Below are 57,671 nucleotides of genomic sequence, written 5' to 3'. Positions count from 1 at the left end.
GCGGCACCGAGCGCATCGGACAGGTATTGCCGGTCGCGGATCGGCTGGCCGTCGATGAATACCGACAGGTGCTTTCGCAGCGCGCCCTGGTCGTCGACGATGTAGCCGCGCAGCCGCGGCTGCTCGCTGAAAATGGTGTCGAATGCTTCGCCGACCGTATGCGCGTCGATGTCGCGCTCGGGCGTGTCGACGTGCCGCTGGATCGACGCGGCGAAGAAGAGGTGCGCCATGGCGGTAGCTGGCAGGAGCCGCACGAAGGGACGGCTTGTAGTTTAGGCGATCCGGCGGACGCCGAAAGGCGGAATGGCGCTGCCATGCGTGGCGGCTAAACCGGAATCGACCGCCCCCTGATCCGGATCCCGAGCCGCACGACGCCGATCACCGCATTCGACAGCCACATGAGCCAGCGCGGCATCCCGCGCCGGCGGATATCGAGCAGCAGCACGATCCGCACCGCGTCGCTGTCGTTCCACACCTCATGCGTGAACGTGTCGTCCCACAGCAGGAAGCGGCCTTCGTCGAGCCGGTATTCGCGCCCGTCGACCTTCAGCACGGCGGCCGGCGTGCCGTCCGCGCGGGTCGGCATCGACAGCACGAGATACCCGCGCAGGATGCCGCGAAACGGCCCGCGATGCGGCGGGATGTGCTTGCCGGGCGCGAGGAACGACAGCGACGCGGACAGCACGTCCGGCGACGCCGCGACGAGCGACGCGACGGTCGGGCAGCGCGACAGGTTGCGTGCAAACGGTTGGCCGTACGCCTGCATGATGAACATGCGCCAGTCGCGCGCGTCGTTGGCCGAGATGTCGTACTGCTCGCGCATGATTTCGTGAAAGCGCGGGATGCGCGGCATGTCGCGTGCGACGTCGAGCGCCTCCGCACGGATCGAGGGCCACGCGCGCACGAAGCGCTCGGCATCCGGGAACGCGGCCGCGTCGAGCACCGCGCCGCTGTCGATATGGCGGTCGTACAGCCTGCGCAGCAGGGCGGCTGCATGGTCGTAAGCGGCGGACATGGTCGATCGAGGGGCGGTCCGGATGAAGTGGTGGTCAGTCTGCCCGAAGCACGACGGGCACTGCGTTACGTCAGGTTACGCCGGCTGACGAATGAATGACAGTTTCATGAATGTTGGGTCGGCGCGAATGGAAAGCCGGGAATAAACCGCGCCTCTCCGTCGTCATACGGGTGTAGCACATCGTTTCGTTGACTGATGAAGGAGTGAACATGAACACGCACTGGCTGGTGGCCGCCACGGTAGCGGCGATTTCTCTCGCAGGTGTCGCGACGCAAGCGTCGGCACAGGCGCTCACGCGCGAACAGGTCCGGCAGGAACTCGTCGACGCGGAAAACAACGGGCTGCGCTTCGTGACCGATACGTCGTATCCGGACGTGAGCCCGCTGTTCCAGCACCAGGCCGATCGGATGCCGCAGCGGCAGGCGAGCACGGCGGTCGGCGGCGATCCGGCCATGTCGTCCGAAGCGGGCAAGCCGGCGACGATGTCGCCGCGTCGAAGCGTCGCCGCATGCGTCGGCCCCGCGAGTTTCTGCACGATCTATTTCGGAAGCTGATCCACCCGCCTGCATCCGCAGGTCACGCCTGTCCCGTGGTTGATCGATACGTCACATTGAAGGAGTCCATGATGAAAACATATATCGCACTACTGATGATGATCGGAGCGATCGTCGGTCAGTCGGCATTCGCGCAATCGGCCGCGCCGCTGACGCGTGCGCAGGTTCGCGACGAACTGATCCGCGTCGAAGCGGCCGGGTACGACCCGGCGAAGGGCGAGGACAGCGCGTATCCGGCCGATATCCAGGCCGCGGAAGCGAAGCTCGTGGAGCAGGACCGCGCGCGGCTGGCGGTGTCGGCCACGCGGGAGGCCGGACCCGGCATGCCGGCGCAGGTCGCCAACTAGGTGCCGGCATGTACCCGTGTTGCGCGAGACCGTCGGCGTCGCGGCGGAACGCGGCACGTGCGCAGCGTGTCGTGCGGAGACGAATCGTGGAGAGGGGTGTGCGGTGTCGACGCGGCGCCGATGCGCCTTTCATGCAGGCGGGCGGGGATGCAACGCGCGTCGTTGCGCGTCGGGGAATCGGTCAGGCCGCGTCGATGCGGCCCGACCCGGCGTCAATCAGCGCCGTTCGTCCGCGATATGACTGCGGATCACGTCCGCGAACGACGTGTCGCCCTTCAGCCCGAGCGCTTCCGCGCGCGACGTATCCCAACGGCCCGGCCAGCTCCCGACGATCTTCTCGACGCGTTCGTCGGGCACATGGCGGATCAGCTTCACGACCTCGTCGCCCGCGACGTCGCGCAGCGCCGCGATCATCTCGTCGACCGACACCGACAGCCCCGGCAGGTTGATCACGCGCTTGGTGCCGAGCGTCGCGCCGTCGATCTCGCACCCGGCGACCAGCGCTTCGATCGCGCCGCGCGGCGACAGCAGCCACAGCCGCGTCGAGCCGGGCACCGGGCACACGCTTTCCTCGCCATTCAGCGGCTCGCGGATGATGCCGCTCGCGAACGACGACGCGGCCGCGTTCGGGCGGCCGGGCCGCACGCTGATGGTCGGCAGCCGCAGCACGCGGCCGTCGACGAAGCCGCGTCGTGCGTAGTCGCACAGCAGCAGTTCTGCGATCGCCTTCTCGGCGCCGTACGACGATTGCGGATTCAGTGCGGTGTCGTCCCGCACGACGTCGGGCAGCGCGCCGCCGTACACCGCGACGGAGCTCGTGAACACGACGCGCGGCTGGTGGCCGCGTGCGCGGCACACCTCGAGCAGCGTGCGCGATGCGTCGAGGTTGATCCGCATGCCGAGATCGAAATCGGCTTCGGCCTGCCCGCTGACGATCGCCGCGAGGTGGAAGATTGCGCCCGTCCGCGTGTCGATCGCGCTTTCGAGCACCGCGCGATCGGCGATGTCGCCGACGATCGACGTCACGCGCGCATCGCCGAAATCGCTGCCCTGGACGACGTCGAGCAGCACCAGTTCGTCGATCTTCTCGATGCGACCGTCGGGGCCGGTGAGGTCGCCGCGCTCGAGCAGCTTGCGTGCGAGACGCTGGCCGAGAAAGCCGGCGCCGCCGGTGATCAGTACTTTCATGTTCTTGACCCTCTGGGAAATACGGGAATTACAGGTATGTCTCGAGCCAACCGAGGCCTTCCGACGTGCCGGCCTTCGGCCGATACTCGCAACCGATCCAGCCGTCGTAGCCGAGCGCGTCGATCAGCGCGAACAGATACGGGTAGTTGAGTTCGCCGACGTCCGGCTCGTGGCGTTCGGGCACGCCCGCGATCTGGATATGGCCGATGCCCGCGAAATCGCGCTTGAGCTTCATCGCGAGATCGCCTTCGACGATCTGGCAGTGGTAGCAGTCGAACTGCACCTTCAGGTTCGGCGCGCCGACTTCCGCGCGGATCGCCTGCGCGTCGTCCTGGCGGCTCAGGAAATAGCCGGGCATGTCGCGCGGGTTGATCGGCTCGATCAGGATCGTGACGCCGTGCGCGGCGGCGGCCTGCGCCGCATGACGCAGGTTCGTCAGATACGTATCGCGATGGCGTGCGCGGTCGGCGCCCGGCGGCACCATGCCGGCCATCACGTGCAGCTTCTTGTTGCCGATCACGCGCGCATAGTCGAGCGCCTGGTCGATGCCGCGGCGAAATTCGTCCTCGCGGCCCGGCAGCGATGCAATGCCGCGTTCGCCCGCGGCCCAGTCGCCCGGCGGCGCGTTGAACAGCGCCTGTTCGAGGCCGTGCGCGTCGAGGCGCGCGCGGATGTCCTCGGCGGCGAAGTCGTACGGGAACAGGTACTCGACGGCCTTGAAGCCGTCGCGGGCGGCAGCGCCGAAGCGGTCGAGAAACGCATGCTCGGTGTACATCATCGAGAGGTTGGCGGCGAAGCGTGGCATGGCAGCGGGTCCTGTGAATGAATGGGCGGGGCGCCGCGCGCCCCGCGTCGAATGATGAATCGGCCGGCGGCGGATCAGCGGTTCACGAGCTTGGGCGGCGTGAGCCACACGGCGATCGCGCCGATCACGAGCATCGCCGCGAGCACGTACATGCCGGACGCAGTGCTGTGCGTGGCGTCCTTCAGGTAGCCGATCACGTACGGGCTCGCGAAACCGGCGAGATTGCCGACCGAGTTGATGATCGCGATCCCGGCGGCAGCCGCGGAGCCCGCGAGGAACGCGGTCGGCAGCGACCAGAACAGCGGCGCGCAGGTCAGCACGCCGCCTGCCGCGAGCGACAGGAACACGATCGACACTGCCGTATTGTGCGAGTACGACGCGGCGACCGCAAACCCGACCGCGCCCATCAGCGCCGGCACGATCAGGTGCCAGCGGCGTTCGCGGCGCTTGTCCGCGCTGTGGCCGAACAGGTTCATCACGACGATCGCGACGACGAACGGAATCGCCGACAGCAGGCCGATCTGCAGCGTATCGGTGACGCCGGTCGATTTGACGAGCGTCGGCATCCAGAACGTGAGCCCGTACTGGCCGGTGACGAATGCGAAGTAGATCAGCGACATCCACCACATGCGCGGGTCCGAGAACACGGCCTTCAGCGAATGGCCGTGCTGCTGCTGTTCCTGCGGCTGCGCGGCGATTTCGTCCTCGAGCAACTGCTTCTCGCGCTCGTCGAGCCACTTCGCGCCGCGGATGCTGTTGTCGAGATACAGGATCGTCGCGATGCCGATAAGCACGGCCGGCACGGCCTCGATCATGAACATCCATTGCCAGCCGTGGAAGCCCGAGCCGCCGTGGAAGCGCTCCATGATCCAGCCCGACAGCGGGTTGCCGAAGATGCCCGACACCGGAATCGCGGACATGAACACCGCGATGATCTTCGCGCGGCGATGCGACGGGAACCAGTACGTGAGGTACAGGATAACGCCCGGATAGAAACCGGCTTCCGCGAGCCCGAGCAGGAACCGCAGCACGTAGAACTGCGTCGGCGTCTGCACGAACGCGAACAGCGCGGACAGCAGCCCCCACGTGATCATGATCCGCGCGATCCAGATGCGCGCGCCGAGGCGGTGCATCAGCAGGTTGCTCGGCAGTTCGAACAGAAAGTAGCCAAGAAAGAAAATCCCCGCGCCGAGGCCGAATACGGTTTCGCTGAACGCGAGATCCTGCGACATCTGCAGCTTGGCAAAGCCGACGTTCACGCGGTCGAGATACGCGACCACGTAGCAGAGCATCAGGAACGGCACGATGCGCCAGAACACTTTCTTGTAGGTGCGGTCGAGTTCGCCCGATTGGGCGGCCGCGGCGGGCGAGCGGCTTGCGGCCGCGTCGAGAGCAGTCATCGTCGTCTCCAATGATGTTATGTGCCGGCGGCGCGTACGCCGCCAGTCGTGTGTGCTGACGGAAAGGCCCGCGCACACGGCGGGTAGATAAATCGATACGGACTACTGCATGATTGGGTCGCGGTGCGTTACCAGCGCGCGCCGAAGCTCTGGCGCAGTTCGTCGAGCGCGGCGTCGGACAGCGGTTCGGGCTTCGGGTTCGTCATCAGCCACAGCCGCGCGGTTTCCTCGAGTTCCTCGAGTGCATACGACGCGTGCGATACCGAAGGCCCCCACATCACCGGGCCGAGGCGATCGAGCAGCACGCCGCGCACCCGGTCGGCCAGCGCCGCGACTTCGGCCGCGACGGCCGGGTCGCCGGGGCGGCGGTAACGGATCAGCGGAATGTGGCCGACCTTCATCACGTAGTACGGCGTGATCGGCGGCAGCACGTCGGTATCGCGCCACACGCCCGCGAGCGTCAACGCGACGAGATGCGTCGAATGCGTGTGGACGACGCCGTGCGCCTCCGCGTTGCGTGCGTAGATGCCGCGATGCAGCGCGAGCGTCTTCGACGGCTTGCCGCCCGATACGGGCTGGCCGTCGGCGCCGACCTTCGCGATGTCGTTCGGGTCGAGCCGGCCGAGGCACGCGTCGGTCGGCGTGATCAGCCAGCCGTCGTTCAGACGCGCGCTGATGTTGCCGGCGCTGCCGACCGCATGGCCGCGCGCATACAGGCTCGCGCCGACCACGCAGATCTCTTCGCGCAGTTTTGCTTCGTCGCTCATCGTGCGGCTCCATCCAGCGCGCGCAGCGCCTTGTCGAAAAAGTCCGTGGTGCCGAAGTTGCCGGATTTCAGCGCGAGGCCGAGCGGCTGCGTGTCGATGGTGGCCGTGGCCGGCACGCCCGGATCGATCTGCGCGCCGATCTGCAGCGACTTCACGTCGAGCGCCTGCACGACGGCGCCGGACGTCTCGCCGCCCGCGACGACGAACTTGCGCACGCCGAGCTCGCGCAGCCCGCGGGCGATCGCCGCGAGCGTGCTTTCGACGAGACGGCCGGCCGCGTCGACGCCGAGCGCCTGCTGCACGGCCTTCACTTCGTCGGGCGTGGCCGTTGCGTAGATCAGCACGGGCTGCGGCAGGTGCGAGCGCGCAAAGGCGAGCGCTTGCTCGACGACGGACTCGCCGCGCGACGCCGCGAGCGGATCGATGCGGAAGCTCGGCCGCGTCGCGCGCCACGCGGCGACCTGCGCGTTGGTGGCCTTCGATGCACTGCCGGCGAGCACGGCCGACGGGCCGTCGATGCGCGGCAGCGATGCCGCGTTGTCGCGCTCGGGCAATTGCTCCGCGCGGCGGAAATTCGCGGGCAGGCCGAGCGCGATGCCGGAGCCGCCGGTGACGAGCGGCAGGCCCGCGCATGCTTCGCCGAGGACGTAGAGGTCGCGGTCCGACAGCGCGTCGGCAATCGCGAAGCGCACGCCTTCCGCGCGCAACTGGTCGATCCGCGCACGCACGGCGGCCGCGCCGAGCGCGATCGTGTCGTAGCGGATCAGGCCGACCGGCGACTTCGTCTGCCGTTGCAGCACGCGTACGAGGTTCGCGTCCTGCATCGGCGTGAGCGGATGATGCTCCATCCCCGATTCGTTCAGCAGCACGTCGCCGACGAACAGGTGGCCGCGATAGATCGTGCGGCCGTTCTCGGGGAACGCCGGGCACGCGATCGTGAAGTCGCCGCCGGCCGCATCGAGCAGCGCGTCGGCCACCGGCCCGATGTTGCCCGCGTCGGTCGAGTCGAACGTCGAGCAGTACTTGAAGAAGAACTGGCGGCATCCTTGCGTGCGCAACCATGCGTACGCGGCGAGCGATTGCGCGACGGCGTCGGCGGCGGGGATCGTGCGCGACTTCAGCGCGACGACGATCGCGTCGGCGTCGGCGATCGTGTCGGTCGCGCCGTCGGCGGGCACGCCGATCGTCTGCACGGTGCGCATGCCGCTCTTGACGAGCATGTTCGCGAGATCGGTCGCGCCGGTGAAATCGTCGGCGATGCAGCCGAGCAGGGGACGGGAAGCGGAAGCGGTCATGGCAGGCACGTCGTTCGAATCAGCGGGCGGGCGGCAGCGTGATGCCGGGGAAAGTCTTGATCACGGCGGAATCGTCCTCGCCGCCGTGGCCGGCGCTCGACGCGCTCATGAACATCTGGTGCGCGGTGGCGGAAAGCGGCAGCGGGAATTTGCTGCGGCGCGCGGTATCGAGCACGAGGCCGAGATCCTTCACGAAGATGTCGACGGCCGACAGCGGCGTGTAGTCGCCGTTCAGGATGTGCGGCACGCGGTTCTCGAACATCCACGAATTGCCCGCGCTGTGCGTGATCACGTCGTACAGCGCGTCGGCGTCGACGCCTTCGCGCAGGCCGAGCGCCATCGCCTCGGCGGCGGCCGCGATATGCACGCCGGCCAGCAACTGGTTGATGATCTTCACTTTCGAGCCGATGCCGTGCGCGTCGCCGAGACGGTACACCTTGCCGGCGATCGCGGCGAGCACGTCCTCGCAGCCCGCATAGGCGGCGGCCGGGCCCGACGTCATCATCGTCATCTCGCCGGAGGCCGCGCGCGCGGCGCCGCCGGATACCGGCGCGTCGAGCATCTGCAGGCCGGCCGCTTCGATGCGCGCGCCGAGCGCGACCGCGAATTCGGGCGCGACGGTCGCGCTCGCGATCACGACGCCGCCCGGCTTCATCGCGGCGACCGCACCGTGTTCGCCGAACAGCACCGTTTCCGTTTGCGCGGCATTGACGACGAGCGTGACGACGACGTCGCACTGCGCGCCGAGTTCGGCCGGCGTCGCGCACGCGATGCCGCCTTCGGCGGCGAACGCCTGCAGCACGGTGTCGCGCACGTCGCATGCGTGGACGCGCAGGCCGGCGCGCAGCAGCGAGCGTGCGACGCCGAGGCCCATCGCGCCGAGGCCGATGACTCCAACATTTCGTGACATGGTCAACCTTGATCGATTCGGGAGAGGTTCGTGACGGCGGCGCTGCCAGGAACGGCCGCGACCGCCGGCTTCAGCAGATGCCGGCTTCCGCGAGACGGCGGGCGGCGTTGTACATGTGCGTGCGCGCCGCGTTGCGGGCGGCCATCGGGTCGCGCGCGCGGATCGCGTCGGCGATCGCCGCGTGCTCTTCGCGCACCTGACGCGAGAAATCCTCGCGCGTCGCTTCGTTGCTGCGCGTGACCTTCACGCCGGCTTCGAGATATTGGTTCAGGAATTGCAGCGTCTTCAGGAAATACGGGTTGCCGGTGACGGCCGCGATCGTGCGGTGGAATGCGACGTCTTCCGCGACGCCGTCGCGCCCTTCGGCAACGGCTGCGTCGATCTTGCGCAGCGCGTCGTCGATGTCGGCCATGTCGTCGGCGGTGTGGTGCAGCGCGGCCTCGGCCGCGACTTCCGCCTCGATCGCGCGGCGCACCGCGAGCAGATGCGGCAGCGAGCTCGCCTCGACGGCTTCCGCGTAGTCGATCCGCAGCGGCCGGATCGCGCCGTGCTGGTTCACGAATACGCCGCTGCCCTGGCGCGGCTCGACCACGCCTTCGTTCTTCAGCCGCGAGATCGCTTCGCGGATCACGGTGCGGCTCACGCCGAATTCCTGCGCGAGCACGGCTTCAGTCGGCAGCTTGCCGGTGGCCGAGAAGCTGCCCACTTCGATCTGCTTGAGCAGTTGCTGCGCGACGTGGTCGCTCATCGCACGGGCGGGAATTTTCTCGAACATGATGCTCATGTTTGTAAGGTGATGTGGTCATCATACAAATTTGAGCGAGCATCAGCATCCGGGATAACCCTCGTTCAAGAGAGGTAACGTCGGCTAAATTGATTGGAACCGGTTCCAAAAGAACGGAAACCGACGCGAACATGCGTCGTTCTGCAATCGATCAGGGAAGGGGCTGGCTGCCCGGCCCCGTCACTCGGCGATGTCCTCGACGGGGTCGGCCGACGCGTCGGGCATCGCGGCCACTTCGGCCACGTCGCCGCCGCGCTCGCGATAGGTCGCCGGCGGCACGCCGAACTGCTTGCGGAATTCGCGCCCCAGGTGCGACGCATCGGCGAATCCGCAGCTCGACGCGATATCGGCGACCGTGCGGTCCGAACTCGTCAGCAGCCACGCGGCCGTGCGCAGCCGCACCTGCTTCGCGAAGGCCTGCGGGCTCCTGCCGGTCTCGGCCTTGAACAGCCGTTCGAGCTGCCGCGTCGACAGGTCGAGCTTGCTCGCGAGCTCGTCGAGCGACAGCGCACGCCCGACGTGCTGTTCCATCAGAAGAATCGCGCGCTTGACCTTCGGGTGCGTCGCCGGCTCGAGCCCCGGCGGATGCGGCTGCGGCGCATTGCCTTTCTGCATCTCGCCGACGAGCAGGATGCGCAGCGCCTTCTGCACGGTCGCGTGATCGAAATGGCGCAGCAGGATCGCGGCGGCGACGTCGATCGACGCGCGGCCGCCCGAGCACGTGATCCGGCGCCGGTCGATCACGAACAGCCGGTCTGCGATCAGCAGGTCGGGATCGGCGGACGGAAAGCGCTCGATGAAATCCCAGTAATGGAACCAGCTCACGCAGGTGCGGTAGCCGTCGAGCACGCCGGCGCGCATCAGCGTGAACACGCCGGTGCAGATGCCGACGACCGTCGCGCCGCCCGCCGCCGCGCGGCGGATGAACTCGAGCGTTTCAGGGCCGGCCTGCGGCCCCGAATGCAGCAGCCCGCCGACCACCACCACATAGTCGAACGGCTCGGCCGCGTCGAACGTCTCCCACGGCGTGATCTGGATCCCGCAGCTCGCGCGCACCGGCGCGAGCGTCTCGCCGATCACGCTCCACGCGCAGCGCACGGGCTTGCTGTAGTCGCCGTCGTCGGCCGACAGCCGCAGCATGTCGACGAAGCCGGAGAAGGCCGTCAGCGTGAAGTTCGGCAGCAGCACGATGCCGAAGCGGATGCGCCGCGGCGCGGGTTCTGCGAGGGGGGAAGCGGGTACGTCGGGGGTCATCGCGGCCAATCTCGTCACGCCGGGCAGGCGGTCTCACTCGTTTCACACTGTTTGCGGGTTGCGGCTGCCGGAGGCGGCGCGGATGCAGCCAGCGTCGCCGATCGGCCGCGGCCGGACTTGTGGTTTTTCGTCGCGAACCATCGCCAAAACGCACTTTCGGGCCGGCCGGCACGGCGCTTGGCGGCGGTATCCCACGCCGATGCCGTTTTTGTTCTATCGGCCGATTTTACGCTTTGATGTACTGGTGCCCAACGACATTTCACGCATGCAACCCAAAGGAAGCCAGATGAACGTCAGCGCGTTCGACCTGTTCAAGATCGGCATCGGCCCGTCCAGTTCGCATACGGTCGGCCCGATGATCGCCGCGTGCCGCTTCGCGTCGCACGTCGAGGACGCGAACCTGCTCGGCTTCGTGCGCCGCGTGCGGGTCGAGCTGTACGGCTCGCTCGGCGCGACCGGCAAGGGCCACGGCACCGACAAGGCCGTGCTGCTCGGCCTCGAGGGCCACCTGCCCGACACGATCGATCCGGACCTGATCGAGCCGCGGCTGGCCGCGATCCGCGCGGAGAAATCGCTGTCGCTGCTCGGCAAGCAGACGGTGCGCTTCGACGAGAAGGAACACATCGGCTTTTATCGCAAGCTGATGAGCGGCACGAGCATCGTGCATCCGAACGGGATGCGCTTCCAGGCATTCGACGAGCACGGCCAGCTGCTGGTCGAGAAAGAGTATTACTCGGTCGGCGGCGGCTTCGTCGTGAACCGCGACGGCGATCGCGTGAACGGCGTGCGCGCGGCGGTCGAGGTGCCGTATCCGTTCCGCACCGGCGACGACCTGATGCGCCAGTGCCGCGAGCACGGGCTGTCGATCGCCGAACTGATGCTGCGCAACGAAAGCGCGCTGCGCCCCGCCGACGAAGTGCGCGCCGGGCTGCTCGCGATCTGGCGCACGATGGCCGCCTGCGTCGAGCGCGGCTGCAAGGTCGAGGGCGACCTGCCGGGACCGATGCGCGTGAAGCGCCGCGCGGCCGAACTGAACGGCCGCCTGCGTTCGCGTTCCGAAGAGTCGCTGCGCGACCCGCTGTCGATGCTCGACTGGGTCAACCTGTATGCGATGGCCGTGAACGAGGAAAACGCGGCCGGCGGCCGTGTCGTCACCGCGCCGACCAACGGCGCGGCCGGCGTGATTCCCGCGGTGCTGCACTACTACGTGAAGTTCGTGCCGGGCTCGAACGAAGCCGGCATCGTCGAATTCCTGCTGACGGCCGCGGCGATCGGGATCATCTACAAGGAAACCGCGTCGATCTCCGGCGCGGAAGTCGGCTGCCAGGGCGAAGTGGGCGTCGCGTGCTCGATGGCCGCCGCCGCGCTCGCCGCGGTGATGGGCGGCACGCCCGACCAGGTCGAGAACGCGGCCGAGATCGGCATGGAGCACAACCTCGGGATGACCTGTGACCCCGTCGGCGGGCTCGTGCAGATCCCGTGCATCGAGCGCAACGCGATGGGCGCGATCAAGGCGCTGAACGCGTCGCGCATGGCGCTCAAGGGCAACGGCCAGCACTACGTATCGCTCGATTCCGTGATCAAGACGATGCGCGAAACCGGCGCCGACATGAAGACGAAATACAAGGAAACGTCGCGCGGCGGCCTCGCCGTGAACGTCATCGAATGCTAACGAAGGATCCAAACATGAGCCGCTACTCGATATTCAGCCTGTTCCGCAACGGCCTCTCGTATCACGAGAACTGGGAAAAGCAGTGGAAGAGCCCGGAGCCGAAGAAGGAATACGACGTCGTGATCGTCGGCGGCGGCGGCCACGGCCTCGCGACCGCGTACTACCTCGCGAAGGAGCACGGGATCACGAACGTCGCGATCCTCGAGAAGGGCTGGATCGGCGGCGGCAACACCGCGCGCAACACGACGATCGTGCGCTCGAACTATCTGTGGGACGAATCGGCCGCGCTGTACGAGAAGGCGATGAAGCTGTGGGAAGGGCTGTCGCAGGATCTCAACTACAACGTGATGTTCAGCCAGCGCGGCGTGATGAACCTCGCGCACACGCTGCAGGACGTGCGCGACACCGAGCGCCGCGTGAACGCGAACCGGCTGAACGGCGTCGACGCCGAATTCCTGACGCCCGCGCAGATCAAGGAAATCGAGCCGACGATCAACCTGAACAGCCGCTACCCGGTGCTCGGCGCATCGATCCAGCGCCGTGCGGGCGTCGCACGCCACGACGCGGTGGCCTGGGGCTTCGCGCGCGGCGCGGATCGCGCCGGCGTCGACATCATCCAGAACTGCCAGGTCACGGGCATTCGCCGCGAAGGCGGCGCGGTGGTCGGCGTCGATACGGTGAAGGGGTTCATCAAGGCGAAGAAGGTCGCGGTGGTCGCGGCCGGCAACACGACGACGCTCGCCGACATGGCCGGCGTGCGTCTGCCGATCGAAAGCCATCCGCTGCAGGCGCTGGTGTCCGAGCCGATCAAGCCGGTCGTCAACTCGGTGATCATGTCGAACGCGGTGCACGCATACATCAGCCAGTCCGACAAGGGCGACCTCGTGATCGGCGCCGGTATCGACCAGTACACGGGCTTCGGCCAGCGCGGCAGCTTCCACATCATCGAAAGTACGCTGCAGGCGATCGTCGAGATGTTCCCGGTGTTCTCGCGCGTGCGGATGAACCGCCAGTGGGGCGGCATCGTCGACGTGTCGCCGGACGCGTGCCCGATCATCACCAAGACCGACGTGAAGGGCCTGTATTTCAACTGCGGCTGGGGTACCGGCGGCTTCAAGGCGACGCCGGGCTCGGGCTGGGTGTTCGCTCACACGATCGCCCGCGACGAACCGCATCCGCTGAACGCGCCGTTCGCGCTCGACCGCTTCTACACGGGCCACCTGATCGACGAGCACGGCGCTGCCGCCGTCGCGCACTAACCGCACTGAGGAGAAAGAAACATGTTGCTGATCGAATGTCCGTGGTGCGGGCCGCGCGCCGAATCCGAGTTTACGTGCGGCGGTGAAGCCGACATCGTGCGCCCGGTGGCGAACGAGACCATGACCGACCGCGAATGGGGCGAATACGTGTTCATGCGCGAGAACAAGCGCGGGCTGCACAAGGAGCAATGGCTGCATACGCAGGGTTGCCGCCGCTGGTTCAAGGTGACGCGCGACACGGTGACCTACGATATCAAGGGCTACGAAAAGTTCGGCGGGGCTGCCAATGGCGCCGCTGCCGGCAACGCACACGAAGAGGGCACCAGCAAATGAGCCAGAAAGACCGCCTCGGCACCGGTGGCCGCATCAATCGCGCGATTCCGTTGACGTTCACGTTCAACGGCCGCACGTATCAGGGCTTCCAGGGCGACACGCTCGCGTCCGCGCTGCTCGCGAACGGCGTGCACTTCGTCGCGCGCAGCTTCAAGTACCACCGTCCGCGCGGAATCGTGACGGCGGACGTCGCGGAACCGAATGCCGTCGTGCAGCTCGAAACCGGCCCGTACACCGTGCCTAACGCGCGCGCGACCGAGATCGAGCTGTACCAGGGGCTCGTCGCGACGAGCGTGAACGCGGAGCCGACGCTCGAGAACGACAAGTACGCGATCAACCAGAAGTTCTCGCGCTTCATGCCGGCCGGGTTCTACTACAAGACCTTCATGTGGCCGCGCAACATGTGGCCGAAGTACGAAGAGAAGATCCGCGAAGCGGCCGGCCTCGGCAAGGCGCCCGAGGTGCTCGACGCCGATCGCTACGACAAGTGCTACGCGCACTGCGACGTGCTCGTGGTCGGCGGTGGCCCGTCGGGCCTCGCCGCCGCGCATGCGGCCGCCACGGCCGGCGCACGCGTGATCCTCGTCGACGACCAGCGTGAGCTCGGCGGCAGCCTGCTGTCGTGCCGCGCGGAGATCGACGCGAAGCCCGCGCTGCAATGGGTCGAGAAGATCGAGGCCGAGCTGCGCAAGCTGCCCGACGTGACGATCCTGTCGCGCAGCACCGCGTTCGGCTATCAGGACCACAACCTCGTGACGGTCACGCAGCGCCTGACCGATCACCTGCCGGTGTCGATGCGCAAGGGCACGCGCGAACTGCTGTGGAAGGTCCGTGCGAAGCGCGTGATTCTCGCGACCGGCGCGCACGAGCGGCCGATCGTATTCGGCAACAACGACCTGCCGGGCGTGATGCTCGCGGGCGCGGTGTCGACCTACGTGCATCGCTTCGGCGTGATGCCGGGCCGCAACGTGGTCGTGTTCACGAACAACGACCGTGCATACCAGACCGCGCTCGACCTGAAGGCGTGCGGCGCGAAGGTGACGGTCGTCGATTCCCGCGCATCGTCGAACGGCGCGCTGCCGGCGGCGGCCAAGCGGCAGGGCGTGACGGTGATGAGCGGTGCGGTCGTCACGGCCGCTTCGGGCAAGTGGCGCGTATCGTCGGTCGACGTCGCGTCCTACTCGAACGGCCAGACCGGCGGCAAGATGCAGTCGCTGCCGTGCGACCTCGTCGCGATGTCGGGCGGCTTCAGCCCGGTGCTGCACCTGTTCGCGCAGTCGGGCGGCAAGGCGTGCTGGAACGACGAGAAGGCGTGCTTCCTGCCGGGCAAGCCCGTGCAGGCGGAAGCGAGCATCGGTGCGGCGGCCGGCGAATTCGGGCTGGCCCGTGCGCTGCGGCTCGCGGTCGATGCGGGCGTGGAAGCGGCGAAGGCCGCGGGCTTCACGGCCGCGCAGCGCCCGGCCGCGCCGCAGGTCGCCGAAGCCGTCGAAGGCGCATTGCAGCCGTTGTGGCTCGTCGGTAGCCGCGAGGCGGCGGCGCGCGGGCCGAAGCAGTTCGTCGACTTCCAGAACGACGTCGCAGCCGCCGACATCCTGCTCGCCGCGCGCGAAGGCTTCGAGTCGGTCGAGCACGTGAAGCGCTACACGGCGATGGGCTTCGGCACCGACCAGGGCAAGCTCGGCAACATCAACGGGATGGCGATTCTCGCGGGCGCGCTCGGCAAGACGATTCCGGAAACGGGTACGACGACGTTCCGCCCGAACTACACGCCCGTGTCGTTCGGTACGTTCGCGGGCCGCGAGACGGGCGATTTCCTCGACCCGATCCGCAAGACGGCCGTGCACGAATGGCACGTCGAGCACGGCGCGATGTTCGAGGACGTCGGCAACTGGAAGCGGCCGTGGTATTTCCCGAAGAACGGCGAGGATCTCCATGCGGCCGTGAAGCGCGAATGTCTCGCGGTGCGCAACAGCGTCGGCATCCTCGACGCGTCGACGCTCGGCAAGATCGACATCCAGGGCCCGGACGCGGTGAAGCTGCTGAACTGGATGTACACGAACCCGTGGAACAAGCTCGAAGTGGGCAAGTGCCGCTACGGGCTGATGCTCGACGAAAACGGGATGGTGTTCGACGACGGCGTGACCGTGCGCCTCGCCGACCAGCATTTCATGATGACCACCACCACCGGCGGCGCGGCGCGCGTGCTGACGTGGCTCGAGCGCTGGCTGCAGACCGAATGGCCCGACATGAAGGTGCGGCTCGCGTCCGTCACCGATCACTGGGCGACGTTCGCGGTGGTCGGCCCGAAGAGCCGCAAGGTCGTGCAGAAGGTGTGCCAGGACATCGACTTCGGCAATGAAGCGTTCCCGTTCATGAGCTATCGCAACGGCACCGTCGCCGGCGCGAAGGCGCGCGTGATGCGGATCAGCTTCTCGGGCGAGTTGGCCTACGAAGTGAACGTGCCGGCGAATGCGGGCCGCGCGGTGTGGGAAGCGCTGATGGCGGCCGGCGCCGAGTTCGACATCACGCCGTACGGCACCGAAACGATGCACGTGCTGCGCGCGGAGAAGGGCTACATCATCGTCGGCCAGGATACCGACGGCTCGATCACGCCGTTCGACCTCGGGATGGGCGGGGTCGTCGCGAAGTCGAAGGACTTCCTCGGCAAGCGCTCGCTGTCGCGTTCGGATACCGCGAAGGAAGGCCGCAAGCAGTTCGTCGGCCTGCTGACCGAAGACGAACAGTTCGTGCTGCCGGAAGGCGCGCAGATCATCGCGAAGGACACGCAGGTGTCGGCCACCGATCCGACGCCGATGATCGGCCACGTGACGTCGAGCTACTACAGCCCGATCCTGAAGCGCTCGATCGCGCTCGCGGTGGTGAAGGGCGGCCTGAACAAGATGGGCGAGAGCGTCGTGATTCCGCTGGCCAACGGCAAGCGCATCACCGCGAAGATCTCGAGCCCGGTTTTCTACGATACCGAAGGGGTGCGTCAGCATGTGGAATGAAACGAGAAACCAGACGCAGGTGGCGGGCGCGGGCGGCGTGACGCTTGAATCGCCGTTCGTCGGCGCGGCCGACGTGCTGAAGCCGCACCAGGCGCGCGCTTCGAAGAAGTTCACGCTGCGCGAGCGGCCGTTCCTCGATCTCGTCAACGTGCGCGGCGAGTTGGGCGATCCGGCATTCGTCGCCGCGTTCGAGCGCGTGGTCGGCTGCCGGCCGCCCGCGGAGCCGAACACGGTGGCGCGCGGCGCCGAGTACGACGTGCTGTGGCTCGGCCCCGACGAATGGCTCGTGCGGTCGAACGGGCCGGTGCAGGCCGGCGTGCTCGAGGCGAAGCTGGCCGAGGCCGTGCAGGGCTTGTACGCGGCGGCCGTCGACGTCGGCAGCGGCTACACGGTCGTCGAGATCACCGGCGAACGCGTGCGCGACGTGATCGCGCGCGGCTGCCCGCTCGATCTGCATCCGCGCGTGTTCAAGCCGGGCCAGTGCGCGCAGTCGCACTACTTCAAGTCGCCGATCACGCTGATCCCGACCGGCGACGACACGTTCGAGATCGTCCTGCGCCGCAGCTTCGCCGACTATTTCGTGCGCATCATGCTCGACGCCGCGGCGCCGCTCGCATCATGAAGCCGTTCGACGAACCGTTCGTGGCGATCGACGCGCCGCGCCTGCGCGGGCGCGGCTGGAGCGTGTTCGTCGACGAACTGAAGGTGCCCGCGCGAATCGGCATTCATGCGCACGAGCATGAAGCGCCGCAGCCGATCGTGATCGACGCGCGGCTCGGGTATCGCTGCGAGCCGAGCGAGCAGGGCGAGTGGATCGATTACGACGGCTACTGCGCGCGCGTCGCGTCGTTTCTGTCGCACAAGCCGCATACGCGGTTGCTGGAGACGCTCGTTGCAGATATCGCGGTGCTGTCGTTTCGCGAATGGCCGGCGCTGGAGTCGCTGACGCTGTCGGTGTACAAGCCGAAGATCCGGCCGGGGACGAAGCGCGTGGGTGTGTCGCTGGACTGGACGCGCGGGGATTACCTGCGGTGGACGGGGGCGGCGGGGCAGCTTTGATCAGAGGGGGCCGGATCAAGGCACGAGGGAGGTGATCCGGTGACGCCATGGGGCGGCGGCGCGAATGCGCCGCCGTACTCGTTTACAGTTCCTGAAATATGAGAAGAATGGGCTACCGCTGGCCTTTGGCGTTTTTGTTCCTGAAATATCGGAACAATTGGCGATATGGCACGGCCGGCGGTCAGTTCGGCTGCGTCAGTTGCGCTTCCCACTTCTTCAGGATGCGCACGCGTGCCTGACTGAAATCCACCCAACAGTTGAGCCAGGCGTCACTCGGAATCGTCTGCTGCGGATTGGCGGTCTTCACGTAGTCACAAGTATCGCCGGCAAAGGCGGCCCAACTCGTCTGCGATTTCGCGAGTCGGGCGGCAGCGTCGGGGTTGCGTTGGCGCAGCTTGCGAGCGAGCGACCGGTACGCGCTGTCCACTTGCTGCTGCTGCTGATCGAGCACGCAGCGCCGCACGGCTTCCATCGTCGGCCCTGCCTGTTCGCAGTCGACGGCAGCGAAAGCCGATACAGGGCCGCCCGACAGCGCGACAATGGCGAACAGCCGGACCGCGCGGCGTCGGGCCGGGGCCGTGCGAACGGGGGTGCCCATTGCTTACTTCGCGTTGCGGTTCGCGGCCGGCGCCGCTGACGGATCGCTGACCGGCACCATGTGCGCCTTCGCGTTGTTCGCATCGTTCGCGGTATTCGCACTTTTCGCATCGTCATCGGGTTCGAGCACGAACCGGAACGAATCGACCCGCTGCATCACTTTCGCCGCATACGCACTGGATCCGCCGCTGTAGCTCCTCAACCCGGCCTGCACGTTGCCGCCGGCCGCTTTCACATAGCCCGACAGAATGCGCGAGCCGACCTCGACGTTCGCATTCGGCTCGGTCAGGTCCTTCACGTCGCGCAGCATGCCGCGGTGCGCGGACGGCACGACCTGCATCAATCCGGTCGCGCCATGCTGGCCGCGCGCCTTTTCCTGGAAGCGCGATTCGATCGAAATAATCGCGTAAACGAGTGCCGGCGGCAGCGAATATTTCGTCGCAGTGACGCTCACGATATCGGCGAGCTTCGCGGCCTTTTCTCTTGCGACGCCGAATTTCTTCGTCAGGTAGGACGTGATGCGGCGGTTTGCTTCGTTGGGCTGATCGTTGGTGCTCGCGAGCGGCGCGGGCGCGGCAGCCGGCGCCGATGCCAGTGCATCGGGCGCGGAAGCAGGCAAAGCGGGCGCCTGCTGCGCCGCGGCCTGTTGCGCAATGCCGAGCGAAAGCACGATCAGCCAGAAGAACCGTCGTCGCATGGTCGAGTGCGGGGAAATGGGAGGCGCATAGTATATCGACCAATCGCGGCGCGTGGTCGAGCGCCGGCTCGAATGAAAGCGACGTGTAGGCTTGTCACGTTCGCGATCATCGACGTGCCGATCGTTGCGCGGACACGCATCGGAGTCCGGACGCGCGCTAGTTGATGATCTCGCCGATGCCGGTTTCGATGCGGATTCTGAGCTGCTGGATGAACGCCGGATCGTACGGTTCCCAGCTATCGAGTTCGCCAACGATCTTCAAAGGCGATGTGCTTCGATACGATCGCGTCGGATTGCCCGGGAATTTCTTGTCCGTGACGTTCGGGTCGTTTTCGAATTCGCCGGTGGGTTCGACGATGTAGACCCGCGGCCGGCCATCGCCTTTGGCCATGTCCGCAGCCAGGCCGGCGCCTTTGGGCAGGGCCGTGAAATAAATGTGATTCATCACGACGTCATCCCGATAATTCGATCTGAAGCCTGCCGTCAGCAAGTCGCCGGTCCGCAGATCCGCTTTCGTGCCATGAAAAAACGGGCCGGTGTCCAGGGCAGCCATGGTTTCTCCTTCGAAAAATTTTGCGACGGCTGCTACGCGCGCCGCGCGCTCGCCACCCGCGCGATCGCGCCGATCGCATCGCTGACGAGCACCGCGAGCAAGCCGACGATCACGCCGCCTTGCAGCACGAACGCGGTGTTCGACGTCTGCAGGCCCGCGATGATCACGTCGCCGAGCCCGCGCGCGGCGACCGTCGAGCCGATCGTCGCGGTGCCGAGATTGATCACGACCGCGAGGCGGATGCCGTTGACGATCACCGGGAACGCGAGCGGCAGCTCGACGGACACCAGCTGCTGCCAGCCGCTCATCCCCATCCCGCGCGCGGCGTCGACGACGTCGCGCGGCACGTCCTCGATCCCCGCGATCGTGCTTTCGAAAACCGGCAGGAGCCCGTACAAAACGAGCGCGATCAGCACGGGTTTCAGGCCGAAGCCGACTGCCGGCACGGCCAGCGCGAGCACGGCAACCGGCGGGAAGGTCTGGCCGATATCGACGACGCTGCGCGCGACCGGCAGGAAATCCGCACCGAACGGCCGCGTGACCGCGATGCCGGCCGCGACCGCGACGATCGTGCCGATCAGGCTCGACAGCGCGACCGTGCCGAGATGCGCGAGCGTGAGATCGAGCAGGCTCGCGCGATCGTAGATCACCGGCGCGCCGTTGTCCGCGAACGGCGCGAACAGACCCTGCAGCCACACGGGGCGCAACAGCAGCACGAGCAGCAGCGCGAGCGCGGCCGCGCGGGCGACGTACGCGGGAAGCGACGACCGCTTGGGTCCCATGCTGCCGCGCGTCGTCATGCGGGCTGCCTCGCGTGTGAACGGATCGCGTCGAGCGTGATGCGGCGGGGGCCGTGTGCGTGGCGGTAGCCGTCGGCCGTATCGTCGACGGGTAGCGCATCGACGCCGCGCCACAACAATTCGGACACCGCATCGCGCAGCGTGCGCGTCGCCGCGATCGGTTCGCCGTCGGCGTGGCCGGCTTCGGCCACGGCGTCGATCGGCGTGAGCGCGAGCAGGCGCAGCGGCCGATCGACGCCCGCGACGAGCTGTTCGACGACACCCGCCGCCGGCTTGCCGAGAATCTCGGCCGGCGACGCGACCTGCAGCAGCCGGCCGCCGTCCATCACCGCGATCGTGTCGCCGAGCTTCAGCGCTTCCTCGATATCGTGCGTGACGATCACGACCGTGATGCCGAGGCGGCGCTGCAGCGCGAACAGGTCGTCCTGCGCCTTGTTGCGGATGATCGGATCGAGCGCGCCGAATGGTTCGTCCATCAGCAGCATCGCAGGCTCGGCCGCAAGGGCGCGCGCAACGCCGACGCGCTGCTGCTGGCCGCCCGACAGTTCGTGCGGGAGCTTGCCCGCGAATTCGGCCGGCGCGAGATGGAACAGATCGAGCAGTTCGTTCACGCGGGCGTCGATGCGCTCCGCCGGCCAGCCGAGCAGGCGCGGCACGGTCGCGATGTTGCGCGCGACGCTCCAGTGCGGAAACAGCCCGTGCCCCTGGATCGCATAGCCGATGCCGCGGCGTAGTTGCTCGGGTGCGACGGTCGCCGTATCGACGCCGTCGATGCGAATCGTGCCGCTGGTCGGCGCGATCAGCCGGTTGATCATGCGCAAGAGCGTCGACTTGCCGCTGCCCGATGCGCCGACGAGCGCGGTGATCGTGCCGCGTTGCATCGTCAGCGATACGTCGTCGACGGCGACCGCGTCGCCGAAGCGTTTGCCGACTCGTTCGATCTCGATCATCCTGCACGCCCCTTCGCGAGCGACGTCGCGGCTTCGAACACGACCGCGGCCGCCAGTGCGAGCGCGATCGTCGGGATCGCGCCGAGCAGCACGAGATCGGCGGCCGATTGCCCGATCCCCTGGAAGATGAAGGTGCCGAACCCGCCGCCGCCGATCAGCGCGGCCACCGCGGTCAGCCCGATGTTCTGCACGAGCACGATGCGCACGCCGCTCAGGATCACCGGCAGCGCGAGCACGAGATCGACGCGCAGCAGCCGCTGCGCACGCGTCATGCCCATCGCGCGCGCGGCTTCGGTCACGTGCGGCGGCACCTGTTCGAGCCCGACCACGACGCTCGATGCGATCGGCAGCAGCGAGTAGAGGAACAGCGCAAGCACGGCCGGCGCGACCCCGATGCCGCGGATGCCGAGCGCGGCCGCGAGCGGCACGTGCGCGGCGAGCAGGCCGAGCGGCGCCATCATCAGCCCGTACATCGCGATGCTGGGGATCGTCTGCACGATATTGAGCGCGGGCATCGCGACGGTGCGCACCGTCGCGATGCGCGCGCAGGCGATGCCGAACGGCACGCCCGCGACGAGCGCGGCGGCGACCGAGCCGCCCGCGAGCGACACGTGACGGATCGCTTCGCGCCAGAAATCGTCGCTGCGCACCGCGTATTCGCGCATCACGGAGAGGCCGTCCCACCCGCCGCTCGCGAGCGGCACCGAAACCGCTGCTATCGCGACGGCGAGCGCGGCGAGGCGCCGCCACGGGCCGAACGCGAGGCGCGCGAGCGCGTCGGCGATCAGCACGGCCCATGCGAACAGCAGCAGCCAGACGCCGGCGTCGGGCGACACGCGGGCCAGCATGTCGTCGGGTGCGACGACATGCGCCGCGGCCGCGCCGACCGCATACGCGAGCGTCGCGAGCCCCGTACAGCCGGCCGCGAGCCGCCACGCGGGACGGCTCGCCGTCATCACCCACAGCGCGCCGACGGTCCACAGCGCGGCGAGCACGGCGCCCTGCATCGGCGGCAACGCGGCGAACACCGACAGCCCGGTGCCGGCCGCGATCCGGTTCGGCCGCAGCACCGCGAACGACAGCCCGAACACCGCGACGATCGTCAGGATGCCGATCAGGATGCCGACCTTGTCGAGCGTGACGCGCCGCGCGGACGCTGCCGCGCGCGCCGTCATTTCACGAAACCCTTCGCTTTCAGGTAGCTTTTCGCGACGCCGGCCGCCGGCTCGCCGTTGAGCTGGATGCGGGCGTTCAGCGATTGCAGCGTTTTCAGGTCGAGGCTCGCGAACACGGGCTTCAGCAAGTCGGCGATCTGCGGATGCACTTTCAGCGCGGCTTCGCGGATCACCGGCGCCGGCGCGTAGACAGGCTGCACGTGCTTGTCGTCGTCGAGCACCGCGAGGCCGCTCGACGCGATGCCGCCGTCGGTGCCGTAGACCATCGCCGCGTTCACGCCGTCGGTCTGGTTCGCGGCGGCCTTGATCGTCGCGGCCGTGTCGCCGCCGGACAGCACGACGAGCTGCTCGGGCTTCAGCTTGAAGCCGTACGCTTTCTCGAACGACGGCAGCGCGGACGCGCTGTTCACGAATTCGGCCGAGGCCGCGAGCTTCACCTTGCCGCCGCTGGCCACCCACTTGCCGAAGTCGGAGAAGGTCTTCAGGTGCTGCGACTGCGCGACGGGCGCGAGCAGCGCGATGCCCCACGTGTTGTTCGCGGGCGCCGGTGCGAGCCACACGAGATGGTTCGCCGCGTAGTCGAGTTGCTTCGCGGTGTCGTAGCCTTGGCTCGCGTTCTTCCACACCGGATCGTCGGCCTTGTTGAAGAAGAACGCGGCGTTGCCCGTGTATTCGGGGTAGACGTCGATCTCGCCGCTCGTGAGCGCCTTGCGCACGATCGGCGTCGTGCCGAGCGCGATCTTCTCGGTGACGGGAATGCCGTGGGCCTTCAGCACCTGTGAAATGAGGTTGCCGAGCAGGTTGCCTTCGGTGTCGATCTTCGACGACACCACGACGGGCGTGTCGGCGTGCGCGCCGGGCGCCACGATCGCGGCGGCGAACGCGAGGCCCAGGATCCGGGCGGGCAGGGCGAGCTTCATCGGGGCCAATCTCCAGGAGGGGGCGTACGCCGAAAGTTACTTGACTGAGCGGGCTTTGGCAAACCGCGTGCGGCGGCGTGTCCACAGCCGATGTGAGGATAACCCGCAACCGCCGTACGGGCTTGTTACACTGGAATTCACTCCCGCCTGCGGACATTTGCCGACATGAAGCCCGAGCTGCTGGTCCTCATCGCATTGCGCGGCGACGCGCATCGCGAGATCGTCGCGTCGTTCGACGTGCGTTATGCCCCGACCCCCGACGCGCGCGAACGCGCGATCGCCGAACACGGCAGCACGATTCGCGCGGTGCTGACCAACGGCAGCACGGGGCTGACCGCCGCCGAGATCGACCGGCTGCCGCAGCTCACGTTCGTCAGCGCGCTCGGCGCGGGCTACGAGCACATCGACGTCGCGCACGCGAAGGCGCGCGGCATTGTCGTAGTCACGGGCGCCGGCACCAACGACGATTGCGTCGCCGATCACGCGTTCGCGCTGCTGCTCGCGGCGGTGCGCAACGTCGTGCAGCTCGATGCGAAGACCCGCGCGGGCGTGTGGCGCGACGGGCTGTCGATGCCGCCGAACGTGTCGGGCAAGAAGCTCGGCATCGTCGGGCTCGGCAAGATCGGCGAGAAATGCGCGCGCCGCGCGGCCGGTTTCGACATCGAGATCGGTTATCACAACCGGTCGGAGAAGCCCGTGCCGTATCGCTATTTCGACCGGGTCGACGCGCTCGCGCAGTGGGCCGATTTCCTGATCGTCGCGACGCCGGGCGGCGCGGGCACGCGGCATCTGATCGATCGGACCGTGCTCGACGCACTCGGCCCCGGCGGTTTTCTCGTCAACGTGTCGCGCGGCAGCGTTGTCGATACCGCTGCTTTGGCGGACGCGCTGCGCGAGCGGCGCATCGCGGGCGCGGGGCTCGACGTGTACGAAGGCGAACCCGAGCCGCCGCGCGCGCTGACGGATCTCGACAGCGTCGTGCTGACACCGCACATGGGCGGCTGGTCGCCCGAGGCGCTCGATCGTTCGGTGCGGCAGTTTCTCGACAACGCGGCGCGGCACTTCGCGGGGCAGCCGGTGTTGACGCCGGTGTGAGCGCCGGGCGGCGGCGTTTACTCAGTTCGCCTGCCTGCAGAATTCCCAGTAGAAATCCGGCAGATTCGCCGGCTTGTCGGCATCGAGATCGATCCAGCCGAACTGGTTGTGCTCGTCGCTCAGCACGATTTCGTGACGATCGGCCTGACACTCCTTTCATCTAGCCATCCCCCGCCCGCATCGACGGGCATGCGGGCGGGGGACGCGGCGCCGTTACGCCGGCAGACGGCGCACGATTACGCGCCCGTCGACGGCGACGCCAGCGGCACCGTCACCGACGTGCCGGCCGGATCGAGCGTCAGCCCGGTGCCCGGCGTCGGCCGCAACGTCGCCTCATAGTCGCTGGAGAGCACGACGAGCCCCAGCCGGTGGCCGGCCTCCAGCTTGTAGTCGCGCGGCATGAACGTCAGCTTCAGGTCGTACGGCATGCCGGGCAGCACCGGTTGCGACACCCACTCGGACAGCCGGTTGCGCGGGTCGGTCCATGCGCGCGTGACGATCGTCGCCGTGCCGTCCGGCGCACGGTCGACCAGTAGCGCCGTCACGTTCGCGACGCCCGTGAAGGTCAGCCTGACGCGCGCGGTCGCGGTGCCGGACAGGCGTGCCGCGGCCGTCAGCGGTGCGGTCTCGAAGCGGCTGCGGTTTTCGCCGGTCGGCGTGTTCGCCAGCGTGAGCGCGGGAATGCGCGCATCGTCGGTGAAGCGCGCGAGCGGGCCGCCGCTCGGCAGTCGCAGCAGCGTGCCGGTGCTCGCGCCGTCGCCACCGGCGAAGTACGTGACCGGCGTCGCGTGGCGCGCGGCCCAGTCGGCTTCCTTCAGCAGCGTGCCGTCCGCCTGCGCGACCACCGCGCGCGGATCCTGCTCGACGCCGTTGTCATAGCCGATCAGGTAGCGCGTGAACCACCGGTTCACCTCCGCCGTCCACGCGTCGGCCATCGCCGGCACGCGGGTCGGATCGGTGTGCTTCAGGCGATGCAGCCACAGCTGGGTCGGCACGCCCTGACGTCGCATCGCCAGATACCACGACGTCGACTGGTCGACGCGCACGTTGTCGTCGGTCAGCCCTTGCGCGACGAGCGCCGGCGCGACCGCGAACGCGGTCGGAATGTCGCGCGCGGCCCAGAACGGCGAATAGTCGCCGGTCTTGCGGTCTTCCTGCTGCAGCGCTTCGTCGATCAGGTGCGTGCAACGCTCCGGATGCGCGTTCGTCAGCAGCGCCTTGATGTACACGTCGACATCCTCGCCCTGATAGCCTTCCGGCGCGCGCACGAGGCCGCCCGAGCGGTAGTAGCCGTACATGTTCGACAGCCCCGCGATCGGCACGATCGCGTCGAGCCCGCGCGTGCGCAGGCTCGCGACCATCTTCGGCAGCGTGCCGTCGTACGACACGCCGTACATGCCGACGTGGCCGGTCGACCAGTTCGCGACGACCGTCTTGCCGTTCGCGTCCTTCGCGGTCGCGTCGCGGCCGAGCCAGCGGATCACCGACGCCATCGCGACCGATTCGTCGCGCGTCAGGATCGTCGGGCAGCCGTCCGAGCCGGCGGTGCCGAGCGAATCCGCATAGACGATCGTGAAGCCGCGCGGCACGAAGTAGCTCTCGATCCATGAACGGCCGGCGGCGGCCGCCTCGAGCTGCTGCAGCATCCGGGTTTGCGGTGCGGCGGCGAGGATGCGCGTGGATGCCGATGCCGCAGCGTCGGCGGTCGAGGCCGGATGCGGCGTGCCGTCGAGTTCGACGTCGACGTCGTGGTTCGGGCTGTCGGCGAGCCCCGCGTAATACGGGCTCGCGAGCACGATGACGGGCGTGCGCGCGCCGTTCGCCGTTTCGGACGGCCGCACGATGCGCACGTGGATGCGGTCGCGCGTGCCGTCGCCGTCGGAATCGACCGGCGTGTCGACCCACGCGTTCTCTTCGATCGTGCCGCCGGACAGCGACGGCTGCACCTGGCCGTTGCTGATCACCGGCTTGTAGCGGCCGCCGCTCGCCGGATTCGCGTAAGGCACGCCGGACGGCGAAAAGCGCGACGCGAGCGATTGTGTATTGGACTGATCGGCCGCGGCGGCGGCCCCCGCCTGTTGGCCCTGCGCGAGCGCTGACACGCCCGCCACGCTGCCGCCGTCGTCGCCGCCGCACGCGGCGAGCGTCGCGGCCGCCACGAGCGCGGGCAGCCATGCGCGCCGTACTCCGGTTCGATGAATGTTCATGGAATCGACCTCGTCTCTTGTGATTGTCTGGAACCGGCCGGCTCGCGATACGCCCCCTGCGGCCTGGCCGGGTGCTGCGTCGGATGAAGCGGAACTGCACCATCAAAAACGGTGGACGAGGTGGATAAGGATCTCGCCCGGTGCCGGCGTGCGTCGGGCGGCGCGCATCCGGCCGGCGTCGAGGCGAGCGCATCGCCCCGAACGGGAATCGTCAGTGCGGCGGTTCGCTACGAATACAGGAGTGCGAATCAAATGCGGGCATGCCCTGGCTTCCTTCAGGTTTCGGATGAAACGGAACGGCACGATGCGATGAGGCGGGAGTGTTGCGAACGACGGTGCTGCAACGGCAGGAAAGCGCGACGCGAGTCGGCACGCTGGCCGGATTGCTTTCCGGAAGCTTGCGCAAAAGTTATCTCAGTGAAATGTTCGTGTCAAACTTTTTTAGCTTGAATCAAACAAAGTTTCGATATGGGTGCGCATGTGTGCTCAACTTCCCGGCAATCCGTCCGTAAACAGGGAAAAACAGGCTGAAAACGAGAGAGAAAGAGGGCAATGACGATACCGGTTACGGCGGCGGGCGGCCTTACGCTCGCGCAAATGGCGCAGGCGGCGCTCGCCGGGCGCGAGACGCCGGACACGACGGCGTCCGGCGCGCAGCAAGACACGCCGATCAGCGTCCGGGCAATCGATCCGGACGCGCTGCAGGCGGCGATGACGAAACAGTTGTCGATGGTGGGCGATTTGACGATGAAGCTGCGCGGCGTGACCGATATGCTCGCGACGAGCCTGCAGGACATCGTCGCGAAGCGGCCGGACTTGGCCGATGCGCCGTTCGACTTCATGACCGACGACGGCCGGATCAAGGTCGTGTCGAAGACGATGACGGACAGCGATCGCGCGTGGATCGAGTCGACGCTGAATTCGAACGCCGGCCTCGTGCTCGCGACGCGCGATTTTCACGAGCAGGCCGTCGATATCGCCGCCCAAGGCGCGGCCGTGCGCGGCGACGCGTTCACGGACAGCGATCGCGCGGCGGCGAGCCAGGGCGCTGACGCGCGCTTTCACTTCATGAGCCTGCTCAACCGGTCGGTCGCGGAGAACCCGCCGCCCGTGCCGCCCGGCGGGCACTTCACCACGCAGGATGGCACGACGCTGACGATCGAGCCGTCGGCCGGCACGGCGCGCGGTACGCTCGCGCTGCTGAGCACGGCGCGCCAGTTGTCGTCGGGTGCGGCGATTTTCGTCGACGCATCCGGCAACACGTCCTACGGCATGCGTATGGAACTCGTCAACGTCGGCTTCGACGTGCTCGCCGGCTACACGCCCGACGGCGGCAGCAGCGTCGGTTTCCACGAGACCGCGTAACGCCGCGCCAATGGCCTCTACTCGTCGCGCAGCGCCTCGGCCGGCCGCACCCGCGCGGCGCGCCAGCTCGGGTACAGCGTCGCGACGCACGACATCAGGAACGCGGCCGACGCAATCTCGATCACGTCGAGCGCCGACAGCTTCGACGGCAGCGCGCTGAGGAAATACACGGACGGCGTCAGGAAGCGGATGCCGAGCAACTGTTCGACCGCCGGCAGCACCACCGGGATGCTCACCGCGATCGCGCAGCCGAGCGCGACGCCCGCCAGCGTGCCGGCGAGGCCGATCGTCATTCCCTGGATCGCGAAGATCTTCATGATCGCGCGGGGCGGCGCGCCGAGCGTGCGCAGGATCGCGATGTCGCCCTGCTTCTGCGTGACCGTCATCACGAGCGACGACACGAGGTTGAACGCGGCGACCGCGACGATCAGCATCAGGATCAGCGACAGCATCCGCTTCTGCAGCCGCTCGGCTTCGAACCACGTGCGGTTCTGCCGCGTCCAGTCGCGGATATACAGGTTGCCCGACAGCGTGCGCGACAGCGCCAGCGCGATCTCCGGCGCGCGCTGCAGATCGTCGACGCGCAGCCGGATGCCGGTCGGCGCGCGCACGTTGGCCAGTTGCTGCGCGTCGCGGATGTGGATGTACGCGAGCGCGCTGTCGTATTGGTAGTGCCCGGACTCGAACGTGCCGACCACGTTGAACTGGCGGAACCGCGGCAGCGCGTCGCCCAGGCGCGCGGTGTTGCCGGGCGCGAAGAACGTGATGCGGTCGCCGATCTTCACGTGCAGCGCGTCGGCGAGCGCCGCGCCGAGCACGATGCCCATCTCGCCCGGTACGAGCGCGTCGAGGCGGCCCGTCTTCAGCTTGCGCGCGATCTCGGACACGCGCGGCTCGAGCACGGGATCGATGCCGCGCAGCGCGACGCCGGTCACGTTGCCCGCGTTCGTCAGCAGCGCCTGCGCGTCGACATAGGGCGCGACCGCGCGCACCGCAGCATTCTGTAACGATTCGTGCGCGGTGAGCCGCCAGTCGGGCATCGCGCCGGACGGCGAGAAGATTTCCACATGCGCGAGCACCGACAGCATCCGGTCGCGCACCTCGGTGCGAAAGCCGTTCATCACCGACAGCACGACGATCAGCGCGGCCACGCCGAGCGCGATGCCGGCCATCGCGGCGCCGGCGATGAACGACACGAAGCCGTCGCCGGCCGAGCGCCGGCCGCCGCGCGCGTAGCGCAGCCCGATCTGCCATTCGAACGGGAGTTTCAAGCGGTTTCCTTTCGTTTCGATTCGATCCTGCCGAGCCGCGCATTCTAGCGAACGCGGCGCGGCCGCGTGCGGAGGCCGGACATCGGCGGCCCGCCATCCGCCCGATGCCCGCCCGACCGGCCGGTCACCGGCGGGCGTTGCGCGCCGGCACACCGCTGTTTCCATCGTTTCGGGTCTGATCGATAATGGCGCCCAGCATCCGGTCGAAGATACCAAATCATCACGGCGCAACCGGGCCGCGCCGTCACAGACCCATAACGATTCGGGGAAGGTTGCCGCTTGGGCAGCATGTCCTTGACAAGGAAATAACAAAATGGATTTGCTGCGTTTCCTGCTGCTCCTGCCGATTCGCGCGGCGGGCTTCGTCTGGTGGCTGCTCGGCTGCGCGCTGCGGCCGCTGGTCGGCGACGTGTCGTGGACGGCGCCCGCATGGATGGGCGTCACCGCCGCGGCCGTGCGCCGCCGCCCGTGGCATGCCGGCGGCATCGTGCTGCTCGCGGCCGCGCTCGGTTACGGCGGCTACTGGTTCAAGCATCGCCCGAAGCCGCCGGAGCCCGAAACCGTCGGCTTCACCGTGAAGGCGCCGGCGATCACGACCTACGAGGTCGACGACACCGACAAGCCGAAGATCACCGTGCATCCGCTGGAAGTGGCGTTCTCGCGATCGGCCGCGCCGATCGAACAGGTCGGCAAGCCGGCCGGCGACGGCATCGAGATGACACCCGCGCTGAAGGGCGCGTGGGAGTGGGCCGACGACAAGACGCTGCGCTTCACGCCGGCGGCCGACTGGCCGGTCGGCGCGCACGTCGAGGTGCGCTTCGCCGTGCATCGCGTGTTCGCGCCGCAGGCGACGATGCGCGACGATCGTTTCGCGTTCGACGTGCCGGCGTTCGCCGCGACGTTCGGCGACAACCAGTTCTACCAGAACCCCGACAATCCGGCGGAGAAGCAGGCGCTGCTGCAGTTGCGCTTCAACTACCCGGTCGATCCGGCCGAGTTCGAGAAGCGCATCGGCCTCGCGCTGGTCGGCCGCGACGGCAAGACCGTGTCGCCGCTGCGCTATACGGTCAACTACGACAAGATGAAGACGAGCGCGTGGGTCTACTCGCAGCCGCTCGACATTCCGCGCGATCCGCTGGCAGTGCGGCTCGACGTCGACAAGGGCGTGAAGAGCGCGCGAGGCGGCAACGGCACGCCGGATGTGCTGCACGCGTCGGTCGACGTGCCGGGGCTGTACAGCCTGTCGATCGGCAATATCGCGCCGACGCTGGTCGACAACGAGCGTTACGAGCCGGAGCAGGTGCTCGTCGCCGAAGCGTCCGACGGCGTGCGCAGCGCGGAGCTGGCCGCGCGCGCGAAGGCGTGGGTGTTGCCGAAGCGCAAGCCGGGTGTCGATCAGTCGGACGACGATCCGCCGTACGAATGGAACCTGGCCGACGTCAGCGACGCGGTGCTGAAGCAGTCGAAGCCGCTGCCGCTCGAAGCGGTGCCCACCGAGAACGACTACGCGACGCTGCAAAGCTTCAAGTATCACGCGACGCCGGGCGATCGTATCGTCGTGCGAATCGAGGGCAACCTTAAATCGGCCGGCGGTTACCTGCTCGCCGAGGCGGCGACGACCGCGTTCACGGTGCCCGACTATCCGAAGCTGCTGCGCTTCATGGCTGATGGCTCGCTGCTGTCGATGAGCGGCAGCAAGCGGCTGTCGGTCGTGTCGCGCAACCTGCCGGGGATGAAGGTCGAGATCGGCCGCGTGCTGCCCGACCAGATCCAGCATCTCGTGAGCTTCAACAACGGCACGTACGCGCGGCCCGAACTGTCGTATTCGTTCAGCGAGGATCACATCGTCGAGCGTTTCGTGCAGACTCGCGCGTTCCCGGCCGGCGACCCGGGCCGCGCCCATTACGAAGGCGTCGACCTCGGCCAGTATCTGAAGGACGGCAAGCGCGGCGTGTTCCTGCTGCACCTGTCGAAGTACGATCCGGCGGCCGAGAAGAAGAAGGCCGACGATGCGAAGGATGGCGACGCGGCGTCCGATGACGGCAGCCACGATCAGTCCGACAACGCCGATTCGGGCGACAGCAGCGGCAACGGCGACGACGGCGACAACGCACTCGGCGACACGCGGCTGATCGTCGTGACCGATCTCGGGATGCTGGTCAAGAAGGCGCTGGATGGCAGCCAGGACGTGTTCATCCAGTCGATCAGCTCGGGCAAGCCGGTTGCGGGCGCAACCGTATCGGTACTCGCGGTGAACGGCCAGGCGCTGTTCACGCAGACCACCAGCGCCGACGGCGTCGTGCATTTCCCGGCATTCAAGGGGCTCGACCGCGAGAAGCGTCCGCAGCTCTACGTCGTGAAGAAGGACACCGACCTGTCGTTCCTGCCGGTGGCCGGCCGCGACCGCCAGCTCGACTTCTCGCGCTTCGACGTCGACGGCGAACGCAACGCGACGGGCCAGGGGCAATTGTCCGCGTACCTGTTCTCGGATCGCGGGCTGTACCGACCCGGCGATCCATTCCATATCGGCCTGATCGTGCGTGCGGCCAACTGGGCGCGCAGCCCGGCCGGCGTGCCGCTGCAGGCGGAGATCGTCGACCCGCGCGGGATGACCGTCGAGCGCAAGCCGGTGACCGTCGACGCGACCGGTTTCACCGAGATCGGCTACACGACCGCCGAAACGGCGCCGACCGGTACGTGGACGGTCAATCTGTACATCGTGAAGGACGGCCAGCCGGGCGCCGAGCCGATCGGCAGCACGACGGTGCAGGTGAAGGAATTCCTGCCCGACCGGATGAAGGTCGACGCGAAGCTGTCGCAGCAGGTCGTCGAAGGGTGGGTGAAGCCGAAGGGGCTGAAGGGCATCGTCGATGCGCAGAACCTGTTCGGCACGCCGGCCGAGAAACGCCGCGTCGCGGCGACGCTGACGCTGCGCCCCGTGTGGCCGTCGTTCCGCAGCTGGCAGGGGTATCACTTCTTCGACGCACGCCGCGCGAAGGAGGGCTACACGACCGCGCTGCAGGACGGCACGACCGACGACAAGGGCCATGCCGAATTCGATCTCGATCTCGACAAGTACGCGGACGCGACCTATCAGCTCTACTTCCAGGCGAAGGCGTATGAAGCGGAAGGCGGCCGCAACGTCGCCGCGAACGCGCAGACGCTCGTGTCGAACAACGACTGGCTCGTCGGCTACAAGTCGGTCGACGATCTCGGCTACGTGAAGCGCGGCAGCCCGCGCACGGTGCGGCTCGTCGCGATCGATCCGGGCGCGAAGGCGATCGACGTGAAGGACCTGCGCGCGCAGCTCGTCGAGCAGCGTTACGTGTCGGTGCTGACGAAGCAGGATTCCGGCGCGTACAAATACGATTCGCGGCTGAAGGAAGTGCCGGTCGACGAGAAGCCGCTGTCGATTCCGGCAGCCGGGCTCGACTACGCGCTGCGCACCGACAAGCCGGGCAGCTATGCGCTCGTGATCCGCCGCGCCGATGGCGCCGCGGTGAACCGGATCGAGTATTCGGTCACGGGCGCCGCGAACGTCACGCGTTCGCTCGACCGCAACGCGGAGCTTCAGGTAAGCCTCGCGAAGCACGACTTCAAGCCGGGCGAACAGGTGGAAATCGCGATCCGCGCGCCTTACGCGGGCAGCGGCCTGATCACGATCGAGCGCGACAAGGTGTATGCACATGCGTGGTTCCATGCGGACACGACGAGCTCGATTCAGCACATCACGGTGCCGGCCGGCTTCGAAGGCAACGGCTACATCAACGTCCAATACATTCGCGATCCGTCGTCGGACGAGATCTTCATGAGCCCGCTGAGCTACGGCGTCGTGCCGTTCTCGGTGAACCTCGATGCGCGCCGCAACGCGGTGAGCGTCGATGCGCCGGCGCTCGTGAAGCCGGGCGATACCGTCAACTTCACCGTGCATTCGGCGAAGCCCGCGAAGGTCGTGGTGTTCGCGGTCGACGAGGGCATCCTGCAGGTCGCGCGCTACAAGCTCGGCGATCCGCTGAAGTTCTTCTTCCGCAAGCGGATGCTCGAAGTCGGCACGTCGCAGATCCTCGACCTGATCCTGCCGGACTTCGAGAAGCTGATGGCGATGGCCGCGCCCGGCGGCGACGCCGACGACGCGATCGGCCGCCAGTTGAATCCGTTCAAGCGCAAGCGCGACAAGCCGGTCGTCTACTGGTCGGGGATCGTCGACGTGAACGGCGACACGCGCCTGAGCTACACGGTGCCCGACTACTTCAACGGAAAGCTGCGCGTGATGGCCGTGTCGGTGTCGCCGGATCTCGTCGGCACGTTCGAAGGCGCGACGACGGTGCGCGGCGATTTCGTGCTGTCGCCGAACGTGCCGACGACGCTCGCGCCGGGCGACGAGGCCGACGTCAGCGTCGGCGTCGCGAACAACCTGACGGGCGTCGGCAACCAGCCGGTGCCGGTCGCGGTCACGCTGAAGACGGGCCCGCAGTTGCAGGTGATCGGGCCGGCGACGCAGAACGTCGCGCTCGCGCCGCAGCACGAAGGCGTCGCGCTGTTCCGCGTGAAGGCGACCGATACGCTCGGCTCCGGCGCGCTGTCGTTCGGCGCGCGCTACGGCGCGAAGGGTGCGCAGCAGCGTGTCGACGTGTCGGTGCGGCCGGCCGCCGCGTTCCGCACGCAGCTCGACATCGCGCGGCTCGACCCGGGCAAGAAGACGGGCGTGCCGAACCTGCGGTCGATGTACGACGCGTATGCGTCGCGCGACGCGAGTATTTCCACCGCGCCGCTGGTGCTGACCGAAGGGTTGTCGTCGTATCTCGTCAACTTCGAGCATTCCTGCAGCGAGCAGATGGTGAGCGCGGCCGTGCCGCGCGTGTTCGCGGCGAAATGGCTGTCGGTGCGCGCGCTGACGAGCGCGATGCATGCGCCGGAAGCCGGCGCCGACACGGCGAACGCGAGCGCGATCGCGCAGTTCCTCGGCGTGTTGCGCGGCCGGCAGAACGCGCAGGGCGGCTTCGGCTTGTGGAGCGCGACGCCCGATGCCGATCCGTTCGTGTCCGCGTATGCGATGCACGTGCTGCTGGATGCGCGCGAGCGCGGCATCGCGGTGCCGAAGGACATGCTCGACGCGGGCAACGCGTATTTGCAGCGGCTCGCCGCGAACGATTCGCTCGGCTCGCTCGACCTGTTGCGGCAGCGCGCGTACGCGGTGTACCTGCTGACGCGCCAGGGCAACGTGACGACCAACAGCCTCGCGGCCGTGCAGAAGCGGCTGCAGGCGGCCTATCCGAACGACTGGAACAACGATCTCGCGGCCGCGTGGCTCGCCGCGTCGTATCAGTTGCTGAAGCAGGACAAGGAGGCCGCCGCGCTGATTGCCGGCCCGCAGGCGTTGCTCGAACGCAAGCGCGCGTCCGACGGCGGTGACGCGGCCGGCTACTACATCGACCCGCTGACGCGCGATGCGAGCGTGCTGTACCTGCTCGCGAAGCACTTCCCGGAGCGCGTGCGCAAGCTGTCGCCGCGCGCGATGGACAACCTCGCCGCGCCGCTCGTCGACAACCGCTACAACACGCTGTCGTCGGCGATGACGATTCTCGCGCTCGACGCGTATGCGGCGTCGAACGCGGGCCAGCTCGACCGGCTCGCGATCAACGAGGTGCGCGCGGGCGCAGCGCCGAAGGACGTGTCGTCGATTCAGGCGAACCTCGTGCGCTCGGGCACGTGGGCGGCCGGCGCGTCGCGCGTCGACTTCGTGAACGGCAGCGCGCTGCCGGCGTGGTGGGTCGCGAGCCAGTCGGGCTACGACCGCGGCACGTCGACGAAGGCGATCAGGAACGGGCTGGAGATCGTGCGCGACTACACGGATACCGACGGCAAGCCGCTCGCGAGGATCGCGCTCGGCCAGGAGATCGACGTACACCTGAAGATTCGCGCGACCGGTTCGGCGAACGTCGGCAACGTCGCGATCGTCGACCTGCTGCCGGGCGGCTTCGATCCGGTGATCGCGCCGCCGCCGGTGACCGATACGCAGGACGGCAACGGCGACGGCAGTGCGTCGGCGCCGGTGGCCGATGCACCGTGGCATTCGCCGATCGGCGTGAAGGGCTCGACGTGGCAGCCGCAGTTCGCCGATATCCGCGAGGATCGCGTGGTGATCTACGGCACCGCGACGACCGACGTGCGCGAGTTCGTCTACCGGATCAAGGCGAGCAACGCGGGCCGCTTCATTGCACCGCCCGCTTACGGCGAATCGATGTACGACCGCCGCGTGCAGGCGCAGGCGCCGGGCGGCACGGCGCTGACGGTGGAGCGCGTGCGATGACGGGGCGGTTTCATCCGCGTTGCAGGTCGCGCACGTCGCCAGGAGCGGCCGCGCGTGGCTGACGCATCCGTGCTCCGGCGCGCGCTGCACGGCGCCGGCCGCTGGCTGCATCGCTGGCAGAACTGGCTCGTCGGCGCGCTGCTCGTGTTCGCCGCGCTGGCCGCGTGCCGGCTGTGGCCGCATCCGCCGCTGCGCGACTGGAAACCGTCGTCGGTCGCGGTGACGGACGCTCAAGGCCGGCTGCTGCGCCTGACGCTCGCGAAGGACGACCGCTACCGGCTGTGGGTGCCGCTCGACCGGATGTCGCCGCAACTCGTCGAAGCGGTGATGCTGCACGAGGACCGCTGGTTCCGGTGGCATCCGGGTTTCAATCCGTACGGGCTCGCGCGCGGTGCGTGGATCACGTACGTGCGCGGCGGCAATCCGCAGGGCGGCTCCACGCTGACGATGCAGCTCGCGCGCTCGCTGTGGAAGCTGAACACGCGCACGCCGGCCGGAAAGCTCGAGCAGGTTGCCCGCGCGGTGCAGCTCGAACTGTTCTACTCGAAGCGGCAGATTCTCGAAGCGTATCTGAACGACGCGCCGTACGGCCGCAACGTCGAAGGCGCGGGCACCGCGAGCGTCGTCTATTTCGACCGGATGCCGGACGCGCTGACGTTGCCCGAAGCGCTCGCGCTCGCGGTGATTCCGCAGGACCCGGCGCGACGCGTGCGCGGCGGGCAGGACGAGATCAACCGTGCGCTGGCCGCGTCGCGCAATCGGCTCTATGCGCGCTGGCTGACGAAGCACCCGGGCGATGCGTCGCTCAAGCCGTTGTTCGCGTTGCCGCTCGCGATGCGGCCGCTGTCCGCGCTGCCGTTCGACGCGCCGCATGCGGTCGACCAGGCGCTGGCCGCGCGCAGCGCGTGGCGCACGACGTCGAGCGGCGCGGCGGACGATGGCAACCGCGACGGCGATGGCGGCGCGCGGCTTGCGATGACGCTCGATCTCGACCTGCAACGCACGCTCGAACGGCAGATTTCACGCTACGTCGCGCGCAACGATACGCGCGGCGTGCGCAACGCGGCGGCCATCCTCGTCGATACGCGCGACATGGGCGTGAAGGCGCTGGTCGGCTCCGCGAACTTCTTCGACCGGACGATCGACGGGCAGGTGAACGGCACGCTCGCGCGGCGCTCGCCGGGCTCGACGCTCAAGCCGTTCATCTATGCGCTCGGCTTCGACCAGGGCGTGCTGCATCCGCAGACCGTGCTGCGCGACGTGCCGACGTCGTTCGGCCCGTATGCGCCGGAGAACTTCGACGGTCATTTCCTCGGGCCGATCACGGCGACCGACGCGCTGAACCGCAGCCGCAACGTGCCGGCCGTATGGGTCGCGTCGCAGCTCAAGTCGCCCGACCTGTACCGGTTCCTGCAGGACGCCGGCGTGCGCCGGCTCGCAAGCGCGCAGCACTACGGGCTCGCGCTCGTGCTCGGCGGCGGTGAAGTGACGATGCAGGATCTCGCGGCGCTGTACGCGATGCTCGCGAACCGCGGCGAGTTCCGGCCGCTGCGGCTGCGCGCGGACGAGCCGGCATTGCCCGGCCGGCGCCTGCTCAGCGCCGAAGCGAGCTACATGACGATGGACATGCTGCGCCAGCACCTGCGCCCCGACGAGACGAGCGGCGCGCAGCCGTCGAGCGTGCCCGTGTACTGGAAGACCGGCACGTCATGGTCGTTCCGCGACGCGTGGACGGCCGGCGTGTTCGGCCCGTACGTGCTGGTCGTGTGGGTCGGCAATTTCGACAATTCGACCAATACCGCGTTCGTCGGTGTCGATGCGGCCGCGCCGCTGTTCTTTCAGGTCGTCGATGCGCTGAATGCCGAGCGGGCCGTCGTCGAGCCGCCGCGCGCGGTGCCGCCGAAACTGAAGCGCGTGCGCATCTGCCTCGCGAGCGGCGATCTGCCGAACGAGTGGTGTCCGCAGCAAGGCTGGACGTGGTTCATCCCCGGCACGTCGCCGATCCGGGTGAGCACCGTGCACCGGCCCGTCGTGATCGACGACGCGACGGGGAAGGCCGCGTGCCCGCCGTACGACGGCAAGCGCACGCATACGGAGGTCTTCGAGTTCTGGCCGTCGGACTTGCAGCAGGTGTTCGCGCAGGCCGGCATTCCGCGCCGGCGGCCGCCGCAGAATGCGGATTGTCGCGATGCCGGGCAGGTCGAAGGCGACCCGCCGCGCATCACGTCGCCGCTGCGCGGCAGTACGTATGCGATGCGCGTGAAAAGCACCGACGACACGCGCATCGCGTTCAACGCGACCGCCGATGCGAGCGCGCATGCGCTGTACTGGTTCGTCAACGACGCGTATGTCGGCCGCAGCGGGCCGGGCGACGCGCTGTTCTGGCAGCCGCGCACGGCCGGCAGCTATACGGTGCGGGTGGTCGACGATCACGGGCGCAGCGACCAGCGGCCGCTGGGCGTGGGACTGGAGCAGTAGCGCCGGTTCAGACCGTGTAGCCGATGCGCAGCACACCCCACGGCCGTCCGCCGACGACGATCGGCGCGGACACGTCCTTCATCAGCACGAACTGGCCGTTGCCCATGTCGCGCCGATAGGTCTGCAACAGGAACGGCTTGTCATGCGCGACGGACATGCGCGCCGTCCGGTCCGTGTAGATCCGGCGGTTTCGGCAATTTGCCGCATTCCACGCGGCGTCCGCACGCTGCGGCAGGGAAAACTTGCGGTTGTGGGTCGGCAGGTAGCACTGCCGGTCGAAGCTCGCGCAATAGACGACGCGTGGGTCGACGTCGAGCACTGGCTCCTGGATCGCCGGCAGCACGCGATCGGTGAACGCCGTGAAGCGCGTCATGAACTGTTGCGGGTCGGTGCCCGGAATCGGTTCGTAGTGCGCGTCGAAGAGCGCGTCGAGTGCGATATCGCCGCGGGCGACCGCGTCCTCGAAGAGCTTGCCGATCTTGGCGGCCGTGCTCCGTGCGGTGTCGATCAGGCGCGTGTCCGGCGATTCGATGCCGGTCGCGGCGGTGAGCTCGATCAGCGTCTCGGAGACGGAGAGCAGATTGCCGAGGCGGTCCTTGGCCTGCGAGAAGTTGTCGGCCGAATTCTCGACGCCGGACGCCATCTCGCCCACCTGCTCGTCGAGACGGTGGCACTGCGCCTCGATCTCGTCCGTCAACGACGCGATCTGTTCGGCTTCGCCCGCGAGCTCGGTGATCGCGTGCCCGGTCGCGTGCACGACCTCGCCGATCGTGCGCGTGCCCTCGCGCACGCGATGCGCGCGGGCGGCGTTGTCGGTGCCTTCCGCGAGCAGGTGTTCGGTCTGCTCGGCGAGCCGCGCGAGCGTCGTCTCGATCTGGGCCGTCGCCTGCCCGGTTTTCGCGGACAGGTTCTTGACCTCGGCCGCGACGACCGCGAAGCTGCGGCCCGACTCGCCGGCGCGCGCGGCCTCGATCGCGGCGTTCAGCGCGAGCAGGTGGGTCTGTCTCGCGATGACGGAGATTTCCTCGGACACCGCCCGCACGTGACCGAGCGCGTCGCGCAGCGCGCCCATCTGGTCGCTGATCGTGGTGACGCCCTCGACGAGGCCGTGAATGTCGGCGAGCGACGCCTCGATCGTCTGCTGCGACTGCCGGACCGCGTTCGACGCATTGGCGCTGACGTCGCGCACCTGCTGCGCGGCCTCGGCGATCCGGTGGTTGCCGCGCAGCGTGACGGCGGCCGATTCGCGCAGCGTATGACAGACCTCCGCCTGCCGGGCGACGCGTGCCGCGACTTCCTCGACGTGGCCCGATACGTCGCAGATCTCGATGCCGAGCCTGCCGGCCTGTTCGGCGATGTCGCCGACGAGCGCGCGCGACGAACGGCGGCCGCGGCCGATTCCGAAGAAGTTCACGTTGGTGGGTCTCCTTGAGGGCACGCGCGCCGGGTTCCCGGCGGATGTTGCGCATGCGTTCCTGACTTGACGGCCGCGCGGCCGAGGACTTGAGGTCGGGTAAACATCGAGATCGGTGCGCAGGATGACCGGGCCCGCGCCGGGCGGGGCGTTTGCGCGACGCTCGCGTGACGTTTGCGCGACGTTTCCGTGGCCGGACGGGCAGCGCGTGGTGGCCGCCCGTCCTCGGGGGATATCAGAACACGTGATGGATGCCGGCGTTGACGCCGACCGTCGTGCCCGGCAACCCGTACAACGCACCGCCCGTGATGCCGAGGCCCGTATTCATCGCGCCGTGGTTGTTGACCACGCCGACCTGTGCATACAGGCCCGTTCGTTTCGACAGGCTGTAGTCGGCGCCGATCGCGGCGAGCAGCGAATGGTTGTGCGAATCGTTGCGGTCGGTCGTGTACCACGCGCCCGTGTTCAGGTCGAGGGCCGGCGTGACGCGATAGTCGAGGCCGGCGCTATACACGTTGTTGCTGAACGAGCCGGCGACCTTGTAGCTCGTGAACGACGCCTTGCCGGTTACCGGCCCGAACGTATAGGCGGCGCCGATCGTGCGGCCGACGAACGCGACCGTGCTCGGCACCGGCGTCGGCGTCGTGCCGCCGTTGCCGTCGTAGAGCGCCGCGTTGAGCATGAAGCCGCCGTTCGTATAGGTAAGGCTGCCGGAATACTGGCGTCCCGCCTGGAAGTCGCCGGCCTTGCCGCCGAAGCCGAACATCGCGCTGGCCGTCAGCCCGGCGATCGTCGGGCTCGTGTACGAAATCGCGTTCGGGTTGAAGAGGCCCGTGACGAGCACGTTGTCGACGTACGGCACCAGCGCGGCCCCGAAGTGCGAGACGTTGCGCGGATCCGATCCGAGGATCGCGAGCACGAACGGCGAGAACTGCAGGCCGACCTTCGTCTCGCCGAAGCCGCCGTCGATCCCGACCCACGCCTGACGGCCGAAGAAGTTGCCGTTCGAATGGCCGAACGCGCCGTCCGTGATGTTGAAGCCGCTTTCCAGCTTGAATCGCGCGTGCAGCCCGCCGCCGAGATCCTCGGTGCCCGTGATGCCGAAGTTGGTCGGCGTCATGCCCGTGTCGGTCAGCGCGAACTGGCGCCCGGCGTTGCCGCCGGTTGCCGAATCGAGCGATCGGCTCGTATAGAGCAACGCGGCGTCGAGATCGCCGTACAGCGTGACGCTGCTCTGCGCGAAGCTGCTGGTGCTTGCGGCCGCGCCAAGCAGCGCCGCGCACATCGTCCGTGTCATTCCCTTCATCGTCTGTCTCCGTTTTGTGAGTGTTGTAATACGTACGACTAATTAAAAATGCAGTGGCGAAAGTGCTGCGATCCGCCTGCATGCCGTGCCGTCGGGGAACGCACGGCGATGCTCGTCGCCGGCGCGAGCGCGGCCGCGCGCCCGGCGTGATGAACGGGCAAGCGGTCGTGCTCCGGCGCCGCGGTGACGCGATAGGCCCGCCGTGGCGGGCGATGTCACATCGCGTGGTTCAACTGCTCGAGGATGGCCGGATTCTCGAGCGTGGACGTATCCTGCGTGATCGCCTCGCCCTTCGCGAGCGAGCGCAGCAGGCGCCGCATGATCTTGCCCGAGCGCGTCTTCGGCAGGTTGTCGCCGAAGCGGATGTCCTTCGGCTTCGCGATCGGCCCGATCTGCTTGCCGACCCAGTCGCGCAGCGTCTTCGCGAGCGCCGCCGCTTCGTCGCCTTCCGGGCGCGAACGCTTCAGCACGACGAACGCCACGACCGCCTCGCCCGTCGTATCGTCCGGACGGCCGACCACCGCCGCTTCGGCAACCAGTTCATGCGATACCAGCGCCGACTCGATCTCCATCGTGCCGAGCCGGTGGCCCGACACGTTCAGCACGTCGTCGATCCGGCCCATGATCGTGAAGTAGCCGGTCTCCTTGTCGCGCACCGTGCCGTCGCCGGCCAGATAGAGCGTGCCGCCGAGCTCTTCCGGGTAATAGCTCTTCTTGAAACGCTCGGGATCGCCCCAGATCGTGCGGATCATCGCGGGCCACGGCCGCTTGACGACGAGAATCCCGCCTTGCCCGTTCGGCACGTCCTGGCCCGTCTCGTCGACCACCGCGGCCATGATGCCCGGCAGCGGCAGCGTGCACGAACCCGGCACGGTCGGCGTCGCGCCCGGCAGCGGCGTGATCATGTGGCCGCCGGTTTCGGTCTGCCACCACGTGTCGACGATCGGGCAGCGCTCGTGGCCGACGTGCTTGTGGTACCACATCCACGCTTCCGGATTGATCGGCTCGCCGACCGTGCCGATGATGCGCAGGCTCGACAGGTCGTAACTCTTCGGATGCACCTTGTCGTCGGCCTCGGCCGCCTTGATCAGCGAACGGATCGCGGTCGGCGCGGTGTAGAACACGGTGACCTTGTGATCGTCGATCATCTTCCAGAAGCGGCCGGCGTCCGGATACGTCGGCACGCCCTCGAACACGACCTGCGTGCCGCCGCATGCGAGCGGCCCGTACGTGATGTACGTGTGGCCCGTGACCCAGCCGATGTCGGCCGTGCACCAGAACACGTCGTCGGGTTTCCAGTCGAAGGTCCACTTCATCGTCTGCGCGGCCCACAGCAGGTAGCCGCCCGTGCTGTGCTGCACGCCCTTCGGCTTGCCGGTCGAGCCCGACGTGTACAGGATGAACAGCGGATGCTCGGCGCCGACCCAGGTCGGTTCGCAGCGGTCGGACTCGCCGTCGGTCAGCTCGTGCATCCACAGGTCGCGATCCGCATGCCAGTCGATCTGGCCGCCGGTGCGGCGATAGACGATCACGCTCTTGACCGCTTCGCAGCCGCCCATCGCGATCGCCTCGTCGGCGATGCTCTTGAGCGGCAGCGTCTTGCCGCCGCGCGCCTGCTCGTCGGCGGTGATCAGCGCGACCGCGCCGACGTCGACGAGCCGCTCGTTCAGCGATTTCGCGGAGAAGCCGCCGAACACGACCGAGTGGGTCGCGCCGATGCGCGCGCAGGCCTGCATCGCGACGATGCCTTCGATCGACATCGGAATATAGATGACGACCCGATCGCCCTTGCCGATGCCGCGTTGCTTCAGCGCATTCGCGAAGCGCGACACGCGCGCGAGGAGATCCGCATAGGTGACGCGGGTGACGGCGCCGTCGTCGGCCTCGAAGATCACCGCGACGCGCTCGCCGTGGCCGGCTTCGACGTGGCGGTCGAGGCAGTTGTACGACGCGTTCAGCTCGCCGTCGTCGAACCACTTGTAGAACGGCGCGTTGCGCTCGTCGAGCACCGTCGTGAACGGCTTGTGCCACGTGAGGCCCTCGCGCGCGAGACGCGCCCAGAAGCCTTCGTAATCCTGCTCGGCCTCGGCGACGAGCGCGCGATAGGCCGGCATGCCGGAAATGGTCGCCGTCTGCTCGAGCGCCGCGGGCGGCGCGAACTGACGGGTTTCGTGAAGAACCGATTCGATCTTGGACAAGCGAGTCTCCCTGCGTTCGTGTAATTCCTGACGGTGCCCGGGAAAACGCAACATGCGTGCCAGTTGCGCGACCGGTGCGCGGCTGCGGCGAAAGCCGCGACAGCCGGGCGCGTGACGCCCGATCCAGCCAAACCGTCGGGTTTGCGGACGGTAGCGCGATGCGGTGCGGCGTTCACAAATGCAGCAGGCGTGTTGCAGTCCTGAGCAGTTCGGTGTGCGAGCCGTCGCGTGCTCGCCCGGCGCGGGCGCGTCAGGCGAGCAGCGAGCGCAGCGCTGGTGCGTGCCGGAATTGCCGGATGCGTTCGAGCGCCGCCACCTCGAGCTGACGAACGCGTTCGGCCGACAGGTTCAGTTGCCGGCCGATCTCGCGCAGCGAATACTCGTTGTCGACGTCGATCCCGTAGCGCAGGCGAAGAATCCATGCTTCGCGCGCGGGGAGGCAATCGATCAGCGCCGCGACCGCCGTGCGCAACTGGCCGGCGCTCGCGGCTTCTTCCGGCGTCGGCGCGTCGGGGTCGATCGTGACGTCGCACAGCGTGAGGTCGTGATCGGGCGAAACCGGCAGGTCGGCCGAGATCGGTTCGCGCACGATGCCCATCAGCTCGCGCACCTTGTCGACCGGCAGCCGCATCTGCGCGGAAAGCGCGCGCGCGTCGGCGACGTCGCCGGTTCGTTGCCGATGGATGCGTGCGAGCCGCGACAGCTTGTTGAGCGTATCGACCGTATGCGCGGGCACGCGTATCGTGCGGCCCAGATCGGCGAGCGCATGGGTGATCGCCTGCCGGATCCACCAGGTCGCATAGGTCGAGAATTTGAAGCCGCGCCGGTGATCGTAGCGATCGACGGCCTTCATCAGCCCGATATTGCCTTCCTGGATCAGGTCGGAGAACGGCAGGCCGCGATCGGCATAGCGTTTGGCGACCGACACGACGAGCCGCAGGTTGCTCTGGAACAGCTTCGTTCTCGCGGGTTGCATCGCCCGCTCGATACGCGAGCACCGCGCGTCGAGCGCGATCGCGATGTCGAGCGGCAACGGCGACTGAGCGGCGACGCGCGCGAGCGCGCCGCGCGCGTCGATTAGCGCCGGCGCATGGCGGGCGAGGGCGCCGGCGCAGTCGGGATGCGCGGTGCCGCATGCGTGCAGCCATGCGTATACGTCGTCGCACGGCGCGAAGAGGTCGTGGCGCGCGGATTCGGCATGTATGCCCGCAGCGGCCAGCGTGTCGACGAGCCGCTTTTCGAACGTGCGCGCTCGGGTCGCGCGCTCGCGGTTCGCCTGTCCGATGCGTTCGATCGCGCGTGACGTGAAGCGGATGGCGCCGGTCAACGCGGCCGCTTCGCGCAGCAGCGCCCGGCTGGCGGCCGACGCGAAACCGTCCGTGTGCAATGCATGCTGCATGGCCGGCGCCAGCGCACCGGCGCGCTCGAGCGCTTCGACGACCGTATCGCGCCACGCGTCGCTGTCGACGGAAGGGCCGGCCGCATCGTCCGGCGCCGGCGACGCCATGGCCGGATCGTCGGGCAACATCGACGGCGTACTTGCAGGCGATTCGATCTCACCGGTAAGCCCCGTCACGTAAACCGACGCCGCCGCCTTGCCGGCACGGATGTCGTCCGCGATCGCCGCGACGGCCGCGAGCGCCGCCGGATCGCGGCTCAATGCGTCGATGCAGGCGGCGCGTCCGCTTTCCAGACGAAGCGCGAGCGCGATCTCCTCGTCGCGTTCGAGCAGCGGCGTCGCGCTCATTTCCCGCAGATAGAGCCGGACCGGATCGTTGGTCCGGCCCGCGAGCAGGTCGTCGGCCGCGAGCGGCGTCGATGCGTCGGCGAGCGGCGACGCCACCTCCGACGCCTGCGCAAAATGACGGTCGAGCGTCCACCCAGTGTGCTCGCCGGCATGCTCGCGTACGTCGATGCCGAACTCGCGCAGCATCGACGCGGCTGCGTCGACATCCGCGCGTTCGGCCGCGTTATCCGGCAACGCATCGGGCAACGCATCGGCGATTTCGCCGTGCGTCACGTATCCGCGGTCGATGCCCAGCGCGATCAGCGCATGCAGATGCACCGCGCGTTCGGCGTCCGCGCCGCGACGCGACGCGTCGTCGCGCTCGCGGGCGGGCCCGGCGTCAGGCGAGCTTCGCATAGACGTTGCACCAGCCTTCGGCGGCAACCGTCTTGCCCGCGAACATCGGGCACGTGCCGACGGATTCGCCCGCGGCAGCCTTGTAGAAGCGGCAGTTCGAACACGTCTGGCCGGCCTGATACTTCGGGAACTTGCCTGCGTCGACGGTCGTCGCCTTTGCGCGGTAGCCGAGCGTCTTCGCTGTCGCGTCGTTTTCGTCGACGGGCGGGGCGGCCGCGAAGGCGCGCGTGCCGGCCGCGAGCGCGGCGCACAGGCCGGCGGCCTGCACGATGAAGGTTCTGCGATGGCGGGAGATCATGATGTCGTCCTGAACGAAATGAAATGAAAAGAAAAAGCCGGGCCCGCGCGCCGGGCAGGCTGCCCGGCGCGGCGGTCGACCGAAACGAAAGCGGGCGGGAAAGTTACTTGCGCGGCCCGGCGATGAGCGGCGCCTTCGACGCGTTGGCGATATCGGCGGTCAGCTTGCTCTGCGACGCGTCGTAGCCGTTCGAGTAGAGCAGGAACGCCATCAGGTCCTCGTATTCCTGTGCGCTCATCTTGCCGGGGCGATCGGCCGGCATGTTGCTCGACATGTACAGGAAGATGCCGCCGACCGTGATGTGCGACTTGCCCTCGGGCGCGAACGATTCCCCGCTCAGCGCGGGCGCGGTATTGCCCTCGAGCTGGTCGCCGTGGCATTTCGCGCACGCGTCGCCGTAGAGCTTCTTGCCGTGCTGCACCTGCGCCTGGTCGAACGACGGGACGCCGCTGCCTTCGCTCGTCGACACCTTGATGAAGCCGCTCCTTGCCGGCCGCTGCGCGGACGCGATCGCGCCGTCGAGAAACCGGCCGGGCGCGTGCGTGGCGGCGGCTTGCGCGATGTCGGCGGGAAGCGTCCAGCCGCGCGTGAGCGACGCGAGACGGCCGTTGCCGCTCATCTGCGACAGCGTCGCGTCGATGCGCTTTTGCAGCGCGTCCTTGCCCGGCCCGAATGCGAACGACAGTTGCCAGTCCGAGTACGGCGACGACGTCGCCGCCACCTTGAACCGCTGTTTCGGATGGGCACGCTCGTACGCGACGACGCTCGGATACCAGACGATCGCGCGCTGCGCGCGGCCCGCGGCGAGCGCGCCGATCGTTTTCTCGCTCGTGTTCTCGAGGTCGAAGCGTGCGTTCGCCTGCTGCGCGGCGATCAGTTGCGACGGGCTGCCGTACGTGGCCGCGATCGTTTCCTTGGCGCCGGACGGCGCTGGCGCATCGGGCAGCGACACGCTGACGTAGCCTGAGCGCAGATAGCCCTGCGAGAACGTCATTTTCGATCCCGACGCATCGGCGATCGCCGAACGCGGGAAACCGGCGATCACGTCGCAGTCGCGTTCGAGCGATTTCGTCAGCTCGCTGGCGGAGATGCCGTCGTCGTCGCCGTTGTCGTCGACGCCGCGTGTGTTGAAGGTCGCGGCGATGCCCGCGGCGCGGAACACTTCGCGCGCAACGGAGCGGTCGAGCGCAGTGGTCGGGCTACCGGGCAGCGTGCAGACGCGCACGCCGGCCGACGCGGCTGCCGGTGTCAGCGCCACGCCCACGGCGAGCAGACTGGCGACGGTAACGGAAGTGAGGCGAGTATTCATGGTGGTGTGTCCGGTTGAAGCGGGTGGGGCGTCGCGCCCGCATCGGGCGCATGCGGGCGCGACTCGGGCGCGATTCGGCCGTAGCGCCGGGTCAGTTCAGCGCGAACACGTAGAGCGTGCCGCCGCGCGGAACGTCCTTCGCGATGTCCGCCATCGGGCCACCCCAGATCGGGTTCGCGCCGCCATAGCCGGCGAGCACGGCGACATATTCCTTGCCGTCGACCTCGTACACCGACGGCTGCGAAATGATGCCGCTCGCCAGTTGCGGGCTTTCCCACAGAACCTTGCCGGTCGCCGTATCGAACGCGTACAGGTGGCCGTCGAGCGAGCCGCTGAACGCGAGGCCGCTCGCCGTGGTCGCGACGCCGCCGTTCCACGGCTTCTTCGACCAGTGGCTCCACAGCTTCTTGCCGGTGTTCACGTCGATGGCCGTCAGTTCGCCGTAGCCTTCGCTGCCCGGTTCGGGCTTGATCTCGAAGCCTTCGCCGAGATACGGCAGCCCTTCCATGTAGCTGACCGACTTGCCGGTCAGGCTCATGCACGCATGCAGCGCGGGCACGACCGCGATGTTGCGTTCCTGGTCGTACGAGATCGACCACCAGTTCTTGCCGCCGAGGAAGCTCGGGCACGTCTCGATCGTCGTGCCGGCCTTCGGGAACTTCGATGCGTCCTGGATCGGCTTGCCGTCTTCCGTGTAGCCGGTGACCGACAACGCTTTCACGAACGGCGTCGCGTAGATCAGCTTGCCGGTCGTGCGGTCGATCGCATGGAAGAAGCCGTTGCGATCCGCGTGAATGATCGCGTCGTAGTCCTTGCCCTTGTACTTGATGTCCGCGAGGACGGCCGCGTTCACGCCGTCGTAGTCCCACGTGTCGTTGTTCGTGTACTGGTAGTGCCACTTCAGGTTGCCGCTCTTCGCATCGAGCGCGAGCAGCGAGTCGGAATACAGGTTGTCGCCGGGGCGCAGCGCCGCGAGCCACGGGCCGGGGTTGCCGACGCCCCAGTACAGCGTGCGCGACGCGGCGTCGTACGTGCCGGTCAGCCACGCGGCGCCGCCGCCGTGGCTCTGCATGCCGTCGGGCCAGGTTTCCGCGCCCTTTTCGCCGGCGGCGGGGATCGTGTAGCGTTTCCAGACCTGCGAGCCGTCTTCCGGATTCAGCGCGGCGATGTAGCCGCGAATCCCGTATTCGCCGCCGGACGTGCCGACGACGATCGCGCCGTCGATCGCGAGCGGCGCGAGCGAGAACGCGTAGCCGAGGCCCGGCTCGAACATCTGCTTCTTCCACACGAGATTGCCGGTCTGCGCGTCGAGCGCCGCGATTTCGCCGTTCAGCATCGCGATGTAGACGTTCTTGCCGTACAGCGCGACGCCGCGGTTGACGACGTCGCAGCACGCGGTCTTGAACGAGGCCGCGCCGAGTTTCGGCTCGTATTTCCACAGCTGCTTGCCGGTCTTCGCATCGAATGCGTAGACGTTGTCCTTCGGCGTCGTCACGAACAGGTAGTTGCCGTTGACGATCGGCGTGGCCTCGAAGCCCTGCTTCAGGTCGGCGGGGAACTTGTACGCCCACACCTGCTTGAGATCCTTCGCGTTCGACGTGTCGATCTGCTTGAGCGGCGAATGCGAGCGGCCGTCGTAGGTGCGGTAGTAGGTCAGCCAGCCCGGATCGCCGTGTGCATCGGTCAGGCGCTGGTAGGTCACGGCCGGGTAGTCCGCGGCCGCTTCGACGAGGCCGGGGTTCAGCGCGACGGCGGCTGCCACCGCGATGCCGATCGTCGCCAGCCGGCTCGCTGAAGCCGAGAGTTTCTTCATGGTTGTCTCCTGGGTCATTGTGGTCGCACCGCCGCGAACGATTCGTCGCGCCGGCACGGTTGGGGTTTCCGGGCCGAGTGCACTGCCCGTCACGCAAATCGCATGCCATCGCGGCAGGAAGCCGGTGTGGCGCGGCACACCGGCGTATCGCTTGCGATGGGCCGATCGACGACCCGCGCCGTGGCGTCGGCGCAGGTGTTGCATTCAGGTACACCGTCGCGCGGGAAGTGTTGCCAAACATGACAGGTGGCGCAGTCCGTAGAACAGCGGGACATCGGCCGAACGCATGCGTTTCGCAAAGCGAGGGGCGACGCGGCGCGCACCGCTTGCGCTCGCGGCGCTGGCACGGTTCTCGCACGCGGGTTTCGCGACAACCCGGCGCCGCGCGGTGCATCGCGCGGCCCGGCGGAAAACTAGTGCGGAGACAACGGAATGATCAGGAGACCAAAGGGCGCCGTGCGCGCCGGCGCGATGCGGCGCGGCCGGCGTGCGCGATGCATCGGCACGACCGTCGGCGCGCTGGCGCTGTTCGGCCTGTCGCCCGGCAGCGTGCGCGCGCAGCAGCAGGCCGACGGCAGCGCGATCGCGCCGCCCGAGCCGGCCATCGTGCTGCCCGCGGTGGTCGTCGTCGGCACGACGCCGCTGCTCGGGATCGGCACGCCGTTGTCGGAGGTGCCGGCGAACGTGCAGACGGTGCGTGCGGCGGAACTCGACGCGCAGCACCGCGCGACGCTCGCCGATTTCTTCGCGGCGAACCTGCAGAGCGTGACGATCTCGGATGCGCAGGGCAACCCGTACCAGACGGACGTCAACTATCGCGGCTTCACCGCGTCGCCGCTGCTCGGCACGCCGCAGGGGCTGTCGGTGTTCGTCGACGGCGTGCGCGTGAACGAGCCGTTCGGCGACGTCGTGAACTGGGACATCCTGCCCACGCAGGCGATCGACCGCGTGCAGCTGATTCCGGGCTCCAACCCGGTGTACGGGCTCAACACGCTCGGCGGTGCGCTCGCGATCACGACGAAGAACGGCAGGTCGAGCCCGGGCGGCGAAGCGGAGGTGTCGGGCGGCTCATGGGGCCGCAAGACCGCCAGCGTCGAGCAGGGCGGGACGATCGGCTCGAATCTGGACTATTACGCGACTGCAAACGTCGCGAACGACGGTGGCTGGGCCGACCATAACGCGAGCCGCGTGCGGCAGGCGTTCGGCAAGCTGCGCTACACGGATGCGGACACGACGCTGTCGATCGCCGCAGGCGGCGCGGACAACACGCTGTCCGGCACCCAGACGATCCCGCGCTCGTTCCTCGACAACCGGAAGCAGGCATATACGTATCCGGACCGGAACCGCAACAGCGCGGGCTACCTGACGCTGTCGGGCGAGCGCTTTTTCGGCGAAGACGTCGAGCTGAGCGGCAATGCGTACTACCGGCACCTGCGCAACGTCAACACGAGCAGCAACAACAATACGGATTACGGATCGGTGGACGACGACGGCACGGTCGACACGATGCAGGGCAGCAACGCGCAATCGACGATCGTCACCGACAGCTATGGCGGCAGCGTGCAGCTCACGCTGCTCGGCAAGCTCGGCGGGATGGCGAACCGGCTGGTCGCGGGCGTCTCGGCCGATGTCGCGAACTCGAGCTACGTTGCCTCATCGCAGGACGCGTCTTTCACCGACGCGCGCGCGGCGATCGGCATCGGCGATTTCGTCCCGCAGACCAGCGCGAAGACGCGCAACGCGAATGTCGGCGTGTACTTGAGCGACGCGCTGTCGCTGACGCCGCACTGGACGCTGACGCTGTCGGGCCGCTACGACTGGTCGAAAGCGCAGATCGGCGACGAGAGCGGCGTGCAGCCGCTACTCGACGGCACCCATGTGTTCTCGCGCTTCAACCCGGCGGTCGGGCTCAACTGGAACCCGGTCGCGGGCTTCACCGCGTATGCGGCCTACAACGAAGGCATGCGTTCGCCGACCGCGATCGAACTCGCGTGCGCGGACCCGGCCGCGCCGTGTTCGTTGCCGAACGACTTCATCGCCGACCCGGCGCTCAAGCCGGTGATCTCGAAGACGTTCGAAGCCGGCGTGCGCGGCCGCATCGGCGCGGCGACGACCTGGAGCGCCGCGGCCTACCGCACGACGCTGACCGACGACATCCAGTTCATCAGCAGCCCGGCCAGCGCGCAGGGCTACTTCCGCAACGTCGGCGATACGCGGCGGCAGGGGATCGAGCTCGCCGGCCGCACGCGGTTCGGCCCGCTCGGTGTCGGGCTGTCGTACAGCCATGTCGATGCGACCTACCGATCGTCGTGGACCGAACACAGCCCCGCGAATTCGGCGGCCGACGCGAACGGCAACGTGACGGTCAAGCCGGGCGACCGCATCCCCGGCATTCCCGCGCATACGGTGAAACTGCGGCTCGACTATGCGGCGACGTCCGCGTGGGACATCGGCGCGAACGTCGTGTGGCGTAGCGGCGTGTACGCGCGCGGCGACGAGAACAACGGCGACGTGAACGGCCGGATCGCCGGCTACGTGCTGGTCGATCTCGACATGCGTTACCGGGTCACGAAGCGGTTCGAGGTGTTCGCGAGCGTGACGAACCTGTTCGACAAGCGCTACGCGAGCTTCGGCGCACTCGGCCAGAATTTCTTCAACGGGGCGAACCATACGTTCGACGGCGCCAATCCGGTGAACGAGCAGTTCGTCGGGCCGGGCGCGCCGCGCGGCGCGTGGGTCGGCATGCGCTATGCGTGGGATTGAGCGTGATGCGGCTGCGTGTGCGGTCCCGTCGCGACACGACCGGGCGCGGGCCGTCACGGGAACGGCACCATCGCGAACATCGCATTCACGGCGCGGGCGACGCTGCGCGCCAATGCGGGATCGCTTGCCAGATGCCCGGCCTTCACGCGTTCGATTGTCGCGTCGGGCACGGCGCGCGCGAGGCGCTCGACGTTGCCGACCGGGCAAACGGGATCGTCCATCCCGTGCGTGGCGAACAGCGGCACGTGGGCCAGTGCGGCCCGTCGCGCGAGCGCGAGTACGCGGCGCTCGCCGAGCCAGCAATCGTGTTGCAGGTAGTGCGCCTGGATCCGGTATTTGTCGATCAGCCGGCCGACGGTCTTCTGGGACCGAATCGGGCGCACGGGCGAGCGGCGTGTGCGTACTGATGCGAGGATCGCGTTTTCGTATGCGTGCCACGCGAGCGCGACTATGCGCTGCCGGGTTGTGCTCGCGCCGCGGCGCAGCCCCGCAGCGCAGCGCGACAGCAGGCGCTCCGGCCGGCCGCCGCCGGCCGCGGCATGCAGGCGCCGCCATTCGCGCGGCGCGCGCGTGCGGGACGTCACGAAGAGTCCACGGACTTCGCGTGGCGACGTCAGGAACAGGCCGCGCAGCACGACGCCCGTTACCTGTTCCGGATGCGTGCCCGCATACGCAAGCGCGAGCGCGGCGCCCCACGATCCGCCGACGACGCCCCAGCGTGCGATGCCGAGCTGTTCGCGCACCGCTTCGAGATCCGCGATCAGCCGCGCGGTGGTGTTGTGACGCGTGCCGCCGCGCGGTGTCGACGCGCCCGCGCCGCGCTGGTCGACGAGCACGACGCGCACGCGGGCAAGGTCGAACAGCCGCAGGATGCCGGCCTGGCTGCCGCTGCCGGGCCCGCCGTGCAGTACGACGACCGGATGGCCTTGCGCGGCGCCGGCCACGGCGAACGCGATCGATTGCGCGTCCCGGTGCAGGTGTCGGCGAACGGGCGTGGGCGGTGACGTCGATGCGTCGGGCAAGGCCCGCATGGCAGGCGACGGCGTGGATCGAATCGGGCGACGCGTCATGTCGATAGGGTTCGGGCGGAATCGGAAGGCAACCGTCACGCGGCCGGGCAGCGGCCGGACGGGTTCTGCGATAAAGCCAGAAACGCGCCAGCCGCGAGGATCCGGATTCGCACGGGTAGTCACGCGTCGGGAATTCGCGGTATCACGAAGGCCTGCCCGTCGCGCGACGCGACACGACACGCCCGGCCGCGCCCGGATGATTCATTACATCGTCCTTTCAATTTATCGCGCGGCGCCCGCGTGGCCCGATGCTTGCTTGCAATGACGGCAAAGAGTCCGGCAGTTGACCGGAAGGATCCCCCGGAGGAGACAATGCGCGATGACGTAGAGCAGGCGGCCGGGTCACGGGCCGCGCATCCCGCTGGCTGGCCCGCGCCGTCGATCCAGAAGGCCCACGAGCGCTCGGAGACGTTCGGCCTCCAGGTATCGGCACGACCCGACTACGACGTGCTGTCGAACGCGGCGCTGGTGCTCAAGCGCGAGCAGAGCCGGGTGCTGTGCGTGCACGCGATGCCGGTGATGGAGACGCTGCACGAGCAGATCGTCAACACGCAGAGCATGATCGTGCTGACCGATGCGGAAGGGCTGATCCTCCATTCGATCGGCGACGACGATTTCCTGCGCCGCGCGGAGAAGGTCGCGCTGCGCCCGGGCGCGAACTGGGCGGAGAGCCGGCAGGGCACCAACGCGATCGGCACGGCGCTGGCAGAGCTGTGCCCGATGGTCGTCCACGGCGACCAGCACTTCCTGGCCGCGAACCGCTTTCTGACCTGTTCGAGCGTGCCGATCCTCGATCCGTACGGCGACGCGATCGGCGTGCTCGACGTGACGGGCGACCACCGCAGCTATCACCAGCACACGATGGCGCTCGCGAAGATGTCGGTGCAGATGATCGAGAATCACCTGTTTACGACGACCTTTCAGGAAACGCTGCAGGTGTCGTTTCATGGCCGCCCCGAGTTCCTCGGCACGCTGATGGAGGGGATCGTCGCGTTCACCGCCGACGGGCGCTTCCTGTCGGCCAATCGCAGCGCGCAGTTCCAGCTCGGCATGCCGCTCTCGGCGCTGCGCGCGCACACGCTGTCGTCGCTGTTCGACGTCACCAGTGCGCAGCTGATCGACCGCATGCGCGCGAGCACCGACCGGCACCTGATGCTCAATCTCGGCAACGGCGCGGTGGTCTGCGCGCGCGTGCACTTCCGCCGCGCGACGCTCGCCGAAGGCAGCCGGCCGACGGACGTCCACGACGCGGGCGCGCCGGCCGCACGCGCGAACGCGGCGCCCGCGCCGGCGGCCGGCACGTCGGCCGGCCTGTCGCGGCTCAACTATCTCGACACCGGCGATGCGCAGGTCGCGTGCGTGATCGCGAAGGTGCGCAAGGTGATCGGCAAGGACATCCCGATCCTGATCACCGGCGAGACCGGCACCGGCAAGGAACTGCTCGCGCAGGCGATCCACAACGACTCGCCGCGGCGCGACGCGCCGTTCGTCGCGGTCAACTGCGCGTCGATTCCGGAGACGCTGATCGAGTCCGAGCTGTTCGGCTACGAGGAGGGCGCGTTTACCGGCGCGCGCCGCAAGGGGGCGATCGGCAAGCTGCTGCAGGCGAACGGCGGCACGCTGTTCCTCGACGAGATCGGCGACATGCCGTATCCGCTGCAGGTGCGGCTGCTGCGCGTGCTGCAGGAGCGCCTCGTGAACCCGCTCGGGTCGACGAAGACGATTGCCGTGGACATCGCGATCATCTGCGCGACGCACCGCGACTTGCGCGAGATGATCGCGCAGAACCGTTTCCGCGAGGATCTCTACTACCGGCTGAACGGCCTCGTGGTGCGCCTGCCGCCGTTGCGCGACCGCACGGATCTCGCGGTCGTCGTGCAGAAGATGCTGCAACGCGAGGCGTTCGCGGGGCCGGGCGGGCCGCCGCTGTCCGTCGCGCCGGACGTCATGGAGTTGTTCGTGCGCTGCACGTGGCCGGGTAACTTCCGCCAGCTCGGCAACCTGCTGCGCACGGCGGCGGCCATGGTCGACGACGATGGCGAAATCCGGCGCGAGCATCTGCCGGACGACTTCTTCGATGACCTGCGGCGCGGCGATGCCGTGCAGACCGGGCAGGCCGTGCCGGCCACGCCCGATTCGCCCGCCGCGGCGAGCACCGCGGCCGGGCCGGGCGCCGGGGACGCGTTGCCTTCCGTCGATGCGCGCCTGCAGGACGTCGCCGCGTCCGCGATCGCCGCCGCGCTGGCCCGTCACGGCGGCAACGTGTCCGCCGCGGCGCGCGCGCTCGGCGTCTCGCGCAACACGATCTACCGGAAGATGCCGGCCGCCGACGCGGGGCGCCAGCCGTCCGACGAAAGCTGACGCGCTCGTCGCGCTGCGCGCGACCTGTCACAGCCGGTGTGTCAAGTTGCAACACCGGTGTTCAACGATTCAACACCTGCGACCACGCGCGGACAGCGTTCCGCCGGGGTGGCGGAACGCATTCGCGCGAATCGTGTCGGCTATTCGTAAGGATTCCGCCGCGATGCCCGGATGATGGCCGTCTACCGCCGCCGGGCCGCCGAAAAGCGGCTTCGGCACGCTCCTTGCTGAATAGAAACCGACCGCTCGATTACCGCGGTCGTTCGATTCATCCAGCAACGCATCGACTCATCGACTCATCAATTCAGACAGGAGACACACCATGCAGTGGACGACACCGTCTTACACCGACCTGCGTTTCGGCTTCGAAATCACGATGTACATCGCCAACCGCTGATCGCCGTGCGTGCCGCCCGTTTCGCCGTGATCGGCGCGGGCGGCCTCGGGAGCTGACGCCATGAAGATCAAGATACTCGGCTCGGGAGCCGGCGGCGGGCTGCCGCAATGGAACTGCAATTGCGCGAACTGCCGCCGTGCGCGCAGCGGAAGCGGCCATGTGCTGCCGCGCACGCAGTCGTCGATCGCGGTCAGCGACGACGGCGTCGACTGGGTCCTCGTCAACGCGTCGCCCGACATCCTTTCCCAGTTGCGCGCGGATCCGGACCTGCAACCGGCGCGCGCGATTCGCGACAGCGGCATCGCCGCCGTCGTGCTGTGCGACGCGCAGATCGATCACGTGACGGGCCTGCTGATGCTGCGCGAGCGTTCGACGCCGCTGCCGCTCTACGCGAGCGCGCCGGTGCTCGACGACCTGTCGACCGGCTTGCCGCTCGTGCCGCTGCTCGGCCATTACTGCGGCGTGGCCGCGCACACGATCGTGCCCGGCGAGCCGTTCGCGGTGCCGGCCGCGAGCGGGATCCGTTTCACCGCGCTCGCCGTCGACAGCAAGCCGCCGCCTTATTCGCCGCGACGCGCGTCGGCCGCGCCCGGCGACAACATCGCGCTGTCGATCGAAGACGTCGCGAGCGGGCGGCGCGCGTTCTATGCGCCTGGGCTCGCGTCGGTCACCGACGAGGTACGTGCGGCCATGGACGGCGTCGATCTCGTGCTGGTGGACGGCACGTTCTGGACCGGCACCGAGATGATCGATCTCGGCCTGTCGGGCAAGCACGCGGCCGACATGGGACATCTCGCGCAGTGCGCGGAACCCGGGCGGCCCGGCATGATCGACTGGCTCGATACGCTGCCCGCGCGCACGCGCAAGGTGCTCACGCACATCAACAACACGAACCCGATTCTCGATCCGCATTCCGTCGAGCACGCGCACCTGCGCGCGCACGGCATCGACGTCGCGCACGACGGCATGCAATTCCAGGTCTGACGATGAACGCACCGATCCCCGCTACGGCGTTGCACGCGACGCCCTGGACCGCGACCGAATTCGAGGCGCGCCTGCGTGCGCTCGAATCGCGCTATCACATCCATCATCCGTTCAACCGGCGGCTCAACAGCGGCGCCTGTTCGCCCACGCAGATCCGCGGCTGGGTCGCGAACCGCTTCTATTACCAGATCTGCATCCCGCTCAAGGATGCGGCGATCCTGTCGAACTGCCCCGACCGCGAAACGCGGCGCCGCTGGATCCAGCGGCTGATCGACCACGACGGGCAGGGCGACAACGAAGGCGGCATCGAGGCGTGGGTGCGGCTCGGCGAGGCATGCGGTCTGACGCGTGACGAGCTGTGGTCGCTCGAACACGTGCTGCCCGGCGTGCGTTTCGCGGTGGACGCGTACGTGAACTTCGCGCGGCGCGCGCCGTGGCAGGAAGCGGTGTGCTCGTCGCTGACCGAGATGTTCGCGCCGCAGATCCATCTCGACCGGCTCGCGGGCTGGCCGTCGCATTACCCGTGGATCGAGCCGGCCGGGCTGCATTACTTTCGCAGCCGCGTGCCGCTCGCGCAGCGCGACGTCGAGCATGGGCTCGCGGTCACGCTGCAGCATTTCACGACACCGGACGCGCAGCAGCGCGCGCTCGGCATTCTGCAATTCAAGCTCGACATCCTGTGGTCGATGCTCGACGCCGTCGAAAAGGCCTACCCCCTATGAACGCGATCGAAGCCGCCAGCGGCGTGCCGCTGCGCCCCTGCCTCAGGGGCATGTACCGCCTGCAATGGGAGGCGGCCCAGGATGCGTACGTGCTGCTCTATCCGGAGGGCATGGTCAAGCTCAACCCGAGCGCCGGCGAGATTCTCGCGCGCTGCGACGGCACGCGCGAACTGGACGACATCATCGGCGAGCTCGAGCGCCTGTTCATGCAATCGGATCTCGCGACCGACGTCTACCGTTTCCTCGATCATGCGCGACTGCGCGGCTGGCTGGACTGACATGACACCCGACACGCCCCATCCGTCCGCGCCGCTGTGGCTGCTCGCGGAACTCACGTACCGCTGCCCGCTGCACTGCGCGTTCTGCTACAACCCGGTCGACTTCGCGACGCACGGCGCGGAACTCGACACCGACGCGTGGCGCACGGTCATCAGCGATGCGCGCGCGCTCGGCGCCGCGCAAATCGGCTTCTCGGGCGGCGAGCCGCTGCAGCGCGGCGACCTCGAGACGCTCGTCGCGCATGCGCGCGGGCTCGGCTTCTATACGAACCTGATCACGTCGGGCATCGGGCTGAACGTCGCGCGCATCGAGCGGCTCAAGGCCGCCGGGCTCGACCACATCCAGTTGTCGCTGCAGGATTCGACGCGCGAGCTGAACGATTTCCTGACCAGCACGCGCACGTTCGGACTGAAGCGCGATGTCGCACGGCTGATCAAGGCGCATGGCTACCCGATGGTGCTCAACTGCGTGCTGCATCGCTACAACCTGCCGCACGTGGGGCAGATCATCGAGATGGCGCTCGATCTCGGCGCGGATTACCTGGAA

At 68.2% G+C, this 57,671-nt stretch carries 45 protein-coding genes and 1 pseudogene (2 of these 46 cut by a window edge); 19 read left to right on the top strand and 27 right to left on the bottom strand.

Going from position 1 to position 57,671, the window contains the following annotated elements; translation table 11 throughout:
• Both HWX76_RS22760 and HWX76_RS22755 read right to left on the bottom strand, forming a co-directional pair.
• Positions 1-230 carry the 5' portion of a MoaD/ThiS family protein gene (locus HWX76_RS22760; protein WP_050012225.1) on the bottom strand. 40 nt of this gene lie to the left of the window's left edge, so the window shows 230 of its 270 coding nt (coding positions 1-230); the start codon lies at positions 228-230; the stop codon falls past the left edge of the window.
• Between the two features lie 95 nt (positions 231-325).
• The gene (locus tag HWX76_RS22755; RefSeq protein WP_050012226.1) at positions 326-1,015 is read right to left on the bottom strand and encodes an aspartyl/asparaginyl beta-hydroxylase domain-containing protein; all 690 of its coding nucleotides are present in this window, start codon (positions 1,013-1,015) and stop codon (positions 326-328) included.
• Between the two features lie 209 nt (positions 1,016-1,224).
• Here HWX76_RS22755 and HWX76_RS22750 point away from each other — a divergent pair, with 209 nt between their 5' ends.
• Both HWX76_RS22750 and HWX76_RS22745 read left to right on the top strand, forming a co-directional pair.
• Positions 1,225-1,569 carry a DUF4148 domain-containing protein gene (locus HWX76_RS22750; protein WP_089489666.1) on the top strand — a complete coding sequence of 115 codons (345 nt, stop codon included), beginning with the start codon at positions 1,225-1,227 and terminating at the stop codon, positions 1,567-1,569.
• Between the two features lie 71 nt (positions 1,570-1,640).
• Positions 1,641-1,916, top strand: a complete 276-nt coding sequence (locus HWX76_RS22745) for a DUF4148 domain-containing protein (RefSeq protein WP_124631785.1) — start codon at positions 1,641-1,643, stop codon at positions 1,914-1,916.
• Positions 1,917-2,132: 216 nt separating this feature from the next.
• On the opposite strand, the gene denD is transcribed toward HWX76_RS22745, so the two are convergent.
• From denD to HWX76_RS22705, 8 genes and pseudogenes are all read right to left on the bottom strand, one after another.
• Positions 2,133-3,104, bottom strand: coding sequence for a D-erythronate dehydrogenase (gene denD / locus HWX76_RS22740; protein ID WP_124631786.1), 972 nt, complete (start codon positions 3,102-3,104; stop codon positions 2,133-2,135).
• A gap of 28 nt (positions 3,105-3,132) precedes the next feature.
• A complete protein-coding gene (gene otnI / locus HWX76_RS22735) occupies positions 3,133-3,909 on the bottom strand; it encodes a 2-oxo-tetronate isomerase (protein WP_050012230.1) in 777 nt (258 codons plus the stop codon).
• A 74-nt stretch (positions 3,910-3,983) separates the two neighbouring features.
• Positions 3,984-5,309, bottom strand: coding sequence for an MFS transporter (locus HWX76_RS22730; protein ID WP_176016367.1), 1,326 nt, complete (start codon positions 5,307-5,309; stop codon positions 3,984-3,986).
• Between the two features lie 128 nt (positions 5,310-5,437).
• Positions 5,438-6,076 (bottom strand): aldolase, encoded by a 639-nt coding sequence (locus HWX76_RS22725; RefSeq protein ID WP_050012232.1) that lies wholly within the window; start codon positions 6,074-6,076, stop codon positions 5,438-5,440.
• Positions 6,073-7,371, bottom strand: coding sequence for a 3-oxo-tetronate kinase (gene otnK, locus HWX76_RS22720; protein ID WP_050012233.1), 1,299 nt, complete (start codon positions 7,369-7,371; stop codon positions 6,073-6,075). The genes HWX76_RS22725 and otnK overlap by 4 nt, the downstream gene beginning before the upstream one ends.
• Positions 7,372-7,390: 19 nt before the next feature.
• On the bottom strand, positions 7,391-8,491 hold the full coding sequence (ltnD, locus tag HWX76_RS22715) for an L-threonate dehydrogenase (RefSeq protein ID WP_311767857.1): 1,101 nt from the start codon (positions 8,489-8,491) through the stop codon (positions 7,391-7,393).
• A pseudogene (locus HWX76_RS22710) lies at positions 8,454-9,029 on the bottom strand (GntR family transcriptional regulator); the annotation flags it as partial. The pseudogene HWX76_RS22710 and the gene ltnD, both read right to left, overlap by 38 nt.
• Positions 9,030-9,245: 216 nt before the next feature.
• Positions 9,246-10,319, bottom strand: coding sequence for a GlxA family transcriptional regulator (locus HWX76_RS22705; RefSeq protein WP_176016366.1), 1,074 nt, complete (start codon positions 10,317-10,319; stop codon positions 9,246-9,248).
• Positions 10,320-10,605: 286 nt separating this feature from the next.
• Here HWX76_RS22705 and HWX76_RS22700 point away from each other — a divergent pair, with 286 nt between their 5' ends.
• From HWX76_RS22700 to HWX76_RS22675, 6 genes are read left to right on the top strand one after another with little or no spacing between them, the layout of a single operon-like run.
• Positions 10,606-11,991: an L-serine ammonia-lyase gene (locus tag HWX76_RS22700; RefSeq protein ID WP_124556351.1), complete on the top strand. Its 1,386-nt coding sequence runs from the start codon at positions 10,606-10,608 to the stop codon at positions 11,989-11,991.
• Between the two features lie 14 nt (positions 11,992-12,005).
• Complete coding sequence (locus HWX76_RS22695) at positions 12,006-13,250, top strand: sarcosine oxidase subunit beta family protein (protein WP_006480591.1); 1,245 nt, start codon at positions 12,006-12,008, stop codon at positions 13,248-13,250.
• 21 nt (positions 13,251-13,271) lie between these two features.
• Positions 13,272-13,583: a sarcosine oxidase subunit delta gene (locus tag HWX76_RS22690; protein WP_034204197.1), complete on the top strand. Its 312-nt coding sequence runs from the start codon at positions 13,272-13,274 to the stop codon at positions 13,581-13,583.
• Positions 13,580-16,591, top strand: a complete 3,012-nt coding sequence (locus HWX76_RS22685) for a sarcosine oxidase subunit alpha family protein (RefSeq protein ID WP_176016365.1) — start codon at positions 13,580-13,582, stop codon at positions 16,589-16,591. Before HWX76_RS22690 ends, HWX76_RS22685 begins: the two co-directional genes overlap by 4 nt.
• A complete protein-coding gene (locus HWX76_RS22680; protein WP_050012237.1) occupies positions 16,581-17,213 on the top strand; it encodes a sarcosine oxidase subunit gamma in 633 nt (210 codons plus the stop codon). The genes HWX76_RS22685 and HWX76_RS22680 overlap by 11 nt, the downstream gene beginning before the upstream one ends.
• Positions 17,210-17,650, top strand: a complete 441-nt coding sequence (locus tag HWX76_RS22675; RefSeq protein ID WP_034186032.1) for a dihydroneopterin aldolase — start codon at positions 17,210-17,212, stop codon at positions 17,648-17,650. Before HWX76_RS22680 ends, HWX76_RS22675 begins: the two co-directional genes overlap by 4 nt.
• A 181-nt stretch (positions 17,651-17,831) precedes the next feature.
• Here the strand turns inward: HWX76_RS22675 and HWX76_RS22670 are convergent, their stop codons facing one another.
• From HWX76_RS22670 to HWX76_RS22640, 7 genes are all read right to left on the bottom strand, one after another.
• The gene (locus HWX76_RS22670) at positions 17,832-18,248 is read right to left on the bottom strand and encodes a lysozyme inhibitor LprI family protein (protein WP_080334165.1); all 417 of its coding nucleotides are present in this window, start codon (positions 18,246-18,248) and stop codon (positions 17,832-17,834) included.
• Positions 18,249-18,251: 3 nt separating this feature from the next.
• Positions 18,252-18,944: a lytic transglycosylase domain-containing protein gene (locus HWX76_RS22665; protein WP_050012239.1), complete on the bottom strand. Its 693-nt coding sequence runs from the start codon at positions 18,942-18,944 to the stop codon at positions 18,252-18,254.
• A 157-nt stretch (positions 18,945-19,101) separates the two neighbouring features.
• Entirely contained in the window at positions 19,102-19,497 is a 396-nt protein-coding gene (gene arr / locus HWX76_RS22660) for an NAD(+)--rifampin ADP-ribosyltransferase (protein WP_050012240.1), read from the bottom strand.
• Between the two features lie 32 nt (positions 19,498-19,529).
• Complete coding sequence (locus HWX76_RS22655) at positions 19,530-20,297, bottom strand: ABC transporter permease (RefSeq protein ID WP_050012241.1); 768 nt, start codon at positions 20,295-20,297, stop codon at positions 19,530-19,532.
• Entirely contained in the window at positions 20,294-21,247 is a 954-nt protein-coding gene (locus HWX76_RS22650; RefSeq protein ID WP_124595462.1) for an ABC transporter ATP-binding protein, read from the bottom strand. The genes HWX76_RS22655 and HWX76_RS22650 overlap by 4 nt, the downstream gene beginning before the upstream one ends.
• The gene (locus tag HWX76_RS22645) at positions 21,244-22,422 is read right to left on the bottom strand and encodes an ABC transporter permease (RefSeq protein ID WP_176016364.1); all 1,179 of its coding nucleotides are present in this window, start codon (positions 22,420-22,422) and stop codon (positions 21,244-21,246) included. The genes HWX76_RS22650 and HWX76_RS22645 overlap by 4 nt, the downstream gene beginning before the upstream one ends.
• Positions 22,419-23,342, bottom strand: a complete 924-nt coding sequence (locus HWX76_RS22640) for an ABC transporter substrate-binding protein (protein ID WP_176016363.1) — start codon at positions 23,340-23,342, stop codon at positions 22,419-22,421. Before HWX76_RS22640 ends, HWX76_RS22645 begins: the two co-directional genes overlap by 4 nt.
• A gap of 165 nt (positions 23,343-23,507) precedes the next feature.
• Here HWX76_RS22640 and HWX76_RS22635 point away from each other — a divergent pair, with 165 nt between their 5' ends.
• Positions 23,508-24,437: a 2-hydroxyacid dehydrogenase gene (locus HWX76_RS22635; RefSeq protein WP_124556339.1), complete on the top strand. Its 930-nt coding sequence runs from the start codon at positions 23,508-23,510 to the stop codon at positions 24,435-24,437.
• A 236-nt stretch (positions 24,438-24,673) separates the two neighbouring features.
• Here HWX76_RS22635 and HWX76_RS22625 read toward each other — a convergent pair whose 3' ends face one another.
• On the bottom strand, positions 24,674-26,644 hold the full coding sequence (locus HWX76_RS22625; RefSeq protein ID WP_176016362.1) for a Xaa-Pro dipeptidyl-peptidase: 1,971 nt from the start codon (positions 26,642-26,644) through the stop codon (positions 24,674-24,676).
• 552 nt (positions 26,645-27,196) lie between these two features.
• On the opposite strand from HWX76_RS22625, the gene HWX76_RS22620 reads away from it, so the two are divergent.
• Complete coding sequence (locus HWX76_RS22620) at positions 27,197-28,009, top strand: hypothetical protein (RefSeq protein WP_176016361.1); 813 nt, start codon at positions 27,197-27,199, stop codon at positions 28,007-28,009.
• Positions 28,010-28,026: 17 nt separating this feature from the next.
• Here HWX76_RS22620 and HWX76_RS22615 read toward each other — a convergent pair whose 3' ends face one another.
• Positions 28,027-29,280 (bottom strand): lipoprotein-releasing ABC transporter permease subunit, encoded by a 1,254-nt coding sequence (locus HWX76_RS22615; protein WP_176016360.1) that lies wholly within the window; start codon positions 29,278-29,280, stop codon positions 28,027-28,029.
• 313 nt (positions 29,281-29,593) lie between these two features.
• On the opposite strand from HWX76_RS22615, the gene HWX76_RS22610 reads away from it, so the two are divergent.
• Together HWX76_RS22610 and pbpC are read left to right on the top strand one after the other, a co-directional pair.
• Positions 29,594-35,590, top strand: coding sequence for an alpha-2-macroglobulin (locus tag HWX76_RS22610; RefSeq protein ID WP_176016359.1), 5,997 nt, complete (start codon positions 29,594-29,596; stop codon positions 35,588-35,590).
• A 54-nt stretch (positions 35,591-35,644) separates the two neighbouring features.
• Complete coding sequence (pbpC, locus tag HWX76_RS22605; protein WP_176016358.1) at positions 35,645-38,068, top strand: penicillin-binding protein 1C; 2,424 nt, start codon at positions 35,645-35,647, stop codon at positions 38,066-38,068.
• Positions 38,069-38,075: 7 nt separating this feature from the next.
• Here the strand turns inward: pbpC and HWX76_RS22600 are convergent, their stop codons facing one another.
• The 7 genes from HWX76_RS22600 to HWX76_RS22570 all read right to left on the bottom strand — a co-directional run bounded on the left by HWX76_RS22600 (position 38,076) and on the right by HWX76_RS22570 (position 48,549).
• On the bottom strand, positions 38,076-39,482 hold the full coding sequence (locus tag HWX76_RS22600) for a methyl-accepting chemotaxis protein (protein WP_050012251.1): 1,407 nt from the start codon (positions 39,480-39,482) through the stop codon (positions 38,076-38,078).
• 235 nt (positions 39,483-39,717) lie between these two features.
• Complete coding sequence (locus tag HWX76_RS22595; RefSeq protein ID WP_089489655.1) at positions 39,718-40,788, bottom strand: porin; 1,071 nt, start codon at positions 40,786-40,788, stop codon at positions 39,718-39,720.
• Between the two features lie 215 nt (positions 40,789-41,003).
• Complete coding sequence (gene acs / locus HWX76_RS22590; RefSeq protein ID WP_089489654.1) at positions 41,004-42,986, bottom strand: acetate--CoA ligase; 1,983 nt, start codon at positions 42,984-42,986, stop codon at positions 41,004-41,006.
• A 250-nt stretch (positions 42,987-43,236) separates the two neighbouring features.
• Complete coding sequence (locus HWX76_RS22585; protein ID WP_050012254.1) at positions 43,237-45,129, bottom strand: sigma-70 family RNA polymerase sigma factor; 1,893 nt, start codon at positions 45,127-45,129, stop codon at positions 43,237-43,239.
• Positions 45,113-45,427 (bottom strand): high-potential iron-sulfur protein, encoded by a 315-nt coding sequence (locus tag HWX76_RS22580; protein WP_050012255.1) that lies wholly within the window; start codon positions 45,425-45,427, stop codon positions 45,113-45,115. Before HWX76_RS22580 ends, HWX76_RS22585 begins: the two co-directional genes overlap by 17 nt.
• Positions 45,428-45,530: 103 nt before the next feature.
• Complete coding sequence (locus HWX76_RS22575; protein WP_089489651.1) at positions 45,531-46,736, bottom strand: c-type cytochrome; 1,206 nt, start codon at positions 46,734-46,736, stop codon at positions 45,531-45,533.
• A 91-nt stretch (positions 46,737-46,827) separates the two neighbouring features.
• Positions 46,828-48,549, bottom strand: coding sequence for a methanol/ethanol family PQQ-dependent dehydrogenase (locus tag HWX76_RS22570; protein ID WP_069617477.1), 1,722 nt, complete (start codon positions 48,547-48,549; stop codon positions 46,828-46,830).
• Between the two features lie 432 nt (positions 48,550-48,981).
• Here HWX76_RS22570 and HWX76_RS22565 point away from each other — a divergent pair, with 432 nt between their 5' ends.
• Positions 48,982-51,312, top strand: a complete 2,331-nt coding sequence (locus tag HWX76_RS22565) for a TonB-dependent receptor (RefSeq protein WP_176016357.1) — start codon at positions 48,982-48,984, stop codon at positions 51,310-51,312.
• A 53-nt stretch (positions 51,313-51,365) separates the two neighbouring features.
• Here the strand turns inward: HWX76_RS22565 and HWX76_RS22560 are convergent, their stop codons facing one another.
• A complete protein-coding gene (locus tag HWX76_RS22560) occupies positions 51,366-52,343 on the bottom strand; it encodes an alpha/beta fold hydrolase (protein WP_244137997.1) in 978 nt (325 codons plus the stop codon).
• 351 nt (positions 52,344-52,694) lie between these two features.
• On the opposite strand from HWX76_RS22560, the gene HWX76_RS22555 reads away from it, so the two are divergent.
• The 6 genes from HWX76_RS22555 to pqqE all read left to right on the top strand — a co-directional run.
• Positions 52,695-54,743, top strand: coding sequence for a sigma-54-dependent Fis family transcriptional regulator (locus HWX76_RS22555; protein WP_176016355.1), 2,049 nt, complete (start codon positions 52,695-52,697; stop codon positions 54,741-54,743).
• Positions 54,744-55,065: 322 nt separating this feature from the next.
• Entirely contained in the window at positions 55,066-55,140 is a 75-nt protein-coding gene (gene pqqA, locus HWX76_RS22550) for a pyrroloquinoline quinone precursor peptide PqqA (RefSeq protein ID WP_006485436.1), read from the top strand.
• Positions 55,141-55,200: 60 nt separating this feature from the next.
• Positions 55,201-56,124, top strand: a complete 924-nt coding sequence (gene pqqB, locus HWX76_RS22545; RefSeq protein WP_050012261.1) for a pyrroloquinoline quinone biosynthesis protein PqqB — start codon at positions 55,201-55,203, stop codon at positions 56,122-56,124.
• A 2-nt stretch (positions 56,125-56,126) separates the two neighbouring features.
• Positions 56,127-56,846, top strand: a complete 720-nt coding sequence (gene pqqC / locus HWX76_RS22540; protein WP_050012262.1) for a pyrroloquinoline-quinone synthase PqqC — start codon at positions 56,127-56,129, stop codon at positions 56,844-56,846.
• The gene (gene pqqD / locus HWX76_RS22535; protein ID WP_006480620.1) at positions 56,843-57,124 is read left to right on the top strand and encodes a pyrroloquinoline quinone biosynthesis peptide chaperone PqqD; all 282 of its coding nucleotides are present in this window, start codon (positions 56,843-56,845) and stop codon (positions 57,122-57,124) included. Before pqqC ends, pqqD begins: the two co-directional genes overlap by 4 nt.
• A 1-nt stretch (position 57,125) precedes the next feature.
• Positions 57,126-57,671, top strand: partial view of a pyrroloquinoline quinone biosynthesis protein PqqE gene (gene pqqE / locus HWX76_RS22530; protein ID WP_124638880.1) — the 5' portion only. It continues 594 nt past the right edge of the window; the window shows 546 of its 1,140 coding nt (coding positions 1-546); the start codon lies at positions 57,126-57,128; the stop codon falls past the right edge of the window.

It is taken from the genome of Burkholderia sp. BCC0398 (assembly GCF_902833245.1).
Classification (GTDB): Bacteria; Pseudomonadota; Gammaproteobacteria; order Burkholderiales; family Burkholderiaceae; genus Burkholderia; species Burkholderia sola.
The sequence above is the reverse complement of the archived record's forward strand: the minus strand, read 5'-3'. Positions and strand labels throughout refer to the sequence as shown.

What these genes read in the sequence shown, in the direction of transcription:
- HWX76_RS22755 (WP_050012226.1), bottom strand. Translation starts at nt 1,015, where the DNA reads ATGTCCGCCGCTTACGACCATGCAGCCGCCCTGCTGCGCAGGCTGTAC.
- HWX76_RS22700 (WP_124556351.1), top strand. Translation starts at nt 10,606, where the DNA reads ATGAACGTCAGCGCGTTCGACCTGTTCAAGATCGGCATCGGCCCGTCC.
- denD (WP_124631786.1), bottom strand. Translation starts at nt 3,104, where the DNA reads ATGAAAGTACTGATCACCGGCGGCGCCGGCTTTCTCGGCCAGCGTCTC.
- HWX76_RS22665 (WP_050012239.1), bottom strand. Translation starts at nt 18,944, where the DNA reads ATGCGACGACGGTTCTTCTGGCTGATCGTGCTTTCGCTCGGCATTGCG.
- HWX76_RS22655 (WP_050012241.1), bottom strand. Translation starts at nt 20,297, where the DNA reads ATGACGACGCGCGGCAGCATGGGACCCAAGCGGTCGTCGCTTCCCGCG.
- HWX76_RS22695 (WP_006480591.1), top strand. Translation starts at nt 12,006, where the DNA reads ATGAGCCGCTACTCGATATTCAGCCTGTTCCGCAACGGCCTCTCGTAT.
- HWX76_RS22725 (WP_050012232.1), bottom strand. Translation starts at nt 6,076, where the DNA reads ATGAGCGACGAAGCAAAACTGCGCGAAGAGATCTGCGTGGTCGGCGCG.
- HWX76_RS22680 (WP_050012237.1), top strand. Translation starts at nt 16,581, where the DNA reads ATGTGGAATGAAACGAGAAACCAGACGCAGGTGGCGGGCGCGGGCGGC.
- HWX76_RS22625 (WP_176016362.1), bottom strand. Translation starts at nt 26,644, where the DNA reads ATGAACATTCATCGAACCGGAGTACGGCGCGCATGGCTGCCCGCGCTC.
- HWX76_RS22595 (WP_089489655.1), bottom strand. Translation starts at nt 40,788, where the DNA reads ATGAAGGGAATGACACGGACGATGTGCGCGGCGCTGCTTGGCGCGGCC.
- otnK (WP_050012233.1), bottom strand. Translation starts at nt 7,371, where the DNA reads ATGACCGCTTCCGCTTCCCGTCCCCTGCTCGGCTGCATCGCCGACGAT.
- HWX76_RS22670 (WP_080334165.1), bottom strand. Translation starts at nt 18,248, where the DNA reads ATGGGCACCCCCGTTCGCACGGCCCCGGCCCGACGCCGCGCGGTCCGG.
- HWX76_RS22705 (WP_176016366.1), bottom strand. Translation starts at nt 10,319, where the DNA reads ATGACCCCCGACGTACCCGCTTCCCCCCTCGCAGAACCCGCGCCGCGG.
- HWX76_RS22730 (WP_176016367.1), bottom strand. Translation starts at nt 5,309, where the DNA reads ATGACTGCTCTCGACGCGGCCGCAAGCCGCTCGCCCGCCGCGGCCGCC.
- HWX76_RS22685 (WP_176016365.1), top strand. Translation starts at nt 13,580, where the DNA reads ATGAGCCAGAAAGACCGCCTCGGCACCGGTGGCCGCATCAATCGCGCG.
- HWX76_RS22570 (WP_069617477.1), bottom strand. Translation starts at nt 48,549, where the DNA reads ATGAAGAAACTCTCGGCTTCAGCGAGCCGGCTGGCGACGATCGGCATC.
- pqqB (WP_050012261.1), top strand. Translation starts at nt 55,201, where the DNA reads ATGAAGATCAAGATACTCGGCTCGGGAGCCGGCGGCGGGCTGCCGCAA.
- HWX76_RS22745 (WP_124631785.1), top strand. Translation starts at nt 1,641, where the DNA reads ATGAAAACATATATCGCACTACTGATGATGATCGGAGCGATCGTCGGT.
- HWX76_RS22565 (WP_176016357.1), top strand. Translation starts at nt 48,982, where the DNA reads ATGATCAGGAGACCAAAGGGCGCCGTGCGCGCCGGCGCGATGCGGCGC.
- HWX76_RS22555 (WP_176016355.1), top strand. Translation starts at nt 52,695, where the DNA reads ATGCGCGATGACGTAGAGCAGGCGGCCGGGTCACGGGCCGCGCATCCC.
- arr (WP_050012240.1), bottom strand. Translation starts at nt 19,497, where the DNA reads ATGGCTGCCCTGGACACCGGCCCGTTTTTTCATGGCACGAAAGCGGAT.
- HWX76_RS22645 (WP_176016364.1), bottom strand. Translation starts at nt 22,422, where the DNA reads ATGACGGCGCGCGCGGCAGCGTCCGCGCGGCGCGTCACGCTCGACAAG.
- HWX76_RS22690 (WP_034204197.1), top strand. Translation starts at nt 13,272, where the DNA reads ATGTTGCTGATCGAATGTCCGTGGTGCGGGCCGCGCGCCGAATCCGAG.
- otnI (WP_050012230.1), bottom strand. Translation starts at nt 3,909, where the DNA reads ATGCCACGCTTCGCCGCCAACCTCTCGATGATGTACACCGAGCATGCG.
- HWX76_RS22580 (WP_050012255.1), bottom strand. Translation starts at nt 45,427, where the DNA reads ATGATCTCCCGCCATCGCAGAACCTTCATCGTGCAGGCCGCCGGCCTG.
- HWX76_RS22675 (WP_034186032.1), top strand. Translation starts at nt 17,210, where the DNA reads ATGAAGCCGTTCGACGAACCGTTCGTGGCGATCGACGCGCCGCGCCTG.
- HWX76_RS22620 (WP_176016361.1), top strand. Translation starts at nt 27,197, where the DNA reads ATGACGATACCGGTTACGGCGGCGGGCGGCCTTACGCTCGCGCAAATG.
- pqqC (WP_050012262.1), top strand. Translation starts at nt 56,127, where the DNA reads ATGAACGCACCGATCCCCGCTACGGCGTTGCACGCGACGCCCTGGACC.
- HWX76_RS22635 (WP_124556339.1), top strand. Translation starts at nt 23,508, where the DNA reads ATGAAGCCCGAGCTGCTGGTCCTCATCGCATTGCGCGGCGACGCGCAT.
- HWX76_RS22575 (WP_089489651.1), bottom strand. Translation starts at nt 46,736, where the DNA reads ATGAATACTCGCCTCACTTCCGTTACCGTCGCCAGTCTGCTCGCCGTG.
- HWX76_RS22585 (WP_050012254.1), bottom strand. Translation starts at nt 45,129, where the DNA reads ATGCGAAGCTCGCCTGACGCCGGGCCCGCCCGCGAGCGCGACGACGCG.
- HWX76_RS22750 (WP_089489666.1), top strand. Translation starts at nt 1,225, where the DNA reads ATGAACACGCACTGGCTGGTGGCCGCCACGGTAGCGGCGATTTCTCTC.
- HWX76_RS22640 (WP_176016363.1), bottom strand. Translation starts at nt 23,342, where the DNA reads ATGAAGCTCGCCCTGCCCGCCCGGATCCTGGGCCTCGCGTTCGCCGCC.
- pqqD (WP_006480620.1), top strand. Translation starts at nt 56,843, where the DNA reads ATGAACGCGATCGAAGCCGCCAGCGGCGTGCCGCTGCGCCCCTGCCTC.
- HWX76_RS22610 (WP_176016359.1), top strand. Translation starts at nt 29,594, where the DNA reads ATGGATTTGCTGCGTTTCCTGCTGCTCCTGCCGATTCGCGCGGCGGGC.
- HWX76_RS22560 (WP_244137997.1), bottom strand. Translation starts at nt 52,343, where the DNA reads ATGCGGGCCTTGCCCGACGCATCGACGTCACCGCCCACGCCCGTTCGC.
- HWX76_RS22650 (WP_124595462.1), bottom strand. Translation starts at nt 21,247, where the DNA reads ATGATCGAGATCGAACGAGTCGGCAAACGCTTCGGCGACGCGGTCGCC.